General features: G+C 46.9%; 49 protein-coding genes. All 49 read left to right on the forward strand.

The window, feature by feature from the left end; genetic code table 11:
- Positions 1-128 precede the first annotated feature (128 nt).
- The 49 genes from cpaB (at position 129) to lysS (ending at position 41,577) form a co-directional block, all read left to right on the forward strand.
- Complete coding sequence (cpaB, locus tag HPY28_RS29000) at positions 129-857, forward strand: Flp pilus assembly protein CpaB (RefSeq protein ID WP_174231891.1); 729 nt, start codon at positions 129-131, stop codon at positions 855-857.
- Complete coding sequence (locus HPY28_RS29005) at positions 854-2,257, forward strand: CpaE/TadZ family protein (protein WP_017246978.1); 1,404 nt, start codon at positions 854-856, stop codon at positions 2,255-2,257. The genes cpaB and HPY28_RS29005 overlap by 4 nt, the downstream gene beginning before the upstream one ends.
- 11 nt (positions 2,258-2,268) lie before the next feature.
- Positions 2,269-3,756, forward strand: a complete 1,488-nt coding sequence (locus tag HPY28_RS29010) for a TadA family conjugal transfer-associated ATPase (RefSeq protein WP_173624474.1) — start codon at positions 2,269-2,271, stop codon at positions 3,754-3,756.
- A gap of 11 nt (positions 3,757-3,767) precedes the next feature.
- Positions 3,768-4,664: a type II secretion system F family protein gene (locus HPY28_RS29015; RefSeq protein WP_173624473.1), complete on the forward strand. Its 897-nt coding sequence runs from the start codon at positions 3,768-3,770 to the stop codon at positions 4,662-4,664.
- Between the two features lie 11 nt (positions 4,665-4,675).
- Positions 4,676-5,590, forward strand: a complete 915-nt coding sequence (locus HPY28_RS29020; protein WP_173624472.1) for a type II secretion system F family protein — start codon at positions 4,676-4,678, stop codon at positions 5,588-5,590.
- Between the two features lie 90 nt (positions 5,591-5,680).
- Positions 5,681-5,857, forward strand: a complete 177-nt coding sequence (locus tag HPY28_RS29025; protein WP_017246982.1) for a hypothetical protein — start codon at positions 5,681-5,683, stop codon at positions 5,855-5,857.
- A complete protein-coding gene (locus HPY28_RS29030) occupies positions 5,854-6,351 on the forward strand; it encodes an A24 family peptidase (protein ID WP_173624471.1) in 498 nt (165 codons plus the stop codon). The genes HPY28_RS29025 and HPY28_RS29030 overlap by 4 nt, the downstream gene beginning before the upstream one ends.
- Positions 6,348-6,779: a TadE/TadG family type IV pilus assembly protein gene (locus HPY28_RS29035; protein ID WP_173624470.1), complete on the forward strand. Its 432-nt coding sequence runs from the start codon at positions 6,348-6,350 to the stop codon at positions 6,777-6,779. The genes HPY28_RS29030 and HPY28_RS29035 overlap by 4 nt, the downstream gene beginning before the upstream one ends.
- Positions 6,776-7,285: a hypothetical protein gene (locus HPY28_RS29040; RefSeq protein ID WP_017246985.1), complete on the forward strand. Its 510-nt coding sequence runs from the start codon at positions 6,776-6,778 to the stop codon at positions 7,283-7,285. Before HPY28_RS29035 ends, HPY28_RS29040 begins: the two co-directional genes overlap by 4 nt.
- Before the next feature lie 97 nt (positions 7,286-7,382).
- Positions 7,383-8,000, forward strand: a complete 618-nt coding sequence (locus HPY28_RS29045) for a DUF4046 domain-containing protein (protein WP_026042923.1) — start codon at positions 7,383-7,385, stop codon at positions 7,998-8,000.
- Positions 8,001-8,108: 108 nt separating this feature from the next.
- The gene (locus tag HPY28_RS29050; protein WP_017246987.1) at positions 8,109-8,387 is read left to right on the forward strand and encodes a hypothetical protein; all 279 of its coding nucleotides are present in this window, start codon (positions 8,109-8,111) and stop codon (positions 8,385-8,387) included.
- A gap of 148 nt (positions 8,388-8,535) precedes the next feature.
- Positions 8,536-9,300 carry a hypothetical protein gene (locus tag HPY28_RS29055; protein WP_069853023.1) on the forward strand — a complete coding sequence of 255 codons (765 nt, stop codon included), beginning with the start codon at positions 8,536-8,538 and terminating at the stop codon, positions 9,298-9,300.
- Between the two features lie 2 nt (positions 9,301-9,302).
- A complete protein-coding gene (locus HPY28_RS29060; protein ID WP_017246989.1) occupies positions 9,303-10,181 on the forward strand; it encodes a CpaE/TadZ family protein in 879 nt (292 codons plus the stop codon).
- A complete protein-coding gene (locus tag HPY28_RS29065; RefSeq protein ID WP_017246990.1) occupies positions 10,178-10,966 on the forward strand; it encodes an SAF domain-containing protein in 789 nt (262 codons plus the stop codon). Before HPY28_RS29060 ends, HPY28_RS29065 begins: the two co-directional genes overlap by 4 nt.
- Positions 10,963-12,081 carry a hypothetical protein gene (locus HPY28_RS29070; RefSeq protein ID WP_017246991.1) on the forward strand — a complete coding sequence of 373 codons (1,119 nt, stop codon included), beginning with the start codon at positions 10,963-10,965 and terminating at the stop codon, positions 12,079-12,081. Before HPY28_RS29065 ends, HPY28_RS29070 begins: the two co-directional genes overlap by 4 nt.
- Complete coding sequence (locus tag HPY28_RS29075; RefSeq protein WP_174231892.1) at positions 12,081-13,433, forward strand: ATPase, T2SS/T4P/T4SS family; 1,353 nt, start codon at positions 12,081-12,083, stop codon at positions 13,431-13,433. Before HPY28_RS29070 ends, HPY28_RS29075 begins: the two co-directional genes overlap by 1 nt.
- Before the next feature lie 191 nt (positions 13,434-13,624).
- Positions 13,625-14,329, forward strand: a complete 705-nt coding sequence (locus HPY28_RS29080; RefSeq protein WP_238144591.1) for a type II secretion system F family protein — start codon at positions 13,625-13,627, stop codon at positions 14,327-14,329.
- Positions 14,329-15,168, forward strand: a complete 840-nt coding sequence (locus HPY28_RS29085; protein ID WP_174231893.1) for a hypothetical protein — start codon at positions 14,329-14,331, stop codon at positions 15,166-15,168. The genes HPY28_RS29080 and HPY28_RS29085 overlap by 1 nt, the downstream gene beginning before the upstream one ends.
- 14 nt (positions 15,169-15,182) lie before the next feature.
- Positions 15,183-15,329: a hypothetical protein gene (locus tag HPY28_RS29090; protein WP_007725181.1), complete on the forward strand. Its 147-nt coding sequence runs from the start codon at positions 15,183-15,185 to the stop codon at positions 15,327-15,329.
- A gap of 29 nt (positions 15,330-15,358) precedes the next feature.
- A complete protein-coding gene (locus tag HPY28_RS29095; protein WP_016738853.1) occupies positions 15,359-15,562 on the forward strand; it encodes a hypothetical protein in 204 nt (67 codons plus the stop codon).
- A 251-nt stretch (positions 15,563-15,813) separates the two neighbouring features.
- The gene (locus HPY28_RS29100) at positions 15,814-16,137 is read left to right on the forward strand and encodes a hypothetical protein (RefSeq protein WP_232030497.1); all 324 of its coding nucleotides are present in this window, start codon (positions 15,814-15,816) and stop codon (positions 16,135-16,137) included.
- Positions 16,138-16,140: 3 nt separating this feature from the next.
- Positions 16,141-16,293 carry a hypothetical protein gene (locus tag HPY28_RS29105; protein WP_007725191.1) on the forward strand — a complete coding sequence of 51 codons (153 nt, stop codon included), beginning with the start codon at positions 16,141-16,143 and terminating at the stop codon, positions 16,291-16,293.
- Positions 16,293-16,709, forward strand: coding sequence for a hypothetical protein (locus HPY28_RS29110; RefSeq protein WP_017246997.1), 417 nt, complete (start codon positions 16,293-16,295; stop codon positions 16,707-16,709). The genes HPY28_RS29105 and HPY28_RS29110 overlap by 1 nt, the downstream gene beginning before the upstream one ends.
- A gap of 55 nt (positions 16,710-16,764) precedes the next feature.
- Positions 16,765-17,328 carry a hypothetical protein gene (locus HPY28_RS29115; RefSeq protein ID WP_017246998.1) on the forward strand — a complete coding sequence of 188 codons (564 nt, stop codon included), beginning with the start codon at positions 16,765-16,767 and terminating at the stop codon, positions 17,326-17,328.
- 137 nt (positions 17,329-17,465) lie between these two features.
- Positions 17,466-17,807 carry a DUF3870 domain-containing protein gene (locus HPY28_RS29120; RefSeq protein WP_012683929.1) on the forward strand — a complete coding sequence of 114 codons (342 nt, stop codon included), beginning with the start codon at positions 17,466-17,468 and terminating at the stop codon, positions 17,805-17,807.
- 163 nt (positions 17,808-17,970) lie between these two features.
- Positions 17,971-18,909, forward strand: coding sequence for an ABC transporter permease (locus tag HPY28_RS29125; RefSeq protein WP_047074807.1), 939 nt, complete (start codon positions 17,971-17,973; stop codon positions 18,907-18,909).
- Positions 18,910-18,935: 26 nt separating this feature from the next.
- Positions 18,936-19,823: an ABC transporter permease gene (locus HPY28_RS29130; RefSeq protein ID WP_371736826.1), complete on the forward strand. Its 888-nt coding sequence runs from the start codon at positions 18,936-18,938 to the stop codon at positions 19,821-19,823.
- Between the two features lie 5 nt (positions 19,824-19,828).
- The gene (locus tag HPY28_RS29135) at positions 19,829-20,854 is read left to right on the forward strand and encodes an ABC transporter ATP-binding protein (RefSeq protein WP_017247001.1); all 1,026 of its coding nucleotides are present in this window, start codon (positions 19,829-19,831) and stop codon (positions 20,852-20,854) included.
- Between the two features lie 102 nt (positions 20,855-20,956).
- Positions 20,957-22,615 carry a peptide ABC transporter substrate-binding protein gene (locus HPY28_RS29140; RefSeq protein ID WP_174231894.1) on the forward strand — a complete coding sequence of 553 codons (1,659 nt, stop codon included), beginning with the start codon at positions 20,957-20,959 and terminating at the stop codon, positions 22,613-22,615.
- A gap of 148 nt (positions 22,616-22,763) precedes the next feature.
- The gene (locus HPY28_RS29145; RefSeq protein ID WP_017247003.1) at positions 22,764-23,858 is read left to right on the forward strand and encodes a dipeptide epimerase; all 1,095 of its coding nucleotides are present in this window, start codon (positions 22,764-22,766) and stop codon (positions 23,856-23,858) included.
- 1 nt (position 23,859) lies between these two features.
- Positions 23,860-24,777, forward strand: coding sequence for a C40 family peptidase (locus HPY28_RS29150; protein WP_174231895.1), 918 nt, complete (start codon positions 23,860-23,862; stop codon positions 24,775-24,777).
- A gap of 25 nt (positions 24,778-24,802) precedes the next feature.
- A complete protein-coding gene (locus tag HPY28_RS29155) occupies positions 24,803-25,762 on the forward strand; it encodes an ABC transporter ATP-binding protein (RefSeq protein ID WP_017247005.1) in 960 nt (319 codons plus the stop codon).
- A 250-nt stretch (positions 25,763-26,012) separates the two neighbouring features.
- Positions 26,013-26,957 (forward strand): sigma-70 family RNA polymerase sigma factor, encoded by a 945-nt coding sequence (locus HPY28_RS29160; protein WP_017247006.1) that lies wholly within the window; start codon positions 26,013-26,015, stop codon positions 26,955-26,957.
- Between the two features lie 188 nt (positions 26,958-27,145).
- Positions 27,146-28,018, forward strand: a complete 873-nt coding sequence (hslO, locus tag HPY28_RS29165; protein ID WP_017247007.1) for an Hsp33 family molecular chaperone HslO — start codon at positions 27,146-27,148, stop codon at positions 28,016-28,018.
- 28 nt (positions 28,019-28,046) lie between these two features.
- Positions 28,047-28,949, forward strand: a complete 903-nt coding sequence (locus HPY28_RS29170; protein WP_017247008.1) for a peptidyl-prolyl cis-trans isomerase — start codon at positions 28,047-28,049, stop codon at positions 28,947-28,949.
- Between the two features lie 82 nt (positions 28,950-29,031).
- Positions 29,032-29,964, forward strand: a complete 933-nt coding sequence (gene cysK, locus HPY28_RS29175) for a cysteine synthase A (RefSeq protein ID WP_017247009.1) — start codon at positions 29,032-29,034, stop codon at positions 29,962-29,964.
- 120 nt (positions 29,965-30,084) lie between these two features.
- On the forward strand, positions 30,085-31,578 hold the full coding sequence (locus HPY28_RS29180) for an anthranilate synthase component I family protein (RefSeq protein ID WP_069852984.1): 1,494 nt from the start codon (positions 30,085-30,087) through the stop codon (positions 31,576-31,578).
- A gap of 17 nt (positions 31,579-31,595) precedes the next feature.
- Positions 31,596-32,180, forward strand: a complete 585-nt coding sequence (pabA, locus tag HPY28_RS29185) for an aminodeoxychorismate/anthranilate synthase component II (RefSeq protein ID WP_017247011.1) — start codon at positions 31,596-31,598, stop codon at positions 32,178-32,180.
- A 137-nt stretch (positions 32,181-32,317) separates the two neighbouring features.
- A complete protein-coding gene (locus HPY28_RS29190; RefSeq protein WP_174226565.1) occupies positions 32,318-33,955 on the forward strand; it encodes a PhoX family protein in 1,638 nt (545 codons plus the stop codon).
- Between the two features lie 20 nt (positions 33,956-33,975).
- Positions 33,976-34,176 carry a twin-arginine translocase TatA/TatE family subunit gene (gene tatA, locus HPY28_RS29195; protein ID WP_017247013.1) on the forward strand — a complete coding sequence of 67 codons (201 nt, stop codon included), beginning with the start codon at positions 33,976-33,978 and terminating at the stop codon, positions 34,174-34,176.
- Positions 34,177-34,245: 69 nt separating this feature from the next.
- A complete protein-coding gene (gene tatC, locus HPY28_RS29200) occupies positions 34,246-34,980 on the forward strand; it encodes a twin-arginine translocase subunit TatC (RefSeq protein ID WP_017247014.1) in 735 nt (244 codons plus the stop codon).
- 33 nt (positions 34,981-35,013) lie between these two features.
- Positions 35,014-35,859, forward strand: a complete 846-nt coding sequence (gene pabC / locus HPY28_RS29205; RefSeq protein ID WP_173624457.1) for an aminodeoxychorismate lyase — start codon at positions 35,014-35,016, stop codon at positions 35,857-35,859.
- 52 nt (positions 35,860-35,911) lie between these two features.
- A complete protein-coding gene (folP, locus tag HPY28_RS29210; RefSeq protein ID WP_174231896.1) occupies positions 35,912-37,108 on the forward strand; it encodes a dihydropteroate synthase in 1,197 nt (398 codons plus the stop codon).
- On the forward strand, positions 37,101-37,472 hold the full coding sequence (gene folB, locus HPY28_RS29215) for a dihydroneopterin aldolase (protein WP_017247017.1): 372 nt from the start codon (positions 37,101-37,103) through the stop codon (positions 37,470-37,472). The genes folP and folB overlap by 8 nt, the downstream gene beginning before the upstream one ends.
- Positions 37,469-37,999: a 2-amino-4-hydroxy-6-hydroxymethyldihydropteridine diphosphokinase gene (gene folK / locus HPY28_RS29220; RefSeq protein ID WP_174226568.1), complete on the forward strand. Its 531-nt coding sequence runs from the start codon at positions 37,469-37,471 to the stop codon at positions 37,997-37,999. Before folB ends, folK begins: the two co-directional genes overlap by 4 nt.
- On the forward strand, positions 37,951-38,160 hold the full coding sequence (locus HPY28_RS29225) for a helix-turn-helix domain-containing protein (RefSeq protein ID WP_012683949.1): 210 nt from the start codon (positions 37,951-37,953) through the stop codon (positions 38,158-38,160). Before folK ends, HPY28_RS29225 begins: the two co-directional genes overlap by 49 nt.
- A gap of 71 nt (positions 38,161-38,231) precedes the next feature.
- On the forward strand, positions 38,232-39,260 hold the full coding sequence (dusB, locus tag HPY28_RS29230; protein ID WP_017247019.1) for a tRNA dihydrouridine synthase DusB: 1,029 nt from the start codon (positions 38,232-38,234) through the stop codon (positions 39,258-39,260).
- Positions 39,261-39,477: 217 nt separating this feature from the next.
- Positions 39,478-39,954 carry a transcription elongation factor GreA gene (gene greA / locus HPY28_RS29235; RefSeq protein WP_007725265.1) on the forward strand — a complete coding sequence of 159 codons (477 nt, stop codon included), beginning with the start codon at positions 39,478-39,480 and terminating at the stop codon, positions 39,952-39,954.
- A gap of 102 nt (positions 39,955-40,056) precedes the next feature.
- Positions 40,057-41,577, forward strand: coding sequence for a lysine--tRNA ligase (gene lysS, locus HPY28_RS29240; RefSeq protein ID WP_174231897.1), 1,521 nt, complete (start codon positions 40,057-40,059; stop codon positions 41,575-41,577).
- Positions 41,578-41,830: the final 253 nt, after the last annotated feature.

Genomic DNA, 41,830 nt, shown 5'->3' on the forward strand with positions numbered 1-41,830 from the left:
GTAATGGAGAATGCAGCTTTTTTTGTGTAATAAGTGTAACCGTGCAGAACGAATGCACGGTTTTTTTGTTTTCTTTTTTTGTCCCTCTATCATCCCCTACGCTAGAAACAATGGAGAGGAGGGGAAGAATGTCTATTCATCCGTTACGACTGTTGGCTATATTGCTTCTCGCTACATGTATAGGTATAGCGTCTTACACCATTTTGAAACCACATCAGGTGACCTATATACAATTACGATCATCAGTAGAAAAAGAAAGTGGCCAATTACTGGAAGCAAAGGATATGGAGCCTTTGACATTGAGATTGGGAGGGATTTTTCAACGACCCATTGCTCCAATTCCAGGCTTGATTCCATGGGAAGAAGGACAGAGTCTTGTCGGTTTAGCATTCACTCGTCACGTGAAGGGAGGTCGCCCGTTATTGCAAAGTGATTTGGAGCAAACAAGTAGTGCACAAGGCAGCGGGGTGATAACAGAAGAAATGACAGGTATGAGCATTCCCATAGACAATGTAGCAGGAGTTTCACCGCATGTATCAAGCGGAGAAAGGGTACATGTCTATGCTTCTTTTGAAGATGAGACAGGAGCACATTCTGGACTCCTATTGCAAAATATGCCGATCATTGGCATTCAACGCGAAATGGAAGGTGATCACCCCAATCTGGTAGCTGTTACTCTCTCCCTGACACGTGATGAGGCTGTTCTGCTAACACACGCACTTCATTATGGAAAAATCAGATTGGGCTTGGCCGCAGTGAAGGATGGGGGAAGTCCGGGAATAGGAGACGTAAAATTCGCTGCAGAGTTAATGAAGACGAAAACACGCTGGGGTATTCAAAAGGAGGAGCAGGAGTGAAAAGGCGTTTGCTCATAGTAGATGATGATCGAGATTCAGCCCGTTTGTTAACGGCTCAACTTATAAACAGCAGATGGGTAGAAGTGTGCGGGGAAGCACTCGGAGTGGAAGAGGCATGGGCAAAATTACAGGCAAACCAACCCCATTTGGTATTGCTCGGTGGTATAAAGGGAACGGAAAGAGGTGTGTTGTGTCAGCAATTTCGGCTAGCCTTTCCTCATCTTTCATTTATTGCTGCTTGCTCAAGCGATGAACTGATGTGGGAGCCGTTTTTCCGGAACTTAGGTTTATGGGTTATTGCCAAGCCCATTGAACCTGGGCAAATCGAAGCGTTAGCCATGATGATACAGCCTCAAGGCATGGGAGCAGAAGCTACGCCACAACAACACCAGTATGTAATCCAGGAACAAACCAAGAGCTATCCGAGCCAGACGCCTTCATTCTCCGAGCCGATTACAGATAGACAAGTCCCTGAAATGACTCGTTCCAAACAGCTTATTACTGTTTACGGTCCAAAAGGTGGCGTAGGAAAAACATTTATTTCTCGTGAGCTAGCGATTTTCTTTTCCATGCAAAAAAAAGAAGGTCTCCCATTGCGGGTAATTGCTGTTGACTTCAATCTGGATCTCGGTACATTTGCAACTACCTTAAATCTCCCTCGTACTCCTAATCTTTTTACGTGGGTAAAGGATCTTGATGCTCAGTTGCATTCGTTTATTCAGAGTCAAGGAAATGACCCTTATTCCATAAGCAGTGAGGAATGGCAGGAATACGCACAAGCCTTGCCGTTATCTCCACAACAAATCGAGAAATATGTGGTTGCTCATCCTGATACGGGATTGCATGTACTTACCTCCCCCCGTGATATTCGACAAAGCTTTGAAATCCGTGACTATCATTTATATCTGATTCTCGAAACGTTAAAACAAAGCGACTACGACGTCATTCTGATCGATACGGCTCCTGATACAACAGATGCAACGATTCAAGCTCTGTTTTTTGCAGAACATGTCGTGATGGTGGGAAATCCGGTGGTAGACTCCATTGAAAATATTCAACGATTGCTGAAACTGTTGAGAGAAGCAGAGTACCCTGAAGAACGCATTCAAATTTGCATGAATCGTTTGCAACGGAAAGAAATGTTTACCTTAGATGAAATTCGTGCCTACTTTCAACTTCACCCTAGCAAAAAAATCTTCTCAATACCTGACGATGTAGAAGTAAAAAAATCGATTAACACCGGAACGCCAGTCATGCTCCAGTCAGGGAGAATTCCGGCCAAGGAAGCCATTGAGACACTAGGAAAAGCACTGTTTCCTGTAGATGGGGAACAAGTTAAGGCTATTGGAAAAGAGAAACAAAAAGAGAAAACATCTCTCTTCAAGTGGTTATGGGGATAAGGGAGGGTATCATGTTCGATAAAAAACAGTTACTAGGCATTTCTAATCAAGTCCGCACAGCGCAAGAATTACGGTCAGCGGGGAGGGGAATGGCGGGAGTACCTTCGACGCTTCACGAAAAAATGCATGCCCCCGAACACGAGCGGACGAATGAAAAATGGGTCGGGACAGATAGGGAAACATCGATTCGTACCCAGATTGTTGAGAAATACGGAAAACGATTATGGGAGGAAAAGCAGTCCCCACTCTTTTTAGATGAGTTGATGACAGATCTTCGAATGCTGTTGGAGTCGCAAACGACACTGACATCCATACAAATGGAAGCAGAAGTAAAACGATTGCTGCATTCTTTGACGGGTTGGGGGCCATTAGATGCTTTGTTAGAGGATAACGACATTACGGAAATTCTTTTTCATCGCTATAACTATCTCGTCATTGAAAGAAAAAGTACTGGTCGTCTTGAATCGCCAGACATTGCTGTTTTTCGCGATGAGGAAGAGCTGCTGCGCTTATTGGAACAAATTGCAGCGACAATGGGGCGTGAGTTTAATGAAACAAAAGCAGAGCTGCATACACAGCTTCCGGACGGTTCCCGGGTTGCTGCTACGCATCGCTCTATTTCTCCCGATGGTCATATGCTCACGATCAGAAAACACCGTGAGTTATTCAGCGAGTCCGACTACTTGCGGTATGGTTCCATATCCGAGCCGATGCTTCTCTTTTTAAACAGAGCCGTCCGATTATCTCGTGCATCTGGCATTGTTAGTGGAGGAACAGGCTCAGGCAAGACACATATGCTCAATCTCATCTCCCAATATGTTCCTGATCATTTAAGTATTATTACGATCGAGGATGTTTTGGAGATGAAGCTTCAGCATCCTTTTGTGCGCAGATTTTTAGCGAAACCTGCGAATTATGAGGGGAAGGGTGGGTTTTCGATCAAGGATTGTGTTCGTTTGTCCTTGAGAAAAAGGCCGGATGTCATTATGGTCGGTGAGACACGAGGTGGCGAAATCGTAGATATGCTTTGGGCGATGAATACGGATCACCCTGGTAGCTGGAGCACAGCACATGCAAACTCACCGCGAGCTTTGGTCGATTCAACATTGCCCATTTTATTTGGAAAAGCAGATGAAGGGTATAGTGCTGAGGAGCGCAATTTAATGATCGGTTCAGCACTGGATCTGATTGTTCAAGTAAAACGTTTTGAAGAAGATGGCAGTCGCAAGGTGGTTGCGATAACGGAGGTAGTGGGGACGGGTCAATCGCATGAAGAATGGATAAAACGAGCTTGCAACATTAAACAGGTTCTCCCTGATCGGGTGTACTTACAGGATATTTACGTGTACGAAGCAACTGGGGTGGAGAATGGGAGAGTAAAGGGCCACTTCAAATGGACAGGCTATCGCCCAGAGCGACTGATTAAGCGATGGCTAGAGAAAGGCCTGTCACGAGAGGAGATTGAACAAGTCTTTTTCACCACACCAATACCGCTATAGGAGGAGAAGGCATGGATATTAGCTTACCTATTGCGATAGGGATGGGGATGGCCATCCTGTTATTGATCATGCCCAACAAATTGTTTATGCGAGAACCGACGGGGAAGCACGAAATTGTAGAAGTCCTGCAACAGGACAGAAAAACAATTTGGAAGCAGTTTGAGGAGAGGTTGGCCAAATCGCGCTCAGGATGGGGGATAAACCAGTATGTGACCCTCTCTTTTTTATTGGGGATCGCGTCCTTTGGTGTGAGTAGTCAGATCCTACAGTCTTGGTGGATGGCATTGCCTGCTTTGCTGGCAGGGATTATGTTTACCGAACGGTTGGTGAGTGTATGGGGAGCTCGTCGAAAGGACGATTTCGAAGCAGGCAATGTAAAAGCGATTCGTCTCATGGCCAGTTCTTTACGTACTTCTCCATCGTATTTGCATGCGTTTGAACAGGTAGCGGCTAGTCCATTCTTATCAGAAATTGTATTAGAGGAATACAGGCGTATTGTAGAGCTATTGCGGGCACAAGTCCCGTTGGAGCACGTAATGAATCGATTCTTTGAACGTACAGGATCAGCAGATGTCAAATATTTAGCGACCATTGTTCACATTCAACGTGAGATGGGCGGAGATATGGCCAAAACGCTCGATTTGGCTGCCTCTTCGATATTGCGGCGCCGACAGTCGCTCCGTAGACAAAAAGCAGCAATGGCGCAGATCGTCGCACAAGTGAATTTACTAAGTGTCATGCCGTTTGTTTTTGTCATTGCGTTGTATGTGAATAATCCCAATCATTTCGACCCACTAACGGCCACAATAGGGGGGAGATTGCTTATTTTGGGAAGCTTGGCTTCTATTTTGATTGGGGGAGAAGCAATTCGTTATGTTGCGCATAAAAGCATAAGCAGGGGAGCATAGGAGAGGGTGCAATGTTCGTTCTCGTTACTAGTATATTGGTGAGTGTTGCTATATTTCTGTACGGTCTTCCGTCATGTGTGAGTAAGGAAGAACCATTCTCCGCCACGCTTTTGGGCAGGATTGATTCCGAGAAACAAGCCAAGCTTGAACAATCGTTTCAACATGGACGAAAAAGGTGGACACTGGTTCGAGGCTTGGAGAAAAATCAGGTACTGCTACAGCATTTTTACAAATGGACGGGTGTCGATAAGAAAAAAATAGAGGAAACATTGGCGCGTTTGGGGATCGAGATAAGCCTGACAGAGATTGTCTTGTTCCGGCTCATCAGTATGTGTTTCATAGCTTCATCTCTAGCTTCATTGGCAATAAGCATGGTTAACGGTGAAAGAATCGGTATGGTAAATGGTCTCCCCTTAACGTTTAGCTTATTTTTGTACTTGCTTCCAAACATGCTGCTAGATTGGGCGGACAAGCGGGCAAAAGCTGAAATTCGTGCGCAGGTTCCTATTTTTTTCAGCATTGTGCAATCACTGGTGGAAGCAGGCATGCCATTGCAGCAGGCTGTTAAGCAGACAGCGAGACGGTTTGATGCAAGACTGGGCAGAGAGCTTGCGAGCCTAGAAATGGGAGAGAAAAGGCATGGGAACTGGAGAAAGGCGCTTGAAGAGTTGGCCTTTCGGTGGGAGGTAGATTCGTTGACTACAATCGCGCTGGAGATGAACGAGGCGATGAAAAAAGGGGTTAGCCTATCACAAATGTTGTCTGTCCAAGTAGAGGAGCAAGTGAGACAACAAGAAGACGAAGCTGCTACCCATATGAATCGGTTAAATATCAGGTTATTGCCTTTTGTCATTTTGTTAATGGGTCTGCCGCTGTTGTTCTTGGTGATGGGTCCTGCATTCATTGGCATCGGAGAAAGCTTGTAGAAAAATTAGCGAATGTAAATATTTTTGCGAGAGGCACTGTCTTTTGGCAGAGTGAAAATAGAACCAAAATCTCAATGAGGAGTGAATGGAATGGGAGCCATCGCAGATTACGTCAAGCGTTTTTGGTATGAGGAGGACGGTGTTACGATCGTGGAAATGGTCATTATCATTGCCGTCATCTTGATTGTACTTATTCCGACACTGACACAACTAGGCACTGCCGAAGACGAGAAGCTGAAGGAACTGCAAGAAAAGATAAGCAAATGACAAACGTAGTCTTGCTGGGCGTGTTAGGAGCGGCAGCATGGACGGATTGGAGACGAAGAAAAATACCGAATACTCTTGTTTTTCCAGCGATTACTGTCGGCTTATGGTATCAGTGGGAAGGTGAATTATTAGCCGGAGCATTGTTAGGTGTGGCAGGAGCCTTTTTGTTGACAGTTGGTCCCGTAATCTTAAAAGGGATGGGGATGGGGGATCAAAAGTTGCTGATGGCTGTTGGTGCTTGGACGAGCTGGAGTGTGGTGTATTCTTTGTTTTTGCATTCCATCGTTTTGTGCCTGCTTGTTATGGTGTTCTATCCGCAAAATTGGGCTCGCTTATGCAACAATCTTCAAATCATAGCAGCCGGATGGTCAGCTCATCGACAAGTATGGCTTCCAGGCAGGGAAAAAACAGCCTTTTCATTCCCCTACGCGGTATATTTGCTGGTTGCTTTTGTGTTCCAATCCGTACGAGATGTCATCGGAGCAAGCGGATGATCACACGCATGGGACGAGTGATACGTGCGAGGGTGAAAGATGAGCGAGGCAGCCAAATGATTGAGTTTATTTTGGTGTTTCCTTTAGTTTGGATCTTGATCGTATTCTCCTTTGACCAATTCAGCATGATGTACAACAAGCAAAAGGCATTGGCGGCTGCGTATGAGGCAGGGAGAATTGCTGCAGTGCAGCCCAATTTCGGGTTGGCCAAATTCCATGCGAAAGAGCGAGGTACATCAGAATTAGAACAAGGTATCGGAGTCCTTCACAAAGATGTGCAGCTGGAGCTTGATGGGAACGGCTGGAGAAAAGGTAGTCATGTAAAAGCTGAAGCAACAGTTTCATTTCGGCTTCTCGCTACGGGGGAAATATACGAGATAACCGAAAGCTATCACATGATGGTTGAAAATGCGGAGGAGAAGCAATGAATGATCTGTTGCACCATTTTTTGTTTCGAGTGAAGGAAGAGCGCGGGGCAACCATGATTACTGTGCTCTTCTTTCTCTTCTGCTTAGGCAGCCTGCTCTCTATCCTGTTATTTTTGGAGCAGACAGATTATCTAAAAATGAAGATGCAACATACAGCAGATCTGATTACCAAAGGATCGCGTGCGGCTGGAAAATGGGAGTACGAGGATTCAAACGGTGATAAGCAAATCAGATTGTTTGCGACAACAGAAGAAGCAGAACGGCGTGATGCGGATATCATTCGCGGGGCACGTGAAGAAGCGGGGATTCTTTGGAGATTAAACAGGCCGAATCTGGAGGGGACAAGTGATGGGTTCTCTGTCATTCACCAAAAAGGTGAACGGCCTTATTTGTACTTGCAAGGAATCTATCATTTAGAAGTAAAGGTTGAAAAGAATATATCTGTATTTTGGGATGAGCTGTTTGTAAAAATGAACAGAGTCTCCCAGTCTGGAGTCTATGAATAAAGTCACAATTTTGAACAAAGGTACTGTTATTTTTGTCCTAATCCCGCATGGTAATTTAGTAGTATATTCCAGAAATGGGGATAGGAGTGAGATGACAGTGCCTTCAAAAATAGTCGATCGGTACAAACGAATTCTTAACGGAGAGCAAAAGCGTTTTTCCCCGTATGAGTTCGAAGATGTGCAGTACCGTAAGCAAAAAGTCCAGTTAGTTGTCAGATATGCGATTGAAAATGTGAAAAGATGGACGCCAGAGCAGGCGCGGCGTGAATTGAGCTTGCAAGATGTTAAAGAATTGAAGCTGCATTTAGTAAGGGAATTTATTGAACCGCCTATCGAGGCAAAGGCTGAGGATGTGTATTATTTCGTCGAATTTGCTTATCCGTATTTACCTCGGCTTTCAGAAGAGCAACGAGTGCTATGGGTTTACCATGAAGTGCTTTCAGGCATAAGACGTCATTTTCCCCCATCTTATTTTCAGAGCATAAAGGGTGAGGAACGGGCAAAAATATGCGTCGACTATATGTGCAGGCATCTACTAAAGCTGACAGATTTGCGTCAACTGCCAAGTATCTTCAGCAAAACAGAGAGAGCATATACGCTCCTGAAAACATATAAACTCAAGATTCTCGTCGATACACTCTACTTTTCACCATTTGATATGGTCACTGAAATGTATCCCGAACTTAGTGATCCCTCTTATTGGGAAGAGTTATAAAAATATTTGCACAACCCTGCTGTCTTTTTTTACGGTAGAGATAGTTTCATAGGCTTATAAGCAGATGAAACGGCCGTACTCTACAGGTGAGAGAAGGAGGCGTTGCGTATGGCAACAGTAGAGGCTCACCAGAAATGCTCTGCATCCGTGGAGCAGCTTCTAGGGCGACAAGTACGCTACCAGAAGCACAAACCCGGCAGGTATCTTTCAGTGGAAAGAGTTCCGCAGGGAGCGTTCCAGATCGAATCTGTACATCGATTTGGAGACAGAGTAGTACTCAATGACGGACTGATTGTAATGGAGAATGCTCCAACCGTCATGGAGCGCGGGGGAAGGATCGCTCTTCTTTTCGCGACCGGAGAAGAACTTTACTTTGTAACTGAGTAGGTTCTCTGAATCGCCTTGCACGGGTGCGTGTGAGGCGACCCATAAAGCGAAATGCCTGGTTTATCAGGCTAAATAAGATTCGACGAGTCGAGAATGCTGTTGGAGAATATCTATCGCTCTATAAAAAGGAAAATGGGGGTATTTTGACGTGTTGGCAAAGAGTGCAATCGAATTAGTCAACCGCTGCTATGAGGAGACAAACAAGCTGACATTGTTGTCATTGGAAGAGTTTAAGGAATCCTTTATTGCTTTTGTTTTTGGAGATTACCAGGAAGAGTTTATGGTTCAGTATGATCTGGAAGAGTTTTATGAGCATCTGAATCAGCTTCAGTTATCGAATTGCCGGAGAGATTTTGATCGAGCAGTTGAGGAATGGTACATCACAGAGTATGGAAGCGGGTATAAAGGCGTCAGTTATCATGACATTTTGTTTACGCTAGTAAAGGAAGCAGTCGTTCAATACCAATCGCCCAATCGGATAGCACTCATCCGGGACGTAACCAAGCTCCTTACTATGCCAAATGGATTCCTTGCCCGTTGGCAAAATGGGCAGATACGTGAGCGTCCCATCCCCACATATTTTAAATACTTGATGAAGCTTGGAGTACGTACACATGAAGATATTGAAACGTTGGTAGACATGTGGCTGGTAGAGTACCCAAACGCATTTAATAAAAAGCAGCAGGAGCTATTTGCCAATCCACCGAGAAGAGGAAGACCTAACAACGTCGAGCTCGCTCTGTTAATCGAGCTAGCCATGAAAGTGAGACCAGAAATGACAGCTCAGGAACGAGAGCGGCTGCGCAAAATATACTATTATCATCGCAAGTCCCTCACTGTTCGAGAGATGGTTGAGAAATTTGAGAAATACATTGCCAGTAAAAATAAATCAAATGATTCCCAGGTGGGATAATCATGTTTCACCAAATGAGCCGCTTTGTCTCCAGGTTCCGAGATTTGGAGCAACAGGAGTTTTCACAGTCAATTGAGGAAGAGCGGCATTGGAGAGTGCTTAAAGAAAAGCTTGCTTTGCCACAAATAGTTGAGCAACAGGAGTCGTATCAGCGTAAATGTATTGCTGTTATGAGTTTGTATGCACAGGCTGGAGCTAGTTTTCTTGCAAGTAACCTAGCGTATGCATGGTCAGGAAAAGGCATTCCTGTCACCCTTTGCGAGTTACCAAAAGTGACTTCCTATTATTATTTTGCACTTGATTTTGAACGTAGAGTTCGACAACAAGTAAGAGATTCTCCTACACCATCGCTCCTCATGCAGAATAACCATCTTCGCATCCAGATAGATTCCCCAGCACAACTTCAGCACGAATCTTCTCAAACAGATACAGCCAACTGGTTACTACGGATTTGTAAGGATAGTCCCATTGTTGTCATTGATGTTTCTTCCTACTGGAATGATCTCTACTCTAAACAAATTTTTGAGCATGCCGACGAAATATGGGTAGTATTTGATGCAGATTTGGCTAGACTTACCCGTTTGTTCCTGGTAGATCAAGCCCCTGCTTGGTGGAAGACAGAAAGAAGAAAAATAAAAATGATAGCAAACAAGTGGAATAGCCAATTGTCTCGGACAAGCGTCATGAAAAAAGTAGAAGGAACGCTCTCATTATGGGATCAGCAGCCTGGAGCTGCACAGGTAACTGACATGATTCCGTTGATGGATGGAGAGAAAACAGCAATGGCAAGTGCTAAAGCCAACCTACTATTGGAGCTTTTCCCAGAGGAAGAGATCGAGTTTCAGTCATTGATTCATGCTTATAAAGGAAGGATGTTATGAAGAAGCAAACATTGCTTGTCATTTGCTTAATTTCGTTTCTGCTAGCAGGGTCGTCCTTTTATGCAGCCACTCAGTATATTGACGCGATGGCTGCGGAAAAGCTGTTTGCCCCAGTTGTAAAAGTAGCTGCAGGGAAAGAAATATCAGCCTTCGAGCCGATTACACAAGATGATGTGATACTTGTACAGGAAGAAGTGGATGAAATTCTTCCAGGCTCAGCGCGTGATTTGGATACTGTTCTGGGGAAAAGGAGCACGCAGACTATATATGAAGGCGAACAATTATTAGTGGAAAAGCTGACAGATACGCAGCTTTTACCAGAAAAAGGGGAGGCGCGCTACGAGTTCCCCCTACTATCCATTCATCCTTTAACGGAATTACGCAAAGGCGATCATGTGAAAATTTGGGTCAAATACAAGAATCTCTCGGAGCTGCAAGACTATCCTGCACCACTGCATTTTCGAAAAACCAATGATACGGCAGATTTGTTATTTGAAAGTCAGCTTGCAAGCGTGAGGGACAGTAATGGTATTGAGATCTATACATTAAAGCCGAGCTTGTTGCCATCGCCTGATCAGATGGATTCCATCTTTCATGGATCACGAGAAAAGCCGTTGCAGAATGGCGAAAAACGATATCGTGACTACCGGGTTCAGCCAACAGCACTACCAGCTTTTATCGGCTTTAATTTGACAGACGAGGAGTATGTGATAGTAAGCGAGGCAATGTCATATGGGATGCTTCAGGTAGGTCATATCATGGGTTCAAAGGAGCAAGCGTCATGAAAATTTTAGTTTGTTATCCGATGAAGTCACTCGCCAAGACGTATATGCCTGTGTACAGTGATGTACTGGTAGCTGAGTCGGCGGAGGAGTTTTCGCGGCTTGTGCAGCTTTATATGCCAGAAGCTACCGTGATCTTTTCTGAAATGTTCACCTCTCCCGTTTGGGAATGGCTTCCGGCTCTGAAAGCACAGCTCCCGCCTAACTCACCGTTAATTATTGTTCCTCTCTATCGGGATGAGAAGATGATTGAGAAGGTAGCGGAGGAGTCTGAGCTAGAGCATGTATACCTGTTATCAGCTCATTTATCTCAAGAAGAAATACGCCATCAAATCAGTCTGATTCTAGGCCTTGTGCAAGAGTGTGCAGATATCGGATCGTCAAAAGAAAAGGGGCTGGTTTACGCTTTATTGAGCTACGGAGCTTCTGGCATTACTACCTTTTGTATTAATTATCCCGTCATACTAGCGAGACAGCATCCTGAAAAGCGAATTGTCGTACTTGATATGAATGACGCTAAGCCGGATTTAACACGTTTCTTCAAACTCCAACAACATCAATTATCTTCATTTCGTCCTGACTTTATCGATATACAAACAACTGCCAAGCGTAACTGGAGCAAAGTCTGCAAACAGAGCGTACACTTGCCTAATCTGTATTACGCACATGCTGCTAGCAAATGGAAAAGCTCAGAATTAAGCAATCTAATTAATGTGTTTCGCATGCAATTTGACTTTGTCTACGTCGATTGGGGTTACTGCTTTCCTGAGTCTGAGACTCTACAGCGATTGCTTCATACTGTTGACCGCAATCTTTTATTCGTGAGAGCTGATCCCTTTAGTATCGATAGTGCCAGAGAGTGGCTGCATAAATGGAGAGAAAGAGGAGTGAAATGCGAGGTTCTGCTCAGTCATTTAGAGCCTGGGCAACCCTTTCGAATCGGGGAGGATGTTTCGGTCTACGGAGTAGTACCACGAATTTCGGAGAGCAGGCTCAATCAATCTCATCAGAGCTGCAGTGTATTAATAGAAGAGTTTTTCCCTCCCAAATCCTACATCAGCAGTTTGAAGGAAATTGCTAAGGCACAATATATGGATAAAAGTGCGGTGTTTTGCTGATGAGAGGGATAGAACGAGAACAACCAGTTGGATCGGGCATCCAAACCATCGAGGACATTAAACAAGCAGCAAGAGATTATTTAAATCATTTTGGCAAAACGCGAGAAGAGAAGCTAGAGATGCAGCGAATTCTCGCTTTGGCAGAACAGGGAGATCGTGATAGTCACAACCATATTATTCTTCGCTTGCAGCATTATTTTGAGGAAGTCCTCCAACGACCAGTAACCGAACAAATTTTGCCGCATGTCAACGGTTACGAAGGGCTCACCTTTTCTACATACGGGTGGGGCATACTCGATGCGGTCCTCCATTTGTCTCCGTGGGTAGAGGAAGTGCGAATTTCTGCAAACCGCAACATTGCCTACTTGGAGCAAGGGGTCAAAAAATTTCTCTCTTATACACCAAGCTGGAAAGAGGTTGAAACCCTCCAACAAAAGTTGACCAATACAGCGGGGCTATCTTTTAACGAGAAAAAACCTAGATTGAGCGGATACTTACATTCACTAAAAGCGAGATTGACTATGTTTACTTTCCCTTATTCTAGAGTACCGACCATTCTGGTTAGACGATTTACAACGCCTACCTTTTCACTCGATCAACTCCGTACACAGCAACAGCCAGCCTTCGACGAAAGAATTCAATGGCTAATGGAACAGCAAGTATACGGACGCAGCAATGTACTGGTTATTGGACCGATGGCTGCAGGGAAAACAACATTGATGATGTGTATGATGAAGCTGAAGGACCCTCGGACAGAATATGTCACGATCTTTGAAAGTGAACATGAGATGCGATTTGGTGATATTTGGCCAGGTGAAGTGATTGAACTCCAAAACGTGGAGGAAATCGGCATTGAATTAGAGCATTGCTTCAAAGACATGTACCGATCAACCGCAAATACGATTTTGATTGGAGAAATTCGCGAGCCCATAGAAGCGTACCATTTTATAAATGCCGGAATCAGAGGGACGGACGCTACAATCGGAGCGATGCACGAACGATTTGCGCATAGAGCGTTACATGATTTGACCGATCTTGTTTATCAATACGGAGGACGGAGTGTCGAATTGACCCAGGAGCGGATTAGCAGGGCAGTCAATTTTGTCAATTCGCTTACATACCGCAACAGTGGTCACCGTTTTATTGATGCCATTCATACGACGGAGTGGAATTCATCTTTTAACCGAGTGGAATCTATTCCCCTAGTAGGTCGGAACATGCAGACGGGAGCTTATGAATGGATGGGAAATCAACTGAGCCCACATTTAGTTGAATACATGTGTTACGTCGGCAAAGCAGACATTGAAGTGTTGAAAGAGCTACGTCTTACCGATATAGGCAGGCAGCTATGATTTACACATTTCTTTTCCCGGTGTTTCTATGTCTCTTCTCTGGCTTTCTGTTTCTCGGCTTACACCTGTATAAGGGATGGAGAAGTCCACGCGTATTCTTCCCGCGTACAGTTGAGGTATGGAGAGAGAAATTTTTAAGGCATTCAACCCGGCGCATGATGTATGAACGTTTTGAACGTTGGTGTCAAATCGTGGGAGGTACACCAGAAGGGTACTTATTACTATCCATGATTGGCGGGATTGCGGGATTCATCTCGGGTATTTTGTTAGGAAATATGATTGTATCCTTGTCGCTTTTTCTCTTATTCCTCTTGCTGCCAACACTGATTCTATACGCACGCTATACCGTACAAATGAATAAAAAAATCAGCTCCTTCTGTCGATTCGTAGAGTTGTTTGCCCGTTATTATAACAGTCGCAAAAACATCGTCCTTACCTTTCGCGAAATGATAGAGGAATGCCCCAAAGAGTTATTACCTGACCTCCTTCTGCTAAACAATAGCCTTTCGGATGGGGGAAACTCGGTTGCGGCAGTAGAACAATTTGCGAAGAGACTGGACCATCCGTGGGCTTTTGATTTTGCAACGTATATTTCCAGCGGTTTGGAAGGAGAAACAGAAGATATTCAATCACCTTTAAACCGGTTAACGAATGAGATGTTTGTACAACAAGATGAAAAGCATGAGCGTGATAGTGAAATATACTCCATTTGGATCAGCCTGCTTATCGTCATAGCGATTTGCATTTGTTTGATCCCCTACAACCAGGGGTTGCTTCGAGATTCCTATCGTCTCTATTTCTACACGCCAGATGGACAGGCCATATTAGCAATTGCGGCGACTGTGTGGACTTTTTCGATCCTGTTGGCGTTTATTTGGGGAAGGAGATATCGCTAATGCCAATGCTAGTCATGTATACCTACCTTGGGTTAGGCGCTCTATTTGTTTTTAGTGCGACGTTTATGATCGGGAAGTATTTGTTTCACAAGCAAAAGCCGAAGCTGTTTGTTTCCGGGGCGTGGTGGGGAAAGTGGGAGCAGGCACTCAAGCCTGACGAAAACGACAAATGGGATCAGTTACTATCACGAGCAGGAAGGCCTTTTGGATGGGGAAAACCGGAGTGGGTGTTTCTGCAATTGTTGACTGGAAGTACCGTTTGCATCCTGATTCTTATGTGGGTCGTCGTGAGTCGAATGGAATCATTTCCACTTCTGTCGATGTGCCTGGCATCTGCAGGGAGTTACATGCTTCCGTACATGGGCTTGAAGATGTGGGCAAATCACAGGGAGGATATGCTGAGCACAGATATCGCCAGATTTATCAATCGCTATGTGACCCTTCTAGAAAATCAGGTGCCCATTTACAATGCCATGGTCAAGGCAGCAAGACCGACTAGAAAGCTAAAGGAGTATATCCCTACTTTATCTGAGTGGAACAGGGACTCTAATGAAGCACTTGAGAGCTTTAAACGCAAGATTGGCGTCGACGACGGAATTATCCTCGTATCGAGCATGCGTACAATTGAAACGCTGAGCGAAGGACAAGTAAGTGCAACTATGCAACGAATGGAGTGGGCTGTCGATCATCGACGAATGTTCCGTCATCGAAAAAAGATAAAGTCTTTGGGGATCGGCTACACGGTTATTGTCTACCCGGCATTTTACATGGGATTATTGGTCGCCATGTTTCCCTGGTACAAGCTGCTTACAGAAATTCTGGATAAATATTTGATCTGAGGAGGAGAAAACTCATGACCAAGCTATTATCTATCATCATGTGCATCGTTTTCTCTTTAGGAATAATCGTTTCTAGCTTGTCCGAAATAAACACATCGGTAGTGAGAGAAGACGGGCTGAGAGATCGAGCAGTTGGGTGGATCGACAAAGCCATACCTTAAATCACGTAAGAGAAAAGGGGAAATTCGAGATGTCGAAAATGTTTTTTATATTTTTAGCATGCGTCATGGTGTTAGGGATCGGTGTCAGCAGCTATGGCAATGAGTTAAGCCCGGCGGCAAACGATTCTGCCGAGAGCATTAACCAATCCATCACATCGCTGAATTACGATACCCGAAATGAAAACATCAACTTCAGGATGCAAAACGGCACATCTTATACATCGTCAAAGTGATGCTGCACATCCACGTTCTTCTCATCATTTCGATTATGGTAGGGAGTTTGTGCGCGGTACTTTGGAATCTCCAGCCAGAGGAGCAGCTTAAACAGACACAAAAAGAAAGGGTGTATCGAGCAGCGACGGTCATCTTCCATTAAAGAGGAGTTGGCGTTTCTAAAACGATGGTGAAAGCAAAAGTCTTTCTTATTTGTCTACTGGTCCTTCTATTGGTCACTTCCGCATTGGGAGCTTACCACTTGTACGCAATGGAAAGGGCGATTGCCCGTGGAATCTATGCTGACTTACTGGATGATATGCAGGACATCGGGTATTTGGAGCCGACGTTAGCAGATTACTATCTTCTGAAAATGAAAGAACTGGGTTGGGAAGTGACAGAGGATGCGTTTGCTGGGAGCTGGCCTCGAACTGAGAGCGAGCGAGCTCGCAAAGAGCGGCAGGAGGCGATTACCTTGTCGGTTACCATCCAGCCTTCAAAAGTGACCCAATGGCTGCACAAATTTGTGGAGGGGGATACATCCTTTTCCTTTACGGGAAGCCGGCCGTCCGAATACTTTGATCCAGGGTGGTAGTACATGAATAAAATGATTAGCATTTTGGCTGTAATGGCTATTGTTTTGCCTTTGACGGTAGGCTTGCTTCTCACCGGGCCGCAAAATCTCCTTTCGGCATGCACGCAGTTTTTCGGTGATTTGCTCGCTGAAGTCACGCGTTTTGGTACAGGCTAATGGGTCAATTAATCGCTGTGATTCTGAACATTATGGTTATGCTACTCGTTCCATTAGGACTTTTACAGGTACATACGGTTGTTCAGGCCAGAAACGAATTATTGGAAGTGAGCGCGGCCGCTACAAAATACGTCAGCAACCACGGGGGGACGAATGAAGCCAACTTGCAACAAGAGGTTCGGGCATTGATCACTCGGGAGCTGAGGGAGAAAAAGTTTTCCGTGTCAGATCAGGACCTGTCTATCAGTGTCACTCGCACTCGTTCACTTGATCCCGTCCTATGGAGCCATGAAGATGAATTTGTTGTGGAGCTGGCAATTCCATACCCCCGCTTTACCTCATGGATTCCAATCCCGGCTGATTCCTTGCAAGTTCAAAGAATAGGTACAGTTAACATCATGAACTACGATCTGTAAAAGCTCCCGTTAGGAGGCTATCGTTACGGGTATTAACATCTTATCCATTTCTACGATGCTGTTCTTTTTGCTGGTAGGTATGTTTATTGTCGATGCAGACATCGCCATGCAGAAAAAAACAGAAGTGAAGATACTCCTGGAGTTGTCTAATCATCACGCCACCTTTGCTGTTGATCCTGTATTGAAAACAGAGGGTGTGATTGATCTGCTCGAAGACGAGGCTCTTGAACGTTTTGATGAAAGAATGTACGAGAACGGTGGATACCGTCGTGAGCAAGCCATGTTCGTCCCTCAAGCAGACAGTGTGACCACTGATCCCATTCCTTTCTCGCGCTATTATGTGGATTTCCGTTCGTGGCGCCATGACCTCCAATTACGCCTACAGTACAATGGGACAACCCTCGTGACAGAGAGAGCAACGGAAGGGCCAGCTCGTCCGGGAGGTGGCATGCTACAGATTACCGTCGTAACTGAGCAGGGGGAGGAACTGCAGCTTGCACCGAAAACAATGGTCGGTCCATCCCATGTAGTAGTTGCCTACATCGACGAGCAACCGTTTCTGCCAATGCTGCCTCCACATTCGTTTCCAGTCGTATCTGTAGAAGAACTGAAAGATTAGTCAGACTTATTTACAAATTGCAAATTCTTCTGGTACTATGTAGGAAAGTGCTTACCCAGCTTGCGATTGTGAGGAAGTCGCTCTCCGAACATCCCGTTTGCCGGTCCGTTAAGCATAGTAAAAGTGGGGTTATTGATTTGTTTGATAAAGATACCATTTATATCGTAGGCGATGCACAGTCCTCTTCGAACAATCCGATTACACAGCAATTCAGTGCTTTTTTTATCGGATTGGTTGTCGATACTTCCAACGACAAGATCGTAGATGCGGCCTGTTCCTCCACGGTTCAACTGACGTCTGACTTTGCTCGGTCGATCTTTATCGGTCATTCTATTATGGCGTCGGAGGAAATTGGTGAAGAGATTCGCTTTCGGTATTTTGGATCTTCCCAAAAAACATTGATCGCAGCGTTCAAGGACGCGCAAAAGAAGTACAAACAAGCAGTTTCCACGAGAAATAAAGCCACAGTCACCAAATGAATACACCCGCTGCTTTATTTATTCGTATGCACGGCATACACGTAAGTAAAACCCAGCAAATGCCATGATCGCGTGCATTTGCTGGGTTTTTTGCTTATTACGAGAGTTCAGTCACTGCCACCAACATGGTTTTACTGATTTTTGATGAAAAGGAGGAGAGTCCTTGCTATCTTTTGTCTTCCGCAGATTTATCTCCATGATCGTGACGTTATGGCTCATCATTACCCTCACCTTTTTCCTGATGCATGCCGTTCCAGGATCTCCTTTTGAAAAAGAAGGAAAGGCATTAAACGAAGCGGTTGCTGCGAACCTCAATGCCTACTACAACCTGGATAAGCCACTACTCGTCCAATACGGGCTGTACTTGCAGAAGCTCGTGCAGTTTGACCTTGGGCCATCGATTGCCAACAGCTCAGATACGGTCAACAAAATGATCGCCCGTGGATTCCCCGTTTCTTTTCAACTCGGTCTGATTTCTGTCGTCTTTGCGATTGTCACTGGTATCGCCCTTGGTGTGATCGCCGCGCTACGACATAACCGACTCATTGATTACCTTGCCATGATTATTGCTGTTATCGGGATATCTGTTCCCAGCTTTGTTGTCGCTTCCTTATTAATCAAATATTTGGCGGTCGAATGGAAGCTGTTGCCGACCGCAACATGGGGTACTTGGCAGCATGTGATTATGCCAGCGCTTGCATTGGCATTTGGTCCGATTGCGATTATCGCTCGTTTGACCCGTACTAACATGCTGGAAGTGTTGACCCAGGAATATATTGAAACCGCTCGTGCAAAAGGGCTGTCTCCGGCGACGATTGTGTTGAAGCACGCGCTACGTAATGCAATTTTGCCTGTCGTCACGCTTTTAGGTGCATTGATTGCCAACGTTTTAACGGGAAGCTTTGTGATCGAAAAAATATTTGCGATTCCTGGGATGGGGAAATACTTCGTCGCTGGTATTAATAACCGTGACTATTCCGTCATTATGGGAACGACAGTCTTCTATAGCGCACTTTTGATTTTCCTGATGTTTGTCGTCGATGTCCTGTACGGCATCATTGATCCACGAATTAAGCTACATCGAAAGGAGAGCGAAGGATGATCGTTTCTGATGATTTATTTATCCCCATGCGTAAAGACAACCTCAATGCGGAAGCGATTGTGCGACCTCAACTGACGTTTTGGCAAGAAGCTTGGCTTCGTCTGAGAGGAAACAAGCTGGCCCTGATGGGATTGGTAGTTATTATCTTGCTTGGGGTTATGGCTACGATTGGACCGATGATCTCTGGTCATGAATACGCCAAACAGTCGATTATTATGAAAAACAAACCGCCATCGGAAGCGAATTGGTTTGGTACTGATGATTTTGGCCGTGATGTTTTCACACGTGTTTGGTATGGTGCTCGCATTTCCCTGTTTGTCGGTTTGACAGCAGCTCTTATCGATTTTTTCATTGGTGTCTTGTATGGAGGAATTGCCGGATATTTGGGCGGGCGAATCGATAATATCATGATGCGCTTCGTCGATATTTTGTACGGCCTTCCTTATTTATTGGTTGTGATTTTGCTGATGGTCGTCATGGGACCCGGACTTTTAACCATTATTATCGCATTAAGTGCGACTGGCTGGATTGGGATGGCCCGGACTGTGCGTGGTCAGGTCCTGCAAATGAAAAACTCGGAGTACGTACTGGCGGCAAAAACAATGGGGGCAAAGCCTTTCTACATCATTCGCAAGCACCTGCTGCCCAACACAATTGGCATCATCATTGTCTATGTCACGTTATCTGTTCCATCTGCGATTTTTTCAGAGGCGTTTCTGAGCTTCCTCGGTCTCGGTATTCAGGCGCCAATGGCTAGCTGGGGTGTGATGGCGAACGATGGACTCCCCACCATTTTGTCCGGTCATTGGTGGCGGCTCTTTTTCCCTGCTTTCCTAATCTCGCTGACGATGCTCGCGTTCAATGTGCTCGGTGATGGCTTGCGTGATGCGTTCGATCCGAAGTCAAGGAGGTAGGCAACATGGATAAAACGGAAAAGCTGCTGGAAGTCAGTGGGCTTCGGGTCACATTCAAGACGCATGGCGGTGAAGTGAACGCGGTTCGGGACGTGAACTTTACCTTGAACAAAGGGGAGACACTGGCGATTGTTGGTGAATCCGGATGTGGGAAAAGCGTGACTGCAAGGAGCATCATGCGTCTGATCCCAGAGCATATCGGAAAAATCGCAGGTGGAAGTATTCATTTTAAAGGGCAAGACCTGGCAAAGCTGCCGGAAAAGCAAATGCGTGAGCTGCGTGGGAAAGAAATCTCCATGATCTTTCAAGATGCGATGACGTCGCTCAACCCGACCATCACCATTGGTGAACAGATTATGGAAGGAATCATTCGCCATCAAAAGGTCGCCAGAAGCGAAGCCAAGCGGCAAGCGATTGAAATTCTCACCTTGGTCGGGATCGCCAATCCAGAAAGTCGTCTCAAGCAATACCTCCATCAGTTCAGTGGCGGGATGCGCCAACGGATCATGATTGCGATTGCGCTTGTCTGTAAGCCGTCCATTTTGATTGCGGATGAGCCTACGACAGCGTTGGATGTAACGATTCAGGCGCAAATCATCGAGCTGTTCAAAAGCATTCAGCAAAAGACGGGAGTCTCGATCATTATTATCACGCATGATTTGGGAGTCGTCGCCAAGATTGCGGATCGGGTCAACGTCATGTATGCCGGAAAAGTGGTAGAGTCCGGTCCTGTTCGCGACATTTTTTACAATCCACAGCATCCATACACAAAAGGCTTGCTGGCGTCGATGCCTCGTTTGGATGCGGATCGCTCTATTCCGTTGAGCCCCATACCTGGAACACCTCCAGATTTGTTTCGTCCGCCAATAGGCTGTGCATTCGCTGCGCGCTGCGACTACGCGTTGGAAGTATGTCGGAATTACCAGCCTGCGGAGACCCATGTCCATAGCAAACACGCAGTTTCCTGTTGGTTGCAGGACCCACGGGCGAAGAAGTTGCTGGCGTCGATGCAACCGCCAACGGGGACCTGATTCATGGCTGTCGAGGGCAGTGCATTCGTGTAAAAGAGGGTGTCGTCTGCGGCGCTATCCTTTTACGTCATACAAAAACAAAAAAATAAGGGGGAAGAAACAGTGAAAAAACTATCAACATTGTTGCTGACGGCTACGCTGAGTGTGTCCATGCTCATGGCTGGATGTACATCGGGTCAACCAGCTGCACCGAGTGAGCCTGCACCAGGCAACACGGCTCAGCCAAACGCTCCGACGCCGGGCGATCAAGCGGCAAAGCTCCTCTTGCTGAATAATATCAAGGAACCGACGTCATTGGACCCGCCGATTGGCTTCGATGAGCCGTCCTATAACATTTTGAACAACTTGATGGAAGGCTTGACCCGCCTGGACGAAAATCAAAAGCCTCAACCAGCGGCCGCTTCCGAATGGACAATCTCCGTGGATGGAAAAACCTACACCTTTACCCTGCGTGACAACAAATGGTCCAATGGTGAACCGGTAAAGGCTCAGGACTTCGAATTCGCGTGGAAACGCATGCTTGATCCTGCCCTGGCATCTCCGGCAGCATCCCTCGCGTACATTATTGAGGGTGCGGAGGCATATAACAGCGGGAAAGGACCGGCGGATGGCGTAAAAGTAAAAGCTCTGGACGACAAGACACTAGAGGTTGTGCTCGCTCAACCAGCTTCTTGGACGCTCCTGTTGGCATCCAACCCAGCTTTCTTCCCTGTACACAAAGCAACTGTAGAAAAAGATCCGAAATGGGCAGCAGAAGCAGCAAGCTTTGTCGGAAACGGACCATTCAAGCTGACAGAGTGGGCGCATGACAGTGAACTGAAAATCATGAAGAGCGATACCTACTGGGATGCAGCCAACGTAACGCTGCCTGGTGCCGTTTGGAAAATGATTGATGACGAGAATACCGAGTATCAAATGTTTACGAACGAAGAGCTGCATAGAACAACAACCGTTCCTGCAGACATGGCGGACCAATTGTTCAAAGAAGGCAAAGTATTCGTGCGTGACGGAGCAGGTACAGAGTTCTATCGTTTTAACGTAACGAAGGAGCCATTTGATAACGCCAATATTCGCAAAGCCTTTAGCTTGGCGATTGACCGTAAGACACTGGTCGACCTGGTGCTGATGCGTCAGCAAAAACCGGGAACAGGCTTCGTATCTTTTGGTTTGCCTGATGCCAACGGTGAAGGACAATTCCGTGAAGTGGGCGGAGAACTGGTAAACTTCAACCCAGATGAAGCGAAGAAGCTCCTGGAACTAGGAATGAAAGAAAAAGGCTACACAAAGCTACCAGAAGTTACACTCACATACCGTAGCGGAACGGCTAACGAAAAAACGGCACAAGCCGCGCAAGAAATGTGGAAGCAGACGCTGGGCGTAGATGTGAAGCTGCAAAAAGTAGAAGGAAAAGTTTTGACCGATATGCAAAAGCAATTGCAGTATCAAATTGCTCGTTCTTCCTGGTTGCCTGACTTCGGTGATGCGATCAACTTCCTCGACATTTTCCAATCGAAGGCAGCAAGCAATCGTACGGGTTGGAGCAATGCGCAATTCGACAAGCTGATCCAAGACGCATACAAAGAGCCAGACGATGCAAAACGTCTGAAGCTGCTGCATGATGCAGAAAAACTCTTGTTGGATGAAGCGCCAATCGCACCGCTGTATTTCTACAACACTTCCTTGCTCTCAAGCGACAAGGTGAGTGGGGTACAAAGCTCTTCACTTAGCTACACAGACCTGAGAAAAGCTGTCGTGAAGTAACAAGAGTGAGTTGGGAGAAGTCATTTCAGGCGGCTGGAATGACTCTCCCCCCTTTTTTGCTAGAATTTTTAATAGTGCTATAATTTAGTATGTCTATTAGAAAAAACAGTGAAAGAAAGCACAAGTGCTGGAGAAGATGGAGGAAAACATGATTATTCAAGCCATTGAAGTAAAACGAATATCTGTTCCTTTGAAAAAGCCTTTTAAAACGGCTTTGCGTACGGTGCATAGCCTGGAATCGATTCTGGTGAAAATCACCTGCGACAACGGTATGGTCGGGTGGGGCGAAGCTTCGGCTACTGTTGTCATTACCGGAGACAGCATCGAGAGCATCGAGTCGGCGATTATGAACACGATGAGACCTCAGCTCATCGGTTTGAATTTGCTTGCCTATGAACGAGTTTTCCAAACCTTGCATCAATCCATGGTAGGGAATACGAGTGCGAAGGCAGCAGTAGACATTGCATTGTACGACCTCATTTCTCAGCGCGCAGGAATGCCGTTGTATCAATTCCTGGGTGGCTACCGTGACCAATTGGAGACTGACTATACCGTCAGCGTGAACTCCCCGAAAGAAATGGGCGAGGATGCGACTGCCTATCTCAAGCAAGGCTTCAACGTACTGAAAATCAAGGTCGGCAAGGACAATATCGAGGATGACATTTTGCGCATCCAGGAAATTCGCAAATCCGTGGGCAATCAGGTAAAGATTCGTCTTGATGCCAACCAGGGATGGAATGTAAAAGAAGCGGTGCAATCCATTCGAAAAATGGAGGACATGGGTCTTGGCATCGAACTCATTGAGCAGCCAGTAAAAGCGCATGATCTGGAAGGCTTGAAGCGGGTAACAGATTCGGTTGATACGCCAATCATGGCTGACGAGAGTGTGTTTTCACCAGCGCAGGCTCTGCAGGTTTTGCAAAAACGTGCGGCTGACATGATTAATATCAAGCTGATGAAAGCTGGCGGCATTTACAAAGCACAATTGATCAACCAATTGGCTGAAGAGTACGGTATTCCATGCATGGTTGGCAGTATGATCGAATCGCGTCTGGCTGTATCAGCAGCAGCTCATTTTGCAGCCAGCAAGAAGAACATCACCCGCTTTGATTTCGATGCTCCGTTGATGCTTTTGCATGATGGCATAGAAGGTGGCGTAACGTACGAGGGCCGCGTGATGCGCATGCCAGAAGAGTCTGGGCTCGGTATTCGTTCCGTCAGCCTGTGGGAGGGGGAGAACTAAGATGAAATCTGCCATTGTTTCTGTCTCTGTTGCCACTGTGTGGACCAAGCCGGAGTCGCCGCGTGATATTGACCAAGTAGCACTCCAATCCCCGGTAGATGTACGAAGCTGGATCGCTTCCCTTACTGTGGAGGAGAAGCTTGGTTTTTACGACCAAAACGCGATTCAAACCCAAGCGCTGTACGGTACGCGCGTAGAGGTAGTCGAGGAGCAAGGGGAATGGTCACAAATTCTGATTCCTGATCAGACTACGAACAAAAACGCAACAGGCTATCCGGGCTGGATGCCTTCTCGCCAGCTAGCACCGTGGTCAGATGCTTTTGAGGTACAGCAAGGCCAAAAGCTGGCGATGGTCACGGCGGCGTTTACCCGTCTACATACACCTGATCAAAAGCCAGACATGGAACTTGCCTTCTTGACCAAACTACCGCTGATCGAGGAAACCGCGGACTGGGTAACGGTAGCGACACCGAACGGCACAGGACTTTTGCCAAAAGCAGACGTCCAAATCGTGAAAGCAAACGAGCCCATCGAGCTTTCCGGTATTCGTGGAGAGGCAATCGTAGAAGCGGGTAAGCGATTCCTCAACCTGCATTATTTATGGGGCGGCATGTCCTCTTACGGGTATGACTGCTCAGGATTTGCGTACAACATGCACCGTTCTGTCGGTCTCCAGATTCCGCGTGATGCATCTGATCAGGCAAAAGCCGGACAGCTTGTGGAAAAAGAAGCTTTGCTTCCAGGCGATTTGTTGTTTTTTGCCCATGAGGAAGGAAAAGGCAGAGTCCATCACGTGGGCATTTACATGGGCAATGGCGAAATGATTCATTCTCCGGATTCGCGAAGTGTCATCGAGATCGTCAAGTTGGATGGCTACAAGCTCGAAAAGGAACATTGCGTCTCCAGACGATACTGGTAAACGGATAACGGGGAGGAGTGGCCAGATGGAACGAAAGAAGCTGGTCCAGGTAAAGAACCTGACAAAAACCTTTACGTTGGGTAAAGGGCTCTCACTTACGGCAGCGGACAATGTTTCCTTCGATATATACGAGGGGGAAACGTTTGGACTGGTAGGGGAATCTGGCTGCGGCAAATCGACCACAGGCCGTACAATCATCGGATTGTATCAACCGACGACAGGTGAGGTCATTTTTGACGGGCAAAACGTCCATCAGGCATCATCTGCTGTGCGGAGTAAGCTGACACGCCAAATGCAAATGATTTTTCAGGACCCGTATGCTTCTCTGAACCCCCGAATGAACATTGCGGAAATCATATCGGAGGGCCTGTATCTGAACGGGCTATATAAAGGGAAGGAACGGATGAACCGTGTGATTGAGCTGTTGGAGATGGTTGGTTTGCAGAAAGAGCATGCCAACCGTTTCCCGCACGAGTTCAGTGGTGGTCAGCGACAGCGGATTGGGATTGCCCGTGCGCTTGCCGTCAATCCACCATTCATCATTGCCGATGAGCCGATTTCTGCACTCGATGTTTCGGTTCAGGCACAGGTCGTTAATTTAATGAAGAAATTGCAGCAGGAACAAAAGCTGACGTATTTGTTTATCGCGCATGATTTGGCGATGGTCAAGCACATCAGTGACCGTATTGGCGTCATGTATTTGGGTAATATGGTCGAGATGACTGCGAGTGAAATTCTTTACGAATCACCGAAGCATCCTTACACGCAGGCGTTGTTGTCGGCCATTCCTGTCCCCGATCCCGACTTGGAGAAAAGCCGTGAGCGCACCATTATCGAAGGTGACGTTCCCAGCCCGATCAATCCACCTAGCGGCTGTGTGTTCCGTACACGTTGTCCGGTAGACAAAGCAGTATGCGCCGAAAAGAAGCCTATCTGGCAGGAAGTAGACACCAACCACTTCGTCGCCTGTCACTTGTATCAATAGTCTTCTGTTTTATCAGAAGATTCGACATTGTCTTTCTGCCATCCTTGATTAATGGGGATGGCTTTTTCTACATAAACTTTTAACTTTAACCTATGAAAGGGCTTTCATCAACTATTCGGAGAGGAGAACTGTTAATATTCTGTTAACTGGCAGGAATCGAACAGGTTTTGTCGAAATACGGATACAGTAAAACATTCCGTGACTCACCTACTTCATCGTGAACTTCATTCCAGAGAAGTGAGGGTTGCATATGACTCTGAGTACCTCCTCGTTCCATTCAACTCCCCGTCGCTGGCGGGAAGTGGAGACACAGTTGGGAATTGTTGTCCCTAGATCGCTTCGATCGGACACTTCTGCTCTACTGTTTTTGGAAAGCGTCGCTGCAACACCCATGTTGGACAAAGAAGAAGAGCTTGCTTGCCTGATTCGCTATCAAAGGGATGGCGATCTTGAAGCACGTGAAACGATTGTGCGCGCCTATTTACGATACGTAGTTAGTACCGCTTTGCGCCATTTGAAAAGAGGGATGCCGTTCCTGGATTTGATTCAGGAGGGCACGATAGGTTTGTTTACCGCGATTGACAAATTTGATGTGGGACGTGGCGTGCGTCTCTATCATTACTCACACTGGTGGATCTCTCAGGCGATCACCCGTGCCATCAACGACAAAGCAACTTTGATTCGCATTCCTGTCCACATGCATGAGCAGATTCGCCAGTATCAGAAGCAAGTACTACATCTCGTCCATGCTTTGAATCGTACGCCTGATCGGCAGGAGATTGCCGTACTCTTGGATATCCCACTAGAAAAGGTGGATGCCATCGAACTGGCTTTAATGATGAAGATGGAATCCATCGACGCTGAGCTGGATAGTGAGAAATGGCAGGCTTGGCATGAAGACGAGAGCTTGAGCTACGCAGAAATCATGGATGATGGGTTGTCCTCTCTGGACGACTGGATTGAAAAGGTAGACCTTCGCTCGCAGATGCGTGCAGCGTTGGAGCGACTTAGTCCCCGCGCCCAAGAAATTATCTCTATGCGTTATGGTCTCTATGATGATCAAGTGTATACGCTGGAGGAAGTGGGGAAAATGTTTGGTCTTACCCGCGAGCGTATTCGCCAAATTGAAGCGACGACGATTGACCGATTGCGAACGCAAAAAGCTTCACACGTATTAAAAGATTATTTAACCTAACATAGGATTTGGTTATTTCAGCCCCTCTTGATACAGAGGGGTTTTTTCTGTCAGAAATGGTCGAATTCACAAAGTGTCAGACTCACAGTGGGAGAAGCGTAGTCTTTTTCTCCTTGTGGTAAACTGGTAAGATAGCTTCATGATTTTTTCGCTATGTAAAGAGGTAGTTTGAAAAGGAGGATCGCTACATGGGCGATTATATGATAAGAGCAACTGGTTTTAATGGGCATGTTCGTGCATTTGCCGCACGCACGACAGAATCTGTCGAAGATATGCGTCGTCGTCATGACATGTGGAATACAGCGACAGCAGCAGCGGGGCGTACGCTGACCATTACCTTGATGATGGGGGCTATGCTAAAAGGAAACGAGAGCCTCTATGTCAAAGTAAAAGGAGGCGGACCAATCGGGCAGATCATCGCGGAAGCAAACGCACATGGTGAAGGAATCGCTTATGTATCCAACCCTCAGGTCCACTTTGAGCTAAACGATAAAGGCAAGCTCGATGTAGCGCGTGCAGTGGGAACAGACGGGTTTGTTTACGTAACGAAAGATCTCGGTCTCAAGGAGCCGTATCAAGGAAGTGCGCCGATCGTCTCTGGTGAGATTGGGGAAGACTTCACTTATTATTTTGTGATGTCCGAGCAAACTCCTTCAGCAGTAGGTGTGGGTGTACTGGTTAATCCTGAGGACCGTTCTGTTTTGGCTGCGGGTGGATTCATTCTTCAGCTGTTGCCGAATACGCCAGAAGAGGTTGTAGCAGCCATTGAAGAACGTTTGGGGCAGCTTCCGCAGGTTTCTCGCATGATTGGCGAAGGATTGACTCCGGAAGAGATTTTGGCCCGCGTATTGGATGAGCCAAAAATCCTGAGCCGCACAGAGATTCAATTTAGCTGCAAATGTACAGCGGATAAGGTGGTTCAGGCACTGATCAGCATGGGACGCGAAGAAATGGAAGGTCTGATTGAAGAACTGGGCGAAGCAGAAGTACACTGTCATTTCTGTAATGAACGTTACCATTATGACAGATCCGCGTTGGAAGACATCCTGAAAGACATGTAAGCGCGGCGTCAAGTAGGGGAGTGTTGGCATGACCAACGTAAAAGGGTTATGGGCATTCATTGGGGCGCTTGTATTGTTGCTGCTTGCCGTTACCTGGGCATGGTACCAGGCATCAGGCAAGCTGCAGCCTGCCGCCATCGTAGGGGATAAGACGATTAGCAACGATGAGTATGTAACGGCGCTGAAACAAAAGTTCGGTAAGCAAGTGCTAAACGACATGATTAATCGGGAAGTCGTTTTTCAAGAGGCGAAGCGATCCGGCATTACGGTTGATCAGAAACAGCTGGAGCAAGAGCTTTCCCAGATTCGCGACAGTTATGGCAGTCGGACAGACAGCGAGTTTGAGGCTGCGCTGTTAAAACAAGCGGGAACGACCGTGGAAGCCCTCAAGCAGGAGATTTCTTACCAAATCCTGCTGCAAACCCTGGCAACGAAGGACATGACCATCAAGGATGAAGAAGTGCTAAACGTCTACAATAGCCGATCTGACCGCTATACCCGACCGATGCAGATGCGTTTAGGACAAATCGTCGTGGCGTCACAAAAAGAAGCGGAACAAGTTTTGGCTGATTTAAAAAACGGGGCCGACTTTCAGACGATTGCCAAAGAGCGTTCGATTGATGCAGATACAGCTGTGAACGGCGGCGATGTAGGCTGGGTTTCCATTAAGGATAATCGATTGCCTGACGAGGCGAAGCCCATCGTAGAAAAGCTGGAGAAAGACAAATATAGCGAAGCGATCAAAATAGAAGACCAATACGTCATTTACCAACTGACAGAGCGCAGGGAAGCCAGTCAACGGACATTTGAAGAAGTAAAAGATGAGTTACGCCGAGAGATCGCATTTGCCCAGGTCGAGTCACTGGATGTCGTGCTGGAGCGGTTGCGAAAATCGGTAGGGGTCCAGATTTCTGGGCAAATGCCTCATTGACCAAATAGGCTGCCGTTGATATAATTATGTCAATAAATCCTAGCGTTTTACTCGGTTATTAAAAATAGGAGGGGCAGAACATATGCGCGTGGCTAATTCCATTACCGATTTGATTGGATTTACTCCGCTTGTGAAGCTGAATCGTGTTGTCACCGAAGATATTGCAGACATTTACTTGAAGCTGGAGTTCTTCAACCCGGGCAGCAGTGTAAAAGACCGAATTGCGTTGTCGATGATTGAGGCAGCAGAGGCAGATGGAAGTCTGAAACCGGGTGATACTATCATTGAACCTACGAGCGGAAATACCGGTATTGGACTCGCGATGGTTGCTGCTGCAAAAGGATATCGTGCTATTCTGGTCATGCCAGAGACGATGAGTATGGAGCGACGCAACCTGTTGCGTGCGTATGGTGCGGAGTTGGTTCTCACACCAGGCAGCGAAGGGATGGGCGGAGCGATTCGCAAAGCGGAAGAGCTGGCGAAAGAAGATAGCTCGTATTTCATTCCGCAACAATTTAAAAACCTGGCGAACCCAGCCATTCACCGTGAGACAACTGCGCGTGAGCTGTTGGACCAAGCGAAGGAAATCGGAGGCGTAGATGCGTTTATTTCCGGTATTGGTACAGGCGGAACGATTACGGGTGTAGGGCAGGTTCTTCGTGAACACTATCCGAATGTTCAAATCGTGGCTGTTGAGCCTGCTGCTTCGCCAGTTTTGTCTGGCGGCAAACCAGGTCCACATAAGATCCAGGGTATCGGGGCTGGCTTTGTCCCGGATATTCTCGATACACAAATTTACGACGAAATCATTAAAGTAGAAAACGAGGACGCTTTTGAAACCGCGCGTCGTGTTGCTCGTCAGGAAGGTATTCTCGGCGGGATTTCTTCTGGAGCAGCGATCCATGCGGCTCTGCAAGTAGCAGCGAAGCTCGGCAAAGGCAAAAAAGTGATCGTTGTCATTCCTTCGAATGGTGAGCGTTATTTGTCCACGCCTCTGTATCAGTTCGAAGATTAATTGTAAAAAGATACCGCAAGACCACGGAGCGCCACGTTGGCGACGTGGTCTTTTCTTTTTGTGTCAGGCAACTATATAATGAACGGATAAATAGTGAAAACCGGAGCGTGAAGAGGAAGAATGTTCCCTACCTTTGCTGATTGCCAGACGTATGCCTTATCTTATCCTTTGGTTCCCCTTGCCCTGCGTAAACCGTGGTCTTCGACGATTGATCCGTGGCAGGTGCTCACAAAGCTACAGCCTTCTCTGCAAAATGCTGTCCTGTTGGAAAGTGGACGAGCTGGGCGGTATACCTTTTTGGCATATGAGCCTATCGCTACGCTGCGCAGTCAGCGAGGAGAAACCATCGTTTCGTACCCAGAAGGGAAAATGGAGAGCATAGAGACTCACAACCCATTGAATGCTTTACGAGAGCTGCTCTCTCGTTACCGTACGCCGATGCTTCCAAGTATGCCAGATTTTGCTGGAGGCGCCGTAGGCTATATTAGCTATGAGATGAACCGCTTTTTTGAGCCTAGCTTGCCACAGATAGCGACTGACGACTTACAGTTGCCAGACCTGTATGTTATGATAATGCAAGACCTTCTTGTCTTTGATCATGAGACCCGAGAGATCATTTGCCTGACGCATTTGCGCGCGGACAATTTGACCGAAGAGAGCTATCGACAAGCAGCACTCCACCTGGAAAAACGCATGGACTTGATTGCTTCATTGGCAATGGATCGCGATGAGACAGATTGGGAAGCTTTGCGCAAAAGACCGCTTGCCAAGCTAGTGCCTGCGTCCGTATCCTTTGCCAAAAACCAATTCGAGGATGCCGTTCGTCGGGTGCAGGAGTACATCGCCCAAGGGGATGTTTTTCAGGTCAATCTGTCGGTACGGCAAAGCAAGCCGGTGCAGGTGACAGCCCCAGAAGTGTACGATGTGCTTCGCAAGCTGAATCCCTCGCCTTATATGGGCTATCTGAGCTTCCCTGAATTTCAATTTGTTAGTGCCTCGCCAGAGCTACTTGTAAAGGTAAAAGGCAAGGAAGTGCATACGCGTCCAATCGCCGGCACACGTCCTCGTGGATTAACGGACGAGCAAGACGATGCATTGGCACGTGAGCTGATTGATAATGAAAAGGAACGCGCAGAGCATGTCATGCTGGTTGATTTGGAACGCAATGACATGGGCCGTGTCTGTCGCTTTGGCAGTGTAGAGGTCAGCGAATTCATGGTCGTGGAGAAATATTCCCACGTCATGCATATCGTCTCTCACGTCAAAGGAGAGCTGGCAGCAGGCAAGGATGCGCTTGATGCGATCGAAGCGACTTTTCCGGGAGGAACGATCACCGGAGCGCCAAAAGTTCGCACGATGGAAATCATCGAGGAGCTGGAGCCCGTCAAGCGAGGCGTCTATACGGGATCCATCGGCTGGTTTGGCTTCAATGGTGATATCGAGGTCAACATTGCCATCCGTACCATGGTGATCAAGGATGGCGTAGCTCATGTGCAGGCTGGAGCGGGTATCGTGATTGACTCGGTTCCAGAGGCCGAGTATGCCGAGTCATTGAAAAAGGCAGAAGCGTTGTGGAAAGCGCTTGAGTTGAGCGAGCAGAGAACGATGAGTTGAGAGGAGATGAGTGTACGATGATTTTGATGATTGATAACTACGATTCCTTTACCTACAATTTGGTGCAGTATGTGGGAGAGCTTGGGGAAGAGCTGCAAGTGTATCGCAATGACAAAATTACACTGGAAGAAATCGAACGGTTGGCACCGGATTATTTGATGGTGTCTCCAGGACCGTGCACGCCAAATGAAGCGGGGATCAGCATGGATGCGATCCGCCATTTTGCCGGAAAAATTCCGATTTTGGGTGTTTGTTTGGGCCATCAGTCCATTGGGCAAGTGTTTGGCGGAAAAGTCATTCGGGCTGAGCGCTTGATGCATGGAAAAACGTCGGAAGTTTTCCATGATGGCAAAACCATCTTTCAGGACATCCCTTCCCCTTTTACGGCGGCACGCTACCATTCCTTGATTATTGAGGAAGCGTCCATTCCGAGTGAGCTGGAAGTAACCGCCCGGACAGCCGAAGGTGAAATTATGGCTGTGCGCCATCGGGAGTTCCCAATCGAAGGCGTCCAGTTCCACCCTGAATCGATTATTACGGAGCACGGCAAGCAATTGCTGAAGAACTTCCTTACCGCATACGCGCGCCAAACGACAGGTTAACGCATAGATACGACAGGAAAACCGCCTTTTTTCGAGGGCGGTTTTTTTATTTACATACTCTTTATATAACATTCATGGTTCCTCGATATACGGCTTGTACAATGAAACAGAAGAAGGCGAAAAAGGAGAGATAGTAAATGGATGTAAATCGTCGACAGTTTTTGACTTATCTCGGTGTAGGGACAGCGGCGTTGGCTTCGGTAGCAACAGGAATTCCTGCCCTGGCAGCTGGTAATACCCTATCAGGAAAAACAGCCGACCATCTGTTTGGTCTCGATACAAAAAAACATAACTTCAATCCGAAATTCAAAGAAATTCATCCGACTACGAAAGACGATGTTGTACTGCCGGACGGCTTCAAATACGATGTAGTGGCTTCCTATGGCGATAAAATCAATGCAGTAGGAGATACCTTCGGGTTCAACAATGACTTCACCTGTTTCCTACCAATCGAAGGCAAGTCCGATCATGGCCTCTTGTGGGTGAATCACGAATATTTAGGTGAGTTGGAATATTACGTGAATGGCTATGACTATCTGAATGCAGATGACAACAAACGTACCCCTGAGCAAATCAAGAAGTACTTGTATGCACTGGGCGGTTCCATTATTGAAATCAAAAAAGAAAATGGCAGCTGGAAGCTTGTTTCCGATTCCGAATATGGCCGTCGGGTGAGCGGACTGACCAAGCATGTGTTGACTGGCCCAGCAGCTTCTATTGCCAAAGAAGTAACCGGAACATTTGCGAACTGTTCTGGCGGCGTGACGATGTGGAATACAATTCTTTCCTGCGAGGAAAACTACATGGACGTCGTCGGTGATTGCAAGCTGCCTGAAGCCGAGCATTATGGCTGGGTTGTAGAGGTCGATCCATTTGATCCGAAATCGACTCCGAAAAAGCATACAGCACTGGGCAGATTCTCCCACGAAAACACGGCAATGGTTCTGGCTCCATCTGGACAATTGGTCGTCTACATGGGGGATGATGCGAAAGACCAATACGTGTATAAGTATGTATCCAAAGGCAAGTACGAACCGAAGGCAGGGAAAAACAATTCTAAGCTGCTGGAAGAGGGTACACTGTACGTTGCCAACTTCGGTAAGGGCAAGTGGATTGCGTTGGATTTCGCAACAACCGAAGCACTGAAAAAAGCAGTCGATGCAGATGGCAAACCGATGTTTGCTTCTCAGGCTGACGTGCTTCTCAACTGCCGAGATGCATCCAAAGCAGTAGGGGCTACCCCGATGGATCGCCCAGAAGACCTGGAAGTGCATCCGATTGATGGTTCCGTCTTCATTGCCTTGACCAACAATGACAAGCATGGCAACTTCTACGGACAAATCGTTCGCCTGTTCGAGAAAGACAACAACCATGCAGGCTTGGAGTTTACGTTTGAGATTTTTGCAGCAGGTGGACCACAAAGCGGTTTTGCGGCGCCAGACAACATGGCTTTCGACAGCGCGGGTAACCTGTGGGTCGTGACAGATATCTCGTCCTCGTCGATGAACAGCGGTATTTATAAATCCTTTGGAAACAATGGGGTGTTTTTCATTCCAACAACGGGTAACAGCAAGGGAGAAGCCGCACAATTCGCGTCTGCACCAGTAGGCGCTGAAATGACAGGTCCTTGGTTCACCCCTGATGAAAAAACACTGTTCCTGGCGGTGCAGCATCCAGGTGAAAACCTGAAGTCGTATGACAAGCCGACCAGCCACTGGCCTAAAGGTGGAAATGCAGTAGCTATGCCGAGCGTGATTGCTATTACAGGTTTCTAGGACAAGGAGTGTAACAGATTATGCTGTCGAGCATCGGTATTCCTGGATTAATTCTGATCCTGATCATTGCTTTGGTGATTTTCGGGCCGAGTAAACTGCCAGAGATCGGTCGTGCTTTTGGACGAACCTTGACCGAATTTAAAACTGCAGCAAAAGATTTGACCAAAGACGATGATGAAAAAGAGAAGGCTCCAGAAGAAGCGTTGAAACGAATCAACTAATCCAGCCAGAGAGAAGGCGGTGCGTACACGTGACGCACTGCCTTTTTCCGCGCATGAGGAGGAGTTCGAGTGAGCAAAGAGATGCCTATACTTGAGCATGTTACAGACCTGCGCCGCAGAATTTTGATTGTGCTGTCCGTTCTGGTTGTCAGTATGGTTATCTGCTTTTTGTTTGTGGATCATATTTATTTGGCGTTAGCGAATCATTCAGGGGAAAAGCTGGCGATTCTTGGGCCGGGAGATATCCTGTCGATCTATGTGAAGTTGTCCGCAGTCGGTGCGATTGCGATAACAATCCCAGTTGCCGCGTATCAAGTTTGGCGCTTCGTGGTGCCCGCATTGGAAGAAAGAGAGCGAAAAGTGGCGCTCATGTATATCCCGGCTCTATTCCTGCTGTTTATTTTCGGGCTTTCCTTCGCATACTTTGTGCTCTTTCCGATGATGTACAAATTTGTTTTGGGGCTATCCAACGGGAATTTTGAACTGGTCATAACAGCGAACGATTACTTCACCTTTATGCTCAATCTGTGTCTGCCGTTTGGGTTGCTTTTTGAACTGCCGGTTGTCGTTTTGTTTTTGAGCCATTTGGGGATTCTCAACCCGCATCGCTTGGCTAAAATGCGCAAACCCGCCTATTTGGTGCTCGCGATTATCTCGATTACCATTACGCCGCCTGATTTTCTGTCCGATATTATGGTAATTGTGCCACTCATCGTTTTATATGAAATCTCCATTACTATCTCGCGTTTCGTACACGGCAAACGTGTGCAGGAGACAGCGGTTTCCTCGGAAAATATGATATGATGCTCTCGACTATATTATCGGGAGAGAGCGCAGATGCACGTTTATGTTAACGGGACGATTTGTCCGGCTCACGAGGCTACAGTATCGGTATTGGACCACGGGTTTTTGTACGGTATTGGTTTGTTTGAAACGTTACGTGTATATGACCGCAAGCTATTTTTATGGGATGCTCATTACGCCCGGCTTTGTTCCGGGCTTTTTGCGTTGCAGATTCAACCTGCTTGGACAAAGGAAGAGCTGGCTGAAACCATCTTAATGACCATAGATGCCAACGAGTTGCGTGATGCTTACGTCCGCTTGAGTATTACGGCTGGCGCAGAAGGAGTGGGCTTGGTAGCAGGGGAGTACGAGCGTCCTTCCTTATTCGTATTTGCCAAACCCGTAGCACCTCTAGCGGTACCTCCTCCGCCAAAACGATTGCAGACATTGGCGTTGGTTAGGCAGACAGCAGAAGGCCACCAGCGCTTTAAATCGCACAATTACTTAAACAATGCTCTTGCTCGCCAAGAACTCGGTGCCCGTCCTGATGTGGAAGGTCTATTTTTGACGCATGATGGCTTCGTGGCCGAAGGAATTGTGAGCAATGTGTTCTGGGTCAAAAACGGCCAGTTGTTTACTCCTTCTATTGATACGGGCATTCTTGATGGAGTGACGCGGCGACATGTTTTGACTTTGGCACAGCAATTATCGATGCCTGTCGAAGAAGGGCGATATCGCTTGGAAGATCTGCTCAACGCCGATGAAGTCTTTACGACAAATTCCGTGCAAGAGATCGTTCCGATTACCGAAATTGACGGGCATTGCGTCCCTTCGACATATGGTGCATATTCGCGCGAACTGCACCGCGCCTACCGTCAGTCTGTAGCGACTAGCGAGTAAATTATGGTATGCTACTATTCAATGTGCGAAGACGGGAAAAGGGAGTTTGATCATGAAATACAATTCATTTCGAATCCATGCTGCGACCTTCGCTGAGATGGTATCGGAGCTTGTCAAAAGGGGTGTTCCTGTTCCAGAAGCCGAACGCATGGCGGAAGCGGGGACGAGCCTGAAGATTCACACGGAAAACATGAGTGTGGCAACAGCACAGAGTGTGAGAGAGATTATGCACTCTTTCGATGCGGAAGCCATTATTTCAGACCAACCAGGTTCTGCCGACAAAAAATACGTGCTGCTGTTGGCTTCACAAAAGAAGATAGATTTGGCGTTGGATCATATGAAAACCCAAACAGAAGAACTACGAGCGTTGGCGGCAGAGGTACGGGAAGTTTTAGCTATGCCTGCCAAGCTTCGTGGGCGCCGCGAGCTGAACTGTGGCCAGTATGTCCTGCCACTGGGAGAGCGTACGCTAGTCATGGGCATTTTGAATGTGACACCTGATTCATTCTCGGATGGCGGTCGCTATGTCGATGTAGAGGCAGCACTGGCACAAGCGCGTGCGATGGTTGAGGCCGGAGCTGACCTGATTGATATCGGGGGAGAATCGACACGTCCGGGCTCGGAAGCAGTCGATGAGGCGACGGAACTGGATAGAGTGCTGCCAGTCATTCGGACACTTTCGCAGGAATTGTCTGTTCCGCTGTCTATTGACACATACAAAGCGGCGGTTGCAGAACGGGCCATTTTAGAAGGTGCACATATCATTAATGATGTATGGGGAGCGAAGCGTGACCCGCGGATGGCAGAGGTAGCTGCTCGTCTCGACGTGCCCATTATCCTGATGCATAATCGCGAAGACACGGACTATCACGACTTTTTCCCAAACTATATTAAAGACCTGCGTGAGTCCGTACAGATTGCCTTGCAGGCAGGGGTAAAACAGGAGCGAATCATCCTTGATCCGGGGATCGGGTTTGTAAGGACTGTCGAGCAAAATCTCGAAACGATGCGCAGGCTGGATGATCTGGTAGGGCTGGGCTATCCCGTTCTGCTTGCTACTTCACGCAAGCGGATGATCGGTCATGTTCTCGATTTGCCCGTAGATGAACGTGTCGAAGGTACCGCAGCGACAGTTGCCCTCGGGGCGGCAAAAGGCTGCCATATGGTACGGGTGCATGATGTCAAAGAAATGAAGAGAGTGACGAAGATGATGGACGCGATGCTAAAAGGGGGCTTTAACCTTGGATAAAATCTACTTCAATGGCATGTCTTTTTACGGATATCACGGTGTGTTTGGAGCAGAGGCTGAGCTAGGCCAACGGTTTTATGTCGATCTGGAGCTATCGCTCGATTTATCCAAAGCTGGAGCTAGTGACAATCTTCAAGATACAGTCAATTACGCCGATATCTTTACTTGTGTGCAAAAAATTGTCGAGGGTGAACGGTTTCAGCTGGTAGAAAAACTGACTGCTGTGATAGCAGAACGTCTACTTACGCAATTCCCTTTGCATGAAGTCAAAGCAAAAGTGACCAAGCCGAATCCGCCGATCAATGGGCATTATGAGTCGGTTGCGATTGAGATGATCCGTAGAAGAGAGGATTTTGCTTCATGACAGTTTGTGCGTATTTGGCGCTAGGCTCCAATCTCGGGGATCGGGCACAAAATTTGCGCCTGGCGATACACAGATTGAACGAGCAACCTGGAATTCGCGTGCTTCGTGTCTCCTCTGTTTATGAGACCGATCCATTTGGTAACGTCGAACAAGACGCCTTTCTGAATATGGCGATCGCTGTGGAAACAGAACAGACCCCGGATCAGCTGCTAGATACGGCTTTGTCAGTAGAGCGAGAGCTGGGTCGTGTCCGAACAGTTCGATGGGGTCCGCGCACGATTGATATTGACCTACTGTTGTACGGGACATCTCGTGTTTCGCAAGACAATCTCATGATTCCTCATCCTGGGCTGAGCGAGCGTGCTTTTGTACTCGTGCCGCTTCGAGACGTTTGGGAAGGCGGCGTTTTACCTGAGCATAACCAGACCATTGATCATTATCTTTCCTTATTGGTAGAGGATCACAAGGGGGTACGTGAGTGGGGAGCAATCAATTGGGAAATCGAATCCGGTCCTTCCGAAAGCTAAAAGGGTATACGCAACAGTCCCTTTCGGACAAGATGGGAGTGTCACTGTCGTTTGTTGGATCACTAGAGAGAGGAACTCGTACGCCAACAGAGCCTGTATTACGGAAGATCGCCAGCACTTTACAGGTAGACTACGATGAATTATGTGCTATAAATAAGTGATGTAATGAAGTTTGGATAGGATTGTCCTCTCCAAGACCCCGACTAAGCGGGAATTAAGGAGGCGAAAATAGATGAAAATCGGCAATATCGAATTAAAAAACAACGTAGTTCTCGCTCCAATGGCAGGTGTCTGTAATCCTGCTTTTCGTCTGATTGCAAAGGAGTTCGGTACTGGATTGGTTTGCGCTGAGATGGTAAGCGACAAGGGCATCGTGCACGGAAACAAAAAAACGATAGATATGCTGTTTGTCGACGAACGAGAAAAACCACTAAGTTTGCAGATTTTTGGTGGAGACAAGGAAACCTTGGTGAGTGCGGCGAAATATGTAGACCAGCATACGAATGCGGATATCATTGATATCAACATGGGCTGTCCTGTGCCGAAAATTACGAGCTGTGATGCAGGTGCGCGTCTGTTACTCGATCCAGATAAAATTTACGAAGTCGTATCTGCTGTGGTCGATGCGGTCGACAAGCCGGTTACCGTGAAAATGAGATTAGGCTGGGACGAAGATCATCTGTACGTACTGGATAACGCCAAGGCAGTAGAACGTGCAGGCGGCAAAGCGGTTGCTGTTCATGGACGCACCCGCGTACAAATGTATAAGGGGCAAGCTGACTGGGAATGGATCCGTCGCGTGAAGGAAACCGTTTCGATTCCGGTGATCGGAAACGGGGATGTGGCTACTCCTGAGGATGCGAGACGCATGCTGGATACAACGGGTTGCGATGGTGTTATGATTGGACGTGCTGCGCTCGGAAATCCGTGGATGCTGTATCGTACGATTCAATACCTGACGACGGGCGAGCTTGGTCCGGAGCCAACCGCACGTGAAAAGATGGATATTTGTTTCTTGCATGCAGAGCGTTTAATCGCGCTGAAGGGTCCGAGAGTGGGAGTCCTTGAGATGCGCAAGCACGCGGCGTATTACTTGAAAGGCTTGAAGGGCTCGACGCACACGAAAAATCTCGTGAATGCGGTTGAGACAGAAGAGGAGCTTCGTCGCGTCCTCATGAACTATGTCGACTGGATCGAAAACTACGCCGATGACAGTGAAGAGCCGCTGGAAACAGCGCATGATGAGGCTGTCAGCTACTAAAATTGGTGGTTCATTCCAGACATTGACAAGGGTTCCTTCATATCCTATAATACTCCGTAATATTGGGAGCCGAGCTGCCAGTCCACACTGGCAGCTTTACCTTTGAACCTCACAGACGATTGCATTCTGCTGTATATTGTATAGAACATCTACATATAATCCTTTGTACTTTACCCAGTATAAATGGAATCATTTTTTAAAACGGGGGAATTGAACCATGTCTGAAAAAGAAGTCATCCTTACACCAGAAGGTTTAACAAAGCTGGAACAAGAGCTTGAAGATTTGAAAACGGTTAAACGCAAGGAAGTAGCTGCTCGTATTAAAGAAGCGATTAGCTTTGGAGATATCAGTGAGAACTCTGAATACGAAGAAGCAAAGAATGAGCAAGCGTTCATTGAAGGCCGCATTCTGACCCTGGAAAAAATGCTGCGCAATGCCCGTATCATCACAAATGAAGATGTAGATACAGGTGTTGTAAGCGTTGGTTCCCGCGTGAAGCTGAAAGATCTCGAGTTCGGTGATGTTATGGATTACACGATTGTAGGTTCTGCTGAATCCGATCCGATGAACAACAAGATTTCCAACGAGTCCCCGGTAGGTCAAGCGCTTCTCGGCAAAGCAAAAGGCGCGATTGTTGACGTTAACGTACCGGCAGGAGTCATTCAGTACGAGATTCTTGATATTAACCTGTAAGCAGTCGATCTATGGCGTACCTTTTGCGAGGTACGCCGTATCGCTATTATAAAAGTCTGTACAAAATTGTTAATGCAGGTATTTTCTAGAGGAGTGAGTGAAATGGCAAACGAGCAAGACCTACAGCAAGAAGAGCAGCAACAGGAAGGGCTCCACGAGCTTCTTCAAGTGCGTCACGACAAAATGAATCAATTGCGTGAGTGGGGCTTTGATCCGTTCGGTAAAAAATTCGAGCAAACGCATCACGCTGCAGATATAACGAAAGCTTTTAGCGAAAAGAGCAAGGAAGAGCTGGAAACGGAAGAGAACGTGGTTACGATCGCAGGCCGCTTGATGGCGAAACGTGGAATGGGTAAGGCGAGCTTTGCTCAACTGCTGGATCGTTCCGGTCAGATTCAAATCTACGTCCGTCAGGATACCGTTGGCGAAGAGCTGAGCAAAGTATTTGATTTGGCTGATATCGGTGACATGGTCGGTGTAACTGGTGTTGTTTTCAAAACAAAAACCGGCGAGCTCAGTGTAAAAGCAAAGGAACTGACCTACCTGACCAAATCACTGCGTCCACTGCCTGAGAAATACCATGGCCTCAAAGATATCGAGACTCGCTACCGTAAGCGTTATGTGGACTTGATTGTGAATCCAGAGGTTCGTGATACGTTCATTACTCGTAGCCGTATTCTGACTTCGATGCGTCGTTATTTGGACAACCTTGGCTATCTAGAAGTAGAAACACCTACACTCCATGCGATTGCCGGTGGTGCATCTGCTCGTCCATTTATCACGCACCACAATGCATTGGATATGCAGCTGTATATGCGTATTGCAATTGAGCTGCACTTGAAACGTCTGATTGTCGGTGGCCTGGAAAAGGTGTATGAGATCGGTCGCGTATACCGCAACGAAGGGATCTCTACTCGTCACAACCCTGAGTTCACGATGATTGAGCTGTACGAAGCGTATGCTGACTACCAGGACATCATGAGCTTGACTGAAGAAATGGTTGCTCATATCGCACAGGAAGTATTGGGCACTATGAAAATTCAGTACCAAGGCAATGAGATTGACCTGACACCAAAATGGCGTCGTGTACACATGGTAGATTTGATTAAGGAAAATCTCGGCGTCGATTTCTGGAAGGAAATGAGCGACGATGAAGCGCGTGCTTTGGCAAAAGAGCATGGCGTATCCGTTGAGCCTCACCATAAGTTCGGGCATGTAGTGAATGAATTCTTTGAGCAAAAGCTGGAGCATACGTTGATTCAGCCTACCTTTGTTTACGGTCATCCTGTGGCGATTTCGCCATTGGCGAAGAAAAATGACCAGGATCCGCGATTCACGGATCGTTTTGAGTTGTTTATCGTAGCTCGTGAGCATGCCAATGCATTTACTGAGCTCAACGATCCAATTGACCAGCGTGAACGCTTTGAAGCACAGCTCTTGGAAAAAGAAGCTGGTAACGACGAAGCGCATGATATGGACGATGATTTCATTGAAGCGCTTGAGTACGGTATGCCGCCAACCGGAGGATTAGGAATCGGAATTGACCGTCTGGTAATGCTGTTGACCAACTCTCCTTCTATTCGCGACGTACTGCTGTTCCCTCATATGCGTAACCGCGACTAGTAGTCTTTCTGAATAGAACCATCTGAGAAAAACTCAGGTGGTTTTATTTTTTTACTTGCACTTAAAAAGGTTAAGTGTTATATTAATACCTGTTCTTCTTTTTTACTTAATCGATCACAAAAAAATGATGTGAAAATAGTTCTTGCTTTTCCTTCAAGGTATGTGATAGATTAATGAGGTCGCTGAAAAACACGTTAAAAAAACTTGTTGACACGACCTGGACAATCTGATAAGATGAAATGGTTGTTGCGAA

It is taken from the genome of Brevibacillus sp. HB1.2 (assembly GCF_013332495.1).
GTDB classification, from domain to species: Bacteria; Bacillota; Bacilli; order Brevibacillales; family Brevibacillaceae; genus Brevibacillus; species Brevibacillus porteri.

Excerpts from the sequence above, each read along its gene's own strand:
- cpaB (WP_174231891.1), top strand. The coding sequence starts at position 129 with ATGTCTATTCATCCGTTACGACTGTTGGCTATATTGCTTCTCGCTACA.
- HPY28_RS29010 (WP_173624474.1), top strand. The coding sequence starts at position 2,269 with ATGTTCGATAAAAAACAGTTACTAGGCATTTCTAATCAAGTCCGCACA.
- HPY28_RS29015 (WP_173624473.1), top strand. The coding sequence starts at position 3,768 with ATGGATATTAGCTTACCTATTGCGATAGGGATGGGGATGGCCATCCTG.
- HPY28_RS29020 (WP_173624472.1), top strand. The coding sequence starts at position 4,676 with ATGTTCGTTCTCGTTACTAGTATATTGGTGAGTGTTGCTATATTTCTG.
- HPY28_RS29025 (WP_017246982.1), top strand. The coding sequence starts at position 5,681 with ATGGGAGCCATCGCAGATTACGTCAAGCGTTTTTGGTATGAGGAGGAC.
- HPY28_RS29030 (WP_173624471.1), top strand. The coding sequence starts at position 5,854 with ATGACAAACGTAGTCTTGCTGGGCGTGTTAGGAGCGGCAGCATGGACG.
- HPY28_RS29035 (WP_173624470.1), top strand. The coding sequence starts at position 6,348 with ATGATCACACGCATGGGACGAGTGATACGTGCGAGGGTGAAAGATGAG.
- HPY28_RS29040 (WP_017246985.1), top strand. The coding sequence starts at position 6,776 with ATGAATGATCTGTTGCACCATTTTTTGTTTCGAGTGAAGGAAGAGCGC.
- HPY28_RS29050 (WP_017246987.1), top strand. The coding sequence starts at position 8,109 with ATGGCAACAGTAGAGGCTCACCAGAAATGCTCTGCATCCGTGGAGCAG.
- HPY28_RS29060 (WP_017246989.1), top strand. The coding sequence starts at position 9,303 with ATGTTTCACCAAATGAGCCGCTTTGTCTCCAGGTTCCGAGATTTGGAG.
- HPY28_RS29065 (WP_017246990.1), top strand. The coding sequence starts at position 10,178 with ATGAAGAAGCAAACATTGCTTGTCATTTGCTTAATTTCGTTTCTGCTA.
- HPY28_RS29070 (WP_017246991.1), top strand. The coding sequence starts at position 10,963 with ATGAAAATTTTAGTTTGTTATCCGATGAAGTCACTCGCCAAGACGTAT.
- HPY28_RS29075 (WP_174231892.1), top strand. The coding sequence starts at position 12,081 with ATGAGAGGGATAGAACGAGAACAACCAGTTGGATCGGGCATCCAAACC.
- HPY28_RS29085 (WP_174231893.1), top strand. The coding sequence starts at position 14,329 with ATGCCAATGCTAGTCATGTATACCTACCTTGGGTTAGGCGCTCTATTT.
- HPY28_RS29090 (WP_007725181.1), top strand. The coding sequence starts at position 15,183 with ATGACCAAGCTATTATCTATCATCATGTGCATCGTTTTCTCTTTAGGA.
- HPY28_RS29095 (WP_016738853.1), top strand. The coding sequence starts at position 15,359 with ATGTCGAAAATGTTTTTTATATTTTTAGCATGCGTCATGGTGTTAGGG.
- HPY28_RS29100 (WP_232030497.1), top strand. The coding sequence starts at position 15,814 with ATGGAAAGGGCGATTGCCCGTGGAATCTATGCTGACTTACTGGATGAT.
- HPY28_RS29105 (WP_007725191.1), top strand. The coding sequence starts at position 16,141 with ATGAATAAAATGATTAGCATTTTGGCTGTAATGGCTATTGTTTTGCCT.
- HPY28_RS29110 (WP_017246997.1), top strand. The coding sequence starts at position 16,293 with ATGGGTCAATTAATCGCTGTGATTCTGAACATTATGGTTATGCTACTC.
- HPY28_RS29115 (WP_017246998.1), top strand. The coding sequence starts at position 16,765 with ATGCTGTTCTTTTTGCTGGTAGGTATGTTTATTGTCGATGCAGACATC.
- HPY28_RS29130 (WP_371736826.1), top strand. The coding sequence starts at position 18,936 with ATGCGTAAAGACAACCTCAATGCGGAAGCGATTGTGCGACCTCAACTG.
- HPY28_RS29135 (WP_017247001.1), top strand. The coding sequence starts at position 19,829 with ATGGATAAAACGGAAAAGCTGCTGGAAGTCAGTGGGCTTCGGGTCACA.
- HPY28_RS29145 (WP_017247003.1), top strand. The coding sequence starts at position 22,764 with ATGATTATTCAAGCCATTGAAGTAAAACGAATATCTGTTCCTTTGAAA.
- HPY28_RS29150 (WP_174231895.1), top strand. The coding sequence starts at position 23,860 with ATGAAATCTGCCATTGTTTCTGTCTCTGTTGCCACTGTGTGGACCAAG.
- HPY28_RS29155 (WP_017247005.1), top strand. The coding sequence starts at position 24,803 with ATGGAACGAAAGAAGCTGGTCCAGGTAAAGAACCTGACAAAAACCTTT.
- HPY28_RS29160 (WP_017247006.1), top strand. The coding sequence starts at position 26,013 with ATGACTCTGAGTACCTCCTCGTTCCATTCAACTCCCCGTCGCTGGCGG.
- hslO (WP_017247007.1), top strand. The coding sequence starts at position 27,146 with ATGGGCGATTATATGATAAGAGCAACTGGTTTTAATGGGCATGTTCGT.
- HPY28_RS29170 (WP_017247008.1), top strand. The coding sequence starts at position 28,047 with ATGACCAACGTAAAAGGGTTATGGGCATTCATTGGGGCGCTTGTATTG.
- cysK (WP_017247009.1), top strand. The coding sequence starts at position 29,032 with ATGCGCGTGGCTAATTCCATTACCGATTTGATTGGATTTACTCCGCTT.
- HPY28_RS29180 (WP_069852984.1), top strand. The coding sequence starts at position 30,085 with ATGTTCCCTACCTTTGCTGATTGCCAGACGTATGCCTTATCTTATCCT.
- pabA (WP_017247011.1), top strand. The coding sequence starts at position 31,596 with ATGATTTTGATGATTGATAACTACGATTCCTTTACCTACAATTTGGTG.
- HPY28_RS29190 (WP_174226565.1), top strand. The coding sequence starts at position 32,318 with ATGGATGTAAATCGTCGACAGTTTTTGACTTATCTCGGTGTAGGGACA.
- tatA (WP_017247013.1), top strand. The coding sequence starts at position 33,976 with ATGCTGTCGAGCATCGGTATTCCTGGATTAATTCTGATCCTGATCATT.
- pabC (WP_173624457.1), top strand. The coding sequence starts at position 35,014 with ATGCACGTTTATGTTAACGGGACGATTTGTCCGGCTCACGAGGCTACA.
- folP (WP_174231896.1), top strand. The coding sequence starts at position 35,912 with ATGAAATACAATTCATTTCGAATCCATGCTGCGACCTTCGCTGAGATG.
- folK (WP_174226568.1), top strand. The coding sequence starts at position 37,469 with ATGACAGTTTGTGCGTATTTGGCGCTAGGCTCCAATCTCGGGGATCGG.
- dusB (WP_017247019.1), top strand. The coding sequence starts at position 38,232 with ATGAAAATCGGCAATATCGAATTAAAAAACAACGTAGTTCTCGCTCCA.
- greA (WP_007725265.1), top strand. The coding sequence starts at position 39,478 with ATGTCTGAAAAAGAAGTCATCCTTACACCAGAAGGTTTAACAAAGCTG.
- lysS (WP_174231897.1), top strand. The coding sequence starts at position 40,057 with ATGGCAAACGAGCAAGACCTACAGCAAGAAGAGCAGCAACAGGAAGGG.